This is a genomic window from Schumannella soli (assembly GCF_006517435.1).
Classification (GTDB): domain Bacteria; phylum Actinomycetota; class Actinomycetes; order Actinomycetales; family Microbacteriaceae; genus Schumannella; species Schumannella soli.
This window is the reverse complement of record NZ_VHQG01000005.1, coordinates 672-57,715: the sequence shown is the minus strand read 5'-3', so window position 1 is coordinate 57,715 and position 57,044 is coordinate 672. Positions and strand designations below refer to the sequence as shown.

The 57,044-nt window shown below is 71.8% G+C and carries 49 protein-coding genes and 1 tRNA gene (1 of these 50 only partly in view); 12 read left to right on the top strand and 38 right to left on the bottom strand.

All coding sequences use genetic code 11. The annotated features are described in order from the left end of the window. Window positions 1-511, top strand: partial view of an alpha-amylase family protein gene (locus FJ657_RS15355; protein ID WP_141164607.1) — the 3' portion only. The gene continues 1,526 nt to the left of window position 1, outside the view; the window shows 511 of its 2,037 coding nt (coding positions 1,527-2,037); its start codon lies beyond the left edge, outside the window; the stop codon is at window positions 509-511. Here the strand turns inward: FJ657_RS15355 and FJ657_RS15350 are convergent. Then, complete coding sequence (locus FJ657_RS15350) at window positions 508-1,545, bottom strand: helix-turn-helix transcriptional regulator (RefSeq protein ID WP_141164606.1); 1,038 nt, start codon at window positions 1,543-1,545, stop codon at window positions 508-510. The genes FJ657_RS15355 and FJ657_RS15350 overlap by 4 nt on opposite strands. 143 nt (window positions 1,546-1,688) lie before the next feature. Here FJ657_RS15350 and FJ657_RS15345 point away from each other — a divergent pair, with 143 nt between their 5' ends. After that, complete coding sequence (locus FJ657_RS15345) at window positions 1,689-2,150, top strand: VOC family protein (protein WP_141164605.1); 462 nt, start codon at window positions 1,689-1,691, stop codon at window positions 2,148-2,150. A 92-nt stretch (window positions 2,151-2,242) separates the two neighbouring features. Here the strand turns inward: FJ657_RS15345 and FJ657_RS15340 are convergent, their stop codons facing one another. Further along, a complete protein-coding gene (locus FJ657_RS15340; protein WP_141164604.1) occupies window positions 2,243-2,431 on the bottom strand; it encodes a hypothetical protein in 189 nt (62 codons plus the stop codon). Window positions 2,432-2,563: 132 nt separating this feature from the next. On the opposite strand from FJ657_RS15340, the gene FJ657_RS15335 reads away from it, so the two are divergent. Further along, entirely contained in the window at window positions 2,564-3,355 is a 792-nt protein-coding gene (locus tag FJ657_RS15335; protein WP_141164603.1) for an HAD family hydrolase, read from the top strand. A gap of 70 nt (window positions 3,356-3,425) precedes the next feature. Next, window positions 3,426-5,936 carry a glycoside hydrolase family 65 protein gene (locus FJ657_RS15330; RefSeq protein ID WP_141164602.1) on the top strand — a complete coding sequence of 837 codons (2,511 nt, stop codon included), beginning with the start codon at window positions 3,426-3,428 and terminating at the stop codon, window positions 5,934-5,936. 294 nt (window positions 5,937-6,230) lie between these two features. Here the strand turns inward: FJ657_RS15330 and FJ657_RS15325 are convergent, their stop codons facing one another. Then, a complete protein-coding gene (locus FJ657_RS15325; protein ID WP_141164601.1) occupies window positions 6,231-7,067 on the bottom strand; it encodes an aldo/keto reductase in 837 nt (278 codons plus the stop codon). Window positions 7,068-7,241: 174 nt separating this feature from the next. On the opposite strand from FJ657_RS15325, the gene FJ657_RS15320 reads away from it, so the two are divergent. Both FJ657_RS15320 and FJ657_RS15315 read left to right on the top strand, forming a co-directional pair. Further along, window positions 7,242-7,868, top strand: a complete 627-nt coding sequence (locus tag FJ657_RS15320) for a ClpP family protease (RefSeq protein WP_141164600.1) — start codon at window positions 7,242-7,244, stop codon at window positions 7,866-7,868. After that, complete coding sequence (locus FJ657_RS15315) at window positions 7,865-8,482, top strand: ClpP family protease (RefSeq protein ID WP_141164599.1); 618 nt, start codon at window positions 7,865-7,867, stop codon at window positions 8,480-8,482. The genes FJ657_RS15320 and FJ657_RS15315 overlap by 4 nt, the downstream gene beginning before the upstream one ends. 326 nt (window positions 8,483-8,808) lie before the next feature. Here FJ657_RS15315 and FJ657_RS15310 read toward each other — a convergent pair whose 3' ends face one another. Then, the gene (locus FJ657_RS15310) at window positions 8,809-10,341 is read right to left on the bottom strand and encodes a catalase (protein ID WP_181409005.1); all 1,533 of its coding nucleotides are present in this window, start codon (window positions 10,339-10,341) and stop codon (window positions 8,809-8,811) included. 102 nt (window positions 10,342-10,443) lie between these two features. Further along, on the bottom strand, window positions 10,444-10,884 hold the full coding sequence (locus tag FJ657_RS15305; protein WP_141164597.1) for a Fur family transcriptional regulator: 441 nt from the start codon (window positions 10,882-10,884) through the stop codon (window positions 10,444-10,446). Window positions 10,885-11,106: 222 nt separating this feature from the next. Between FJ657_RS15305 and FJ657_RS15300 the strand changes: the two genes are divergently transcribed. Further along, window positions 11,107-12,666, top strand: a complete 1,560-nt coding sequence (locus FJ657_RS15300; RefSeq protein ID WP_141164596.1) for a glyceraldehyde-3-phosphate dehydrogenase — start codon at window positions 11,107-11,109, stop codon at window positions 12,664-12,666. 142 nt (window positions 12,667-12,808) lie between these two features. Here FJ657_RS15300 and FJ657_RS15295 read toward each other — a convergent pair whose 3' ends face one another. After that, on the bottom strand, window positions 12,809-13,690 hold the full coding sequence (locus tag FJ657_RS15295; protein WP_141164595.1) for a LysR family transcriptional regulator: 882 nt from the start codon (window positions 13,688-13,690) through the stop codon (window positions 12,809-12,811). A 113-nt stretch (window positions 13,691-13,803) separates the two neighbouring features. Here FJ657_RS15295 and FJ657_RS15290 point away from each other — a divergent pair, with 113 nt between their 5' ends. Further along, on the top strand, window positions 13,804-14,613 hold the full coding sequence (locus FJ657_RS15290) for an SDR family oxidoreductase (protein WP_141164594.1): 810 nt from the start codon (window positions 13,804-13,806) through the stop codon (window positions 14,611-14,613). A 10-nt stretch (window positions 14,614-14,623) separates the two neighbouring features. On the opposite strand, the gene FJ657_RS15285 is transcribed toward FJ657_RS15290, so the two are convergent. The 6 genes from FJ657_RS15285 to FJ657_RS15260 all read right to left on the bottom strand — a co-directional run bounded on the left by FJ657_RS15285 (window position 14,624) and on the right by FJ657_RS15260 (window position 21,459). Continuing rightward, window positions 14,624-15,364 (bottom strand): fumarylacetoacetate hydrolase family protein, encoded by a 741-nt coding sequence (locus FJ657_RS15285; protein ID WP_141164593.1) that lies wholly within the window; start codon window positions 15,362-15,364, stop codon window positions 14,624-14,626. 69 nt (window positions 15,365-15,433) lie between these two features. Next, window positions 15,434-16,846 carry an MFS transporter gene (locus FJ657_RS15280; RefSeq protein ID WP_255447421.1) on the bottom strand — a complete coding sequence of 471 codons (1,413 nt, stop codon included), beginning with the start codon at window positions 16,844-16,846 and terminating at the stop codon, window positions 15,434-15,436. Further along, a complete protein-coding gene (locus FJ657_RS15275) occupies window positions 16,843-17,655 on the bottom strand; it encodes an HpcH/HpaI aldolase family protein (protein ID WP_141164591.1) in 813 nt (270 codons plus the stop codon). Before FJ657_RS15275 ends, FJ657_RS15280 begins: the two co-directional genes overlap by 4 nt. After that, window positions 17,652-18,968 (bottom strand): alpha-hydroxy acid oxidase, encoded by a 1,317-nt coding sequence (locus FJ657_RS15270; protein ID WP_141164590.1) that lies wholly within the window; start codon window positions 18,966-18,968, stop codon window positions 17,652-17,654. The genes FJ657_RS15275 and FJ657_RS15270 overlap by 4 nt, the downstream gene beginning before the upstream one ends. Window positions 18,969-18,980: 12 nt before the next feature. Beyond that, window positions 18,981-19,955: a C-terminal binding protein gene (locus FJ657_RS15265; protein WP_141164589.1), complete on the bottom strand. Its 975-nt coding sequence runs from the start codon at window positions 19,953-19,955 to the stop codon at window positions 18,981-18,983. A gap of 94 nt (window positions 19,956-20,049) precedes the next feature. After that, complete coding sequence (locus tag FJ657_RS15260) at window positions 20,050-21,459, bottom strand: MFS transporter (protein ID WP_439653949.1); 1,410 nt, start codon at window positions 21,457-21,459, stop codon at window positions 20,050-20,052. A gap of 149 nt (window positions 21,460-21,608) precedes the next feature. On the opposite strand from FJ657_RS15260, the gene FJ657_RS15255 reads away from it, so the two are divergent. After that, window positions 21,609-22,301: a GntR family transcriptional regulator gene (locus FJ657_RS15255; RefSeq protein ID WP_141164587.1), complete on the top strand. Its 693-nt coding sequence runs from the start codon at window positions 21,609-21,611 to the stop codon at window positions 22,299-22,301. Between the two features lie 19 nt (window positions 22,302-22,320). On the opposite strand, the gene FJ657_RS15250 is transcribed toward FJ657_RS15255, so the two are convergent. The 13 genes from FJ657_RS15250 to FJ657_RS15185 all read right to left on the bottom strand — a co-directional run bounded on the left by FJ657_RS15250 (window position 22,321) and on the right by FJ657_RS15185 (window position 40,605). Beyond that, window positions 22,321-22,662 carry a YciI family protein gene (locus tag FJ657_RS15250; protein WP_141164586.1) on the bottom strand — a complete coding sequence of 114 codons (342 nt, stop codon included), beginning with the start codon at window positions 22,660-22,662 and terminating at the stop codon, window positions 22,321-22,323. Between the two features lie 82 nt (window positions 22,663-22,744). Continuing rightward, on the bottom strand, window positions 22,745-26,914 hold the full coding sequence (locus FJ657_RS15245) for a discoidin domain-containing protein (RefSeq protein WP_141164585.1): 4,170 nt from the start codon (window positions 26,912-26,914) through the stop codon (window positions 22,745-22,747). A 181-nt stretch (window positions 26,915-27,095) separates the two neighbouring features. Continuing rightward, window positions 27,096-27,944, bottom strand: a complete 849-nt coding sequence (locus FJ657_RS15240; protein ID WP_141164584.1) for an HpcH/HpaI aldolase family protein — start codon at window positions 27,942-27,944, stop codon at window positions 27,096-27,098. Then, the gene (gene hpaH / locus FJ657_RS15235; protein WP_141164583.1) at window positions 27,929-28,723 is read right to left on the bottom strand and encodes a 2-oxo-hept-4-ene-1,7-dioate hydratase; all 795 of its coding nucleotides are present in this window, start codon (window positions 28,721-28,723) and stop codon (window positions 27,929-27,931) included. The genes FJ657_RS15240 and hpaH overlap by 16 nt, the downstream gene beginning before the upstream one ends. A gap of 1 nt (window position 28,724) precedes the next feature. Further along, window positions 28,725-29,948: a 3,4-dihydroxyphenylacetate 2,3-dioxygenase gene (gene hpaD, locus FJ657_RS15230; RefSeq protein WP_255447376.1), complete on the bottom strand. Its 1,224-nt coding sequence runs from the start codon at window positions 29,946-29,948 to the stop codon at window positions 28,725-28,727. Between the two features lie 50 nt (window positions 29,949-29,998). Beyond that, window positions 29,999-31,525 carry a 5-carboxymethyl-2-hydroxymuconate semialdehyde dehydrogenase gene (hpaE, locus tag FJ657_RS15225; protein WP_141164582.1) on the bottom strand — a complete coding sequence of 509 codons (1,527 nt, stop codon included), beginning with the start codon at window positions 31,523-31,525 and terminating at the stop codon, window positions 29,999-30,001. 88 nt (window positions 31,526-31,613) lie between these two features. After that, on the bottom strand, window positions 31,614-32,279 hold the full coding sequence (locus tag FJ657_RS15220) for a GntR family transcriptional regulator (protein WP_141164581.1): 666 nt from the start codon (window positions 32,277-32,279) through the stop codon (window positions 31,614-31,616). Beyond that, a complete protein-coding gene (locus FJ657_RS15215) occupies window positions 32,276-33,895 on the bottom strand; it encodes a fumarylacetoacetate hydrolase family protein (RefSeq protein WP_141164580.1) in 1,620 nt (539 codons plus the stop codon). Before FJ657_RS15215 ends, FJ657_RS15220 begins: the two co-directional genes overlap by 4 nt. Before the next feature lie 703 nt (window positions 33,896-34,598). After that, entirely contained in the window at window positions 34,599-36,740 is a 2,142-nt protein-coding gene (locus tag FJ657_RS15210) for a beta strand repeat-containing protein (RefSeq protein ID WP_141164579.1), read from the bottom strand. 113 nt (window positions 36,741-36,853) lie between these two features. Then, window positions 36,854-37,966 (bottom strand): hypothetical protein, encoded by a 1,113-nt coding sequence (locus tag FJ657_RS15205; protein WP_141164578.1) that lies wholly within the window; start codon window positions 37,964-37,966, stop codon window positions 36,854-36,856. Between the two features lie 291 nt (window positions 37,967-38,257). Continuing rightward, window positions 38,258-38,809, bottom strand: coding sequence for a CGNR zinc finger domain-containing protein (locus tag FJ657_RS15200; protein WP_141164577.1), 552 nt, complete (start codon window positions 38,807-38,809; stop codon window positions 38,258-38,260). 311 nt (window positions 38,810-39,120) lie between these two features. After that, window positions 39,121-39,209, bottom strand: a tRNA-Ser gene (locus FJ657_RS15190). A gap of 112 nt (window positions 39,210-39,321) precedes the next feature. Further along, a complete protein-coding gene (locus tag FJ657_RS15185) occupies window positions 39,322-40,605 on the bottom strand; it encodes an LCP family protein (RefSeq protein WP_255447375.1) in 1,284 nt (427 codons plus the stop codon). Between the two features lie 175 nt (window positions 40,606-40,780). Here FJ657_RS15185 and FJ657_RS15180 point away from each other — a divergent pair, with 175 nt between their 5' ends. Continuing rightward, on the top strand, window positions 40,781-41,893 hold the full coding sequence (locus FJ657_RS15180; protein ID WP_141164575.1) for a DNA glycosylase AlkZ-like family protein: 1,113 nt from the start codon (window positions 40,781-40,783) through the stop codon (window positions 41,891-41,893). Between the two features lie 79 nt (window positions 41,894-41,972). On the opposite strand, the gene FJ657_RS15175 is transcribed toward FJ657_RS15180, so the two are convergent. The 9 genes from FJ657_RS15175 to FJ657_RS15140 form a co-directional block, all read right to left on the bottom strand. After that, on the bottom strand, window positions 41,973-42,995 hold the full coding sequence (locus FJ657_RS15175) for a Gfo/Idh/MocA family protein (protein WP_141164574.1): 1,023 nt from the start codon (window positions 42,993-42,995) through the stop codon (window positions 41,973-41,975). A 105-nt stretch (window positions 42,996-43,100) separates the two neighbouring features. Beyond that, on the bottom strand, window positions 43,101-43,256 hold the full coding sequence (locus FJ657_RS17130) for a hypothetical protein (RefSeq protein ID WP_181409004.1): 156 nt from the start codon (window positions 43,254-43,256) through the stop codon (window positions 43,101-43,103). A gap of 27 nt (window positions 43,257-43,283) precedes the next feature. Continuing rightward, window positions 43,284-44,213 carry a sugar phosphate isomerase/epimerase family protein gene (locus FJ657_RS15170; protein WP_141164573.1) on the bottom strand — a complete coding sequence of 310 codons (930 nt, stop codon included), beginning with the start codon at window positions 44,211-44,213 and terminating at the stop codon, window positions 43,284-43,286. Window positions 44,214-44,283: 70 nt separating this feature from the next. After that, window positions 44,284-45,030, bottom strand: coding sequence for a TIM barrel protein (locus FJ657_RS15165; RefSeq protein ID WP_141164861.1), 747 nt, complete (start codon window positions 45,028-45,030; stop codon window positions 44,284-44,286). A gap of 35 nt (window positions 45,031-45,065) precedes the next feature. Further along, window positions 45,066-46,076 (bottom strand): inositol 2-dehydrogenase, encoded by a 1,011-nt coding sequence (gene iolG / locus FJ657_RS15160; RefSeq protein WP_141164572.1) that lies wholly within the window; start codon window positions 46,074-46,076, stop codon window positions 45,066-45,068. Between the two features lie 53 nt (window positions 46,077-46,129). Further along, the gene (locus FJ657_RS15155) at window positions 46,130-47,239 is read right to left on the bottom strand and encodes a transaldolase family protein (RefSeq protein WP_369407412.1); all 1,110 of its coding nucleotides are present in this window, start codon (window positions 47,237-47,239) and stop codon (window positions 46,130-46,132) included. 132 nt (window positions 47,240-47,371) lie between these two features. Then, window positions 47,372-48,325, bottom strand: coding sequence for an ATP-binding cassette domain-containing protein (locus FJ657_RS15150; RefSeq protein WP_141164571.1), 954 nt, complete (start codon window positions 48,323-48,325; stop codon window positions 47,372-47,374). Further along, complete coding sequence (locus tag FJ657_RS15145; protein WP_141164570.1) at window positions 48,322-49,368, bottom strand: ABC transporter permease; 1,047 nt, start codon at window positions 49,366-49,368, stop codon at window positions 48,322-48,324. Before FJ657_RS15145 ends, FJ657_RS15150 begins: the two co-directional genes overlap by 4 nt. A 73-nt stretch (window positions 49,369-49,441) precedes the next feature. Beyond that, entirely contained in the window at window positions 49,442-50,407 is a 966-nt protein-coding gene (locus FJ657_RS15140) for a sugar ABC transporter substrate-binding protein (RefSeq protein ID WP_141164569.1), read from the bottom strand. A 293-nt stretch (window positions 50,408-50,700) separates the two neighbouring features. Here FJ657_RS15140 and FJ657_RS15135 point away from each other — a divergent pair, with 293 nt between their 5' ends. Beyond that, window positions 50,701-51,885, top strand: coding sequence for a Gfo/Idh/MocA family protein (locus tag FJ657_RS15135; protein WP_141164568.1), 1,185 nt, complete (start codon window positions 50,701-50,703; stop codon window positions 51,883-51,885). A gap of 26 nt (window positions 51,886-51,911) precedes the next feature. Here FJ657_RS15135 and FJ657_RS15130 read toward each other — a convergent pair whose 3' ends face one another. After that, entirely contained in the window at window positions 51,912-52,325 is a 414-nt protein-coding gene (locus tag FJ657_RS15130; RefSeq protein WP_141164567.1) for an acyl-CoA thioesterase, read from the bottom strand. A gap of 143 nt (window positions 52,326-52,468) precedes the next feature. Between FJ657_RS15130 and FJ657_RS15125 the strand changes: the two genes are divergently transcribed. Beyond that, window positions 52,469-53,227 carry a GntR family transcriptional regulator gene (locus tag FJ657_RS15125; protein WP_141164566.1) on the top strand — a complete coding sequence of 253 codons (759 nt, stop codon included), beginning with the start codon at window positions 52,469-52,471 and terminating at the stop codon, window positions 53,225-53,227. 81 nt (window positions 53,228-53,308) lie between these two features. Here FJ657_RS15125 and FJ657_RS15120 read toward each other — a convergent pair whose 3' ends face one another. The 3 genes from FJ657_RS15120 to iolB form a co-directional block, all read right to left on the bottom strand. Continuing rightward, a complete protein-coding gene (locus FJ657_RS15120; RefSeq protein ID WP_141164565.1) occupies window positions 53,309-53,938 on the bottom strand; it encodes a hypothetical protein in 630 nt (209 codons plus the stop codon). 128 nt (window positions 53,939-54,066) lie between these two features. Next, window positions 54,067-56,013 carry a 3D-(3,5/4)-trihydroxycyclohexane-1,2-dione acylhydrolase (decyclizing) gene (iolD, locus tag FJ657_RS15115; protein ID WP_141164564.1) on the bottom strand — a complete coding sequence of 649 codons (1,947 nt, stop codon included), beginning with the start codon at window positions 56,011-56,013 and terminating at the stop codon, window positions 54,067-54,069. Beyond that, on the bottom strand, window positions 56,013-57,023 hold the full coding sequence (gene iolB / locus FJ657_RS15110) for a 5-deoxy-glucuronate isomerase (protein ID WP_141164563.1): 1,011 nt from the start codon (window positions 57,021-57,023) through the stop codon (window positions 56,013-56,015). The genes iolD and iolB overlap by 1 nt, the downstream gene beginning before the upstream one ends. Window positions 57,024-57,044: the final 21 nt, after the last annotated feature.

Here is a 57,044-nt window from a genome sequence, read left to right as displayed (position 1 = left end):
CGACTACGGCTACGCCGACGACCCCGAGCGCGCGAGCGACAGCCGCTGGGTCAATCGGCCCGAGTACCCGGCCGAGGCCTACGCGAGCCGCGACGACGAGCGCACCGTCGCCGGCTGGCTGCACCGCTGGATGCGCCGCCTCATCGAGGTGCGCCAGGCGACGCCCGAACTGGCCGGCACGACGCTGCTGCCCTTCGACGCCCGCTCGCCGCACGTGCTGGCGTTCCAGCGCACGGCGGACCCCGCATCCGCGATCGCCGACCGCGACGCCGCCGGCCCGGACGCGACCGGGTCGACCGGGTCCGCTGGCTCGACCGTGCTCGTGCTCGCGAACTTCGGCGACGAAGATGCCGAGATCAGCGCCGAGGTGCTCAGCGGCTTCACGCCGATCGCGACCGAGCTCATCACGAGCCGGGTCGTGAGCCTCGCCGGCGGGATCGTGCTCGAGCCGCGGCACCTCGCCTGGCTGCGCGTGCAGCCCGCGGGCGCCGCCGGTCCCGAGCGCTTCTAACCCTCGGCGGCAGCCGCGAGGCGCGCGGCGAGCTCGCGCGCGGCCGCGCTCAGCTCGGCGGGGCCCTGGATGCGGAACTCGGCATCCAGCCCCGCGAACCGCGCCGCGAGAGCGCGCCACGACCAGGAGCCGAGCGTGAGCCGGGAGGTGCTCTCGTCGATCTCGATGAGAACCGTGTCGGCGTCTCCGCCGGAGGCGCCGGCGCCTCCGGCGCTCCCGTCGGCGCCGACGAAGGGCGCGAGCCGCCGCGCCGGCGCCGCGACCTCGGCGGTGCCGACGCAGGGCCAGCCGGAGGTCGCGCCGGAGTTCGCCCCCGCATCCACGTTCGACCCGCGGAATCGCGCCGCGAGGAAGGCGACCGGATCGCCGCCTGGGATCTCGCGCGGCGCGAACCGCAGACGGGTCGGCGCGCGCGGGTGCATCCGGTCGATGCGGAAGGTCGACCAGTCGCCCGCGTCTCCGACCTCGTCGTTCCAGGCGAGCAGGTACCAGCGTCCGTTCCGCGCGACGACGGCGTGCGGCTCGACCCGGCGTGCCGGTCGCTCGGCCGCCTCTCCCCATGCGGAGCCGTAGTCGAAGCGCAGCACCTCGTGCGCGCGGGTCGCCTCGCTCACGGCGACGAGCACATCCGGGTCGACAGCCGTGCCCGCGGTCGTCGGCGTGACGGCGACGGCATCCACTCGGCCGCGCAGTCGGGCCGGCATGACCTGCCGGACGGTGGCGAGCGCCCGCGTCGCGGCCTCGGCGATGTCGGCGCCGGAGGCGGGAGCGACCGCCAGCGCGAGCGCGACGGCGATCGCCTGCTCGTCGTCGAACAGCAGCGGCGGCAGGTCGGATCCGGCCTCGAGCCGGTAGCCGCCCGCAGGACCGCGCGCCGCCTCGACCCGATAGCCGAGCTCGCGCAGCCGGTCGACGTCGCGGCGCACCGTGCGCGGGCTCACGTTCAGCCGCTCGGCGAGCACCTCGCCCGCCCACTCGCGGCGCACCTGCAGCAGCGAGAGCAGTTCGAGCATCCGCGACGAGGGATCGGTCATGTTCTCGATTCTCGTCGAAGTTGCGGTCAGGATCTGGCCTGATCTGGCGAGAGAGTCTCCTCAGGTCGCCAGCCGGTGGCCGCTCAACCGGATGCGTCGCCAGCCGACGCGCCCGACTTCATCCCCTCAGCTCAGGAGACGACATGTCGATCACGACCACCCCGCACCTCAACTTCAACGGCGACGCCCGCGCGGCCCTCGAGTTCTACGGCACCGCCCTCGGCGTCGCGCCGGTCATGATGACCTACGGCCAGATGGGCGCCTCGCAGGATCCGGCGTGGGCCGACCGCATCGTCTGGGGTCAGGTCGAGACCCCGAGCGGCGTGCGCGTCATGGCCTTCGACGTGTGGCCGCACCAGGCTTACGACCAGGGCGAGAACGCGTTCTACGTCTACCTCAGCGGCGACGACGCCGACGAGATCACCGCGATCTGGGATGGGCTGGTCGACGGAGCGGAGATCCGCCAGCCGCTGGGCGCCTCGGCCTGGTCGCCGCTCGCGGGTCAGCTGCGCGACCGCTTCGGCGTGATCTGGGCGCTCGACGTGCGCGCTGCGCAGGACGGCGACGCCGAGACGGACGCCGGCGTGGACACCACCGCGAGCTGACCTCGCCCCGCAGCGCAAGCGCGCATCCTCGCCTCGGAGCAATGCCGCGGAGCGAGGATGCGCGCTGTCGTATGTGCGGGCGAGGACAGCCCTCAGCTGATCTCGGGGGTGTCGTCCTCGCGCTCGTCTGCTTCGGTGCGCTGGGACTCGGCGACCATCTCCCGGTCGCTCGTGCCCTGGCCGGTGAGGGCGTTCTCGATGTCATCCGACTGGCCGGAATCGACCGAGTCCCAGGTCTGTGCCGAGTCGCCGGACTGGTTGCCGCTTGCGTTGTGTGCCATGACCACATGATGCGCCGCGTGCCCCGTCCGAGTGTTCACCGCACAGGGGACGTGCATCCGACCCCCTGACGGTTCTACGCTCGGAGTGCGGACGCGCGACGAGCGGACGCGAATCCACCACAAAGGGGTCTCATGTTCCGCTCGCGACTCAGTACCGTGCGTGCCTTCCTCTTCGACCTGGACGGCGTGCTCACGCCGACGGCCGAGGTGCACCGCCGCGCCTGGTCGCGGCTCTTCACGGCCGAGCTCGAGGCACGCGGCGTCGCGCCGTACACGGAGGCCGACTACTTCCGGCACATCGACGGCAAGCCGCGCTTCGACGGCGTGCGCGACCTGCTCGCGTCGCGCGGCATCGAGCTGCCCGAGGGCACGGTCGATGACGCTCCCGAACTCGAGACCGTCGGCGGTCTCGGCAACCGCAAGAACGCGCTCTTCACGGCCGAGCTGACCGAGCACGGCGTGGCCGCCTACCCGGGCTCGATCGCCTTCCTGGATGCGGCGCAGAACTCGGGCTACCAGGTCGCGGTCGTCTCCAGTTCGCGCAACGCCCCCGCGGTGCTCGCCGCCGCCGGCATCGCCGACCGCTTCGAGATCGTCGTCGACGGCGCCGTCGCCGCGCGCGACGGCCTGCCCGGCAAGCCGGCCCCCGACACCTACCTCGCCGGCGCCGAGCGCCTCGGACTCACCGCCGCCGACTGCGTCGTCGTCGAAGACGCCGAGTCGGGCGTTCAGGCCGGCCGCGCCGGCGACTTCGGGCTCGTGCTCGGCGTCGACCGCGGCGTCGGAGCCGAGGCCCTGATCGAGCACGGCGCCGACCTCGTCGTGCCCGACCTCGGCGAGCTCGCGGCCGACGTCGCCGCGGTCCCCGCCGGATCGTCCGCCGCCGGATCGTCCGCCGCCGAGTCCGCCGAAGAACTTCGATGAACTACGTTCTGACCTGGCCCAGCCGCAGCACCGCCGGCATCCACCACCACCGCACCGGAGACCACCGCTGATGCAGCTCACCGAGCCCCACGACCCGCTCGACCGCGGGCGCTTCCCCCTCGACGACTGGGCGCTCGTCGAGACCAGCTTCGACCCGCGCATCCAGGGCCGCACCGAGACCCTGTTCGCGGTCGGCAACGGCTACCTCGGCCTGCGCGGCAACCTCGACGAGGGCCGCGACGCCGACACGCACGGCAACTTCATCAACGGCTTCCACGAGACCTGGCCGATCCGTCACGCCGAAGAGGCCTTCGGCTTCGCGCGCGTCGGACAGACGATCGTCAACGTGCCCGACGCGAAGGTCGTGCGGCTCTACGTCGACGACGAGCCGTTCATCCTCACCGAGGCCGACCTCGACCGCTACAGCCGCCGCCTCGACTTCCGCGACGGCCGTCTGACCCGCGAGCTCATCTGGCGCACGCCCACCGGCAAGCGCGTGCGCATCCGCTCGAGCCGCATGGTGTCGTTCACCGAGCGCCACCTCGCGATCGTCGAGTACGAGGTCACGCTGCTGGATGCGGATGCCGCCGTGCTGCTCTCGAGCCAGCTGCTGAACCGACAGGACGGCGTCGACGAGTTCCACAACGGCGCCGCCGCGGCGACTGCCTTCGACCCGCGCAAGGGCGAGGCGTTCACCGAGCGCGTGCTGCAGCCGCGCCTCGCGCGCGAACAGGAGCACCGCTCGCTGCTCGGCTACCGCACCACCAACTCGGGCATGACGATCGCCGCCGCCATGGACCACGTGCTCGTCACCGAGAACGAGTGGGATCACACCTCGAGCGTCAACGACGACATCGCCAAGCAGGTCTTCCGCGTGCGGGCGCAGGCGAACGTGCCGATCAAGCTCGAGAAGCGCATCAGCTACCACTCCTCGCGCGGCGTGCCCGTGCGCGAGCTCGCCGACCGCTGCGACCGCACCCTCGACCGCGCGAACGAGCTCAGCCTCGAGCAGCACTACGCCGCACAGCAGGGCTGGCTGGCCGACTTCTGGCAGAACTCCGACGTCGTCGTCGAGGGCGCCGCCGACATCCAGCAGGCCACGCGCTGGAACCTGTTCCAGCTCATCCAGGCCAGCGCCCGCACCGACGGCGGCGGCATCGCCGCGAAGGGCGTCAGCGGGTCCGGCTACGGCGGGCACTACTTCTGGGACACCGAGGTCTACGTGCTCCCCTTCCTCAGCTACACGCGCCCGATCGCGGCGCGCAACGCGCTGCGCTTCCGCGAGGGGATGCTGCCGGCCGCCCGCGACCGCGCCGCCGAGATGAACCAGAAGGGCGCGCTGTTCCCGTGGCGCACCATCAACGGACTCGAGTCGAGCGCGTACTACGCGGCCGGCACGGCGCAGTACCACATCGATGCCGACATCGCGCATGCGCTGCAGCAGTACGTGTCGGCCACCGGAGATGAGGACTTCCTCGCCGCGGGCGCCGTCGACATCCTCGTCGAGACCGCCCGCCTCTGGGCCGACCTCGGCTTCTGGCGCAGCAACGGCGACACCGCGTTCCACATCCACGGCGTCACCGGGCCCGACGAGTACACGACCGTCGTCAACGACAACCTGTACACGAACGTCATGGCGCGGGCGAACCTGCGCGACGCCGTCGCCGCCGTCGCCCGTCTCAAGGCGACCGACGTCGACGCCTACGCGCGCATGGTCGCGCGGCTCGGGCTGGGCGAGCACGAGGTGCTCGACTGGGATGCCGCCGCCGACGCGATGCACATCCCCTACGACGCCGGCATGCGCATCCACCCGCAAGACCAGGCCTTCCTCGAGAAGGAGGTCTGGGATCTCGACAACACCCCCGACTCGCAGCGGCCGCTGCTGCTGCACTTCCACCCGCTGGTGATCTACCGCCACCAGGTGCTGAAACAGGCGGATGTCGTGCTCGCCCTGCTGCTGCAGGGTCACGAGTTCACGGCCGACGAGAAGCGCCGCGACTTCGAGTACTACGACGCGCTCACGACCGGCGACTCGACGCTGTCGGCGGTCGTGCAGTCGGCCGTCGCCGCCGAGGTCGGCTACAACGCCCTCGCGCTGCGGTACTTCTACTCGGCCGCGTTCGTCGACCTGGCCGACCTGCACCGCAACACGAGCGACGGCATCCACGTCGCCTCGACCGGCGGGGTGTGGACGGCGCTCGTCTACGGCTTCGCGGGGATGCGCGACCACGCGGGGCGGATCTCGTTCGACCCGCGCCTGCCGGCCGAGTGGGATGCGATCGAGTTCCCGCTGACGCTGCGCGGCTCGCGCCTGCGGGTGCGCGTGGCGCGGGAGTCGGTCACGTTCACCGTCGAGACCGGCCGCGGTGCCGACGTGTTCGTGCGCGGCACCGCCGTGTCGGTGCGCGCCGACGCCCCGGTCACGGTGTCGCTCGAGCACCACGGCGCGCTGCTCACGGGCGAGCCGTCGACGAGCGACCTCGAGGGGATGCAGCGCACCGACGGCTCGCTCATCACGACGACGATGCCGAACCTCGTGGTCATGGACCGCGACGAGGAGCCCGAGCCCCCGCTGCTCTAGCCCGGGCGCCCCCGGCGACGCGCGGATACTGGCGAGACGCCACGCGATACTGGCGAGGCGTCGGCACGAGCAGCCCGGGGCGCGCGGCGGTCCCGCTCGCCAGTGTCCGCGTCGCGGCATCCCGAGGACGACCGTCGACGGCCGCGTCCTCACCCGCCGATGCCTGACCGGCCCCGATACTGGCGAGACGCCACGCGATACTGGCGAGCGGCCCACCCGAGCCCGCCCAGGGCTCCGGGTGCGCCGCTCGCCAGTATCCGCGTCAGGCGCCGGGCCGCGTCGGGGCGGCGAGGGTCAGAACTCCTCGTGCTCGTCCGGGTCCTGGCCCCAGATGCGGCCGCGGTCGAGGGCCGAGATCGCGGCGACCTCGTCATCCGTCAGCGCGAAGCCGGCGAGCTCGAGGTTCGCGGCGCGGCGCGCGGGGTTCGATGACATCGGGATCGGCACGATGCCCTGCTGCACGTGCCAGCGCAGCGCGATCTGCCCGGTCGTCACCCCGTACTTCTCGGCGGCGTCGCGGATGACGGGCTCGTCGAGCAGGCCCGTGCCGCGGCCGAGCGGACTCCACGCCTCGGTCACGATGCCGAGCTCGTCGTGCACCTTGCGCAGCTCTGTCTGCGTGAACGCGGGATGCAGCTCGACCTGGTTGACTGCGGGCACGACGCCGGTCGCGTCGATGATCTGCTCGAGGTGCTGCGGCGTGAAGTTCGAGACGCCGATCGAGCGCAGCTTGCCCTCGTCGCGCAGCTCGACGAGCGTCTTCCAGGTGTCGACGAACTTGCCCTGCTTCGGCAGCGGCCAGTGGATGAGGAACAGGTCGATCGTCTCGAGCCCGAGGTTCTTCAGCGAGTCGGCGACGCCCTGACGCGCCCCGTCGCGACCGTGGTGCCGCCCGGCGAGCTTCGAGGTGACGACGATCTCGTCGCGCGGAACGGAGCTGCGGCGCACGGCCGCGCCGACCTCGACCTCGTTCTCGTAGCGCAGCGCGGTGTCGATCAGGCGGTAGCCCAGGTCGAGCGCGTTCGTGACCATCTCGTCGCTGTCCTCGCCGTGGTGCGGGTAGCTGCCGAATCCGATCGCCGGGATGCTGTGGCCGTCGTTCAGGGTGCGGGGTGCGAGCGCGTCGCTCATCGGGGTCCTCCTCGACTGGATGTGATCGCGACGCCGCATCGTGAGCGGGCGCCGCGCATCCACGCTAGCGACTTTGTGCTGACAAATGTCGGCTGCGGAGGGCTCTGCTGTCAGCAGATCTGCGCACGGCAGATTCCGGCGACAGCGGCACCCGCTCGAGCGCACGGTGGAGCCATGACCGAGAACAAGATCCCCGTGTTCGACCAGGCCGTGCGGCGCGAACTCTACGAGCGGCGCGTGCTCGTGCTCGACGGCGTGCTCGACGACGACAACGGCACGCTGCTCGCGACCCAGCTGATCGCCCTCGCGACCGAGAGCGAGACGCGTGACATCGACCTCTGGATCCACTCGCCCGGCGGCTCGGTGCCGTCGATGCTGGCGATCCGCGATGTCATGCGCGCCATCCCGAACGACGTGTCGACGCTCGTGCTCGGCATCGCCTACAGCGCGGGGCAGTTCCTGCTCTCGGCCGGCACGAAGGGCAAGCGACGCGCCCTGCCGCACGCCCGCGTGCTGCTGCACCAGGGCTCGTCGGGCATCGGCGGCGCCGCGGTCGACGTCGAGCTGCAGGCCCACGACCTGCGCCACACCCGCGACACCGTGCTCGGACTCATCAGCGACGACACCGGCCAGCCGCGCGAGCGCGTGTTCGACGACTCGCTGCACGACCACTGGTACACGGCGCAGGAGGCGCTCGACTACGGTTTCATCGACCGGATCGTGACGCGCTTCGACGAGTTCCGTCCGGGCGAGCGCGACCGCGCCGCGGTGACCGGGTTCCGCGCGGAGGTCACCCGATGAGCACCTACACGATCCCCAACGTCATCGCCCGGGATTCCCGCGGCGACCGCATCATGGATGTCTACTCGCACCTGCTCACCGAGCGCATCATCTACCTCGGCACCGGCATCGACGCGGGCGTCGCGAACGCGCTCATCGCGCAGCTGCTGCACCTCGCTTCCGACAGCCCCGACACCGACATCCAGCTCTACATCAACTGCGAAGGCGGCGACCCGAGCGCGATGCTCGCGATCTACGACACGATGCGCTTCATCCAGCCGGATGTCGCGACGACCTGCGTGGGCCAGGCGGTCGGGGTGGGCGCAGCGCTGCTCGCGGCGGGCGCGGCGGGAAAGCGGGCGGTGCTGCCGCACGCGCGGGTCGTGCTGCACCAGCCGGCGGCGCAGGGCCGCGGGGCGATCCCCGACCTGATCCTGGCGGCGGATGAGGTGGTGCGCCAGCGCGGGGAGATGGAGCAGATCCTGGCCGACCACACGGGCCAGACCGTCGAGACGCTGCGCGCCGACACCGACCACGACCGCGTCTTCACGGCGAGCGCCGCCCGCGACTACGGCCTCGCCGACCACGTGCTCGCCGCCGCTCCCCCGCGCACCCCGCGTCCGCTCGGCGCTTGAGCCGAACTCCCCCGAGTGCCCCGAGTTCCGGGTAGATCCGTGAGGGGTCGCAAAGGCCCCGTCGAAGGCTCGAATCGGGGTCCGCGAGGGGCCTTTGCGACCCCTCACGAACATGGATGCGCGGCCCGAGCCTCCGGGGAGGTCGAGCCGCGCATCCGGCTCCCTCACGCCTCGGAGAGCATGAGTTGCCTAGTTCTGCCGGCTTCCGAGACGAGAACCCGGCCGAAGTGGGCAACTCGGCGGAGGACGCGAGTTGCCCACTTCCGCGGAATGTCACGCACGACAAGCCGCGGAAGCGGGCAACTCACGAGAAGGAGCCGGGAGCGTCAGCCCTGGGCGGGACCCGCCGGGGTCGGCACCGGAGCCGGCACGAGGGTCTCGCGCGGGTTCTCGATCGGGGCGACCGACTCGCGCACGCGGCGGCCGAGCTCGGCATCCACGTTGTCCCAGTACTGCAGGGCGCGCTCGCGGATGTCGGGGATCGTCGTCTTGCCGACGTGCCCGGCGATGTTGCCGACGAGGCGCTCGCGGGCCGCGTCATCCAGCACCTCGTTGACGAGGGTGCGGGCCTGGCCGAAGTCATCGTCCTCGGCGTGCAGGGTCGCGGCCGAGCGCACGAGCTCGCCGTCGTTCTGCCAGCCGCGGTCGTCGCCGTGGGCGGCCGGGTCGGCGTGCGGTCCGCCGAAGGAGTTCGGCGCGTACACCGGCACACTCGGGTGCTCGAAGCCGAAGCGCGAGGCGCCGTCCTTCGAGTAGCTGTGCGCCTCGTTCTTCGGGGCGTTGACCGGCAGCTGCGCGTGGTTGGTGCCGACGCGGTAGCGGTGCGCATCCGCGTAGCTGAAGATGCGGGCCTGCAGCATCTTGTCGGGGCTGGCCGCGATGCCGGGAACGAAGTTCGACGGCGCGAAGGCGGCCTGCTCGATCTCGGCGAAGTAGTTCTCGGGGTTGCGGTTCAGCGTGACCGTGCCGACCGGGATGAGCGGGTAGTCGCTCTTGGGCCACACCTTCGTGAGGTCGAAGGGGTTGAAGCGGTAGCCGGCGGCCTCGTCGTAGGGCATGACCTGCACGCTGAGATCCCACTGCGGGAAGTCGCCGTTCTCGATCGCGTCGTAGAGGTCGCGGATGTGCAGGTCGGCGTCCGAGCCGGCGAGACGGTCGGCCTCGTCCTGCGGCAGGAACTCGTTGCCCTGCTTCGTGCGGAAGTGGTACTTGACCCAGAAGCGCTCGCCGGCGGCGTTGATCCACTGGTAGGTGTGCGAGCCGAAGCCGTCCATGTGGCGCCAGCTCTTCGGCAGTCCGCGGTCGCCCATCAGCCAGGTGACCTGGTGCGCGCTCTCGGGCTGCAGCGTCCAGAAGTCCCACTGCATGTCGTTGTCGCGCAGGTGGCTGCCGGGCAGGCGCTTCTGCGAGCGGATGAAGTCGGGGAACTTGATGCCGTCCTTGATGAAGAAGACGGGCGTGTTGTTGCCGACGAGGTCGTAGTTGCCCTCGCTCGTGTAGAACTTCACCGCGAAGCCGCGCGGGTCGCGCCACGTGTCGGGGCTGCCCTGCTCGCCGGCGACGGTGGAGAAGCGGATGAGCAGCTCGGTCTCGACATCCGGCTGGAACAGCGCCGCGTGCGTGTACTGCGAGACGTCGTGCGTCACGACCAGCGAGCCGAAGGCGCCGCCGCCCTTGGCGTGCACGACGCGCTCGGGCACGCGCTCGCGGTTGAACTGGGCGAGCTTCTCGACCAGGTAGTGGTCGGTCAGCGCGATCGCGCCGTCCGGCCCGACGGACTGGGAGTGCTGGTCGCTGGCGACGGGGGCGCCGGAGTTGGTCGTGGTCTTCGCGTCGGTCACGTGTGTCTCTCGTTTCATTCGGAGCGAGCTCCTGCCGGCCGAACCCGGCAGGGGCGGTGGGGATGCGCATCCCGTCGTCGATCGCGGCGCGAACCGGTGCGGAGTCACCGGCACGCCCCGTCACCGGCAGTCGGCGCACAGCCCCCAGAAGACGACCTCGGCGGTGTCGATGGCGAAGCCTCCGGCGTCGCTGGGCGCCAGGCACGGGGCGTGCCCGACGACGCAGTCGACGTCGGCGACCTTGCCGCACGCGCGACAGACCACGTGGTGGTGGTTGTCGCCCACGCGGCGCTCGTACAGAGCGGCGGAGCGCTCCGGTTCGATGCGACGCAGCAGTCCGGCCCTGGTGAGGTCGGTCAGCACGTTGTGCATCGACTGCACCGAGAGGGTGGGCTCGTCGGTCACCGCGTGGCGGTGGATAGTCTCGGCGTCGCTGTGCGGCATCCGCTGAAGCAGGCGCAGAGCGGCCAGCCGGCCGCGGGTGACCTTGAGCCCGGCCGATCGCAGCGCGGCCGCGTCGGCGTCGGCCGCCGGCTCGGTGCGCACTGCGAGGTCGTCCATGCCGTCGACCCTAGTCGGGTGTTTTGAGTGATTACGAATAACGTCGGGTGAACATCCAGGCGAGGGGATGCGCGCTCCCCTGTCCGGCCGCTCGCCCCTCGGCGATCGAGCGCCGTCGGGTTGGCTCGAGCGGATGCGCGCGGCAGAATAGACGTACACGGCCGCGTCGCCACCGCGGGGCCGGGACACGATCCCACCGACCCCGAAGGCGTACCCACCGTCATGCAGCGATCCACTCCCTCCGCCCGTCACGAGGCCCTCCTCTCCTGGGCCGACACCCAGTCGCAGGCCGAGCGCCTCATCCCCCTGCTCGGCCGACTGCACCGCGAGCGCGGCGTCGTCACCTCGCTCTACGGGCGCCGGCTGATCAATCTCTCGGCGATCGACGTCGTCAAGGCGCACCGCTTCGGGCGGCACGCCGACGCGTTCCAGATCCCGCTCGACAAGACCGTCGAGCTGGCCGAGGCGCTGCTCGACGCCGGAACCCGCGGGCTCTCGGTCGACCTCGCCGCCCTGCTCGCCGACCACCGCGAGGCGCGCACGGCCGAGCCCGAGCTGACGCTCGCCGAGTTCCTCGCGCGCGAGCTGCCCGCCCCGAGCGCCGACGAGATCGTCGCGCAGACCGCCGGGCGGGATGTCGTGCTCTACGGCTTCGGACGCATCGGGCGTCTCGTGGCCCGCATCCTCATCAACCACGCCGGCAGCGGCGGCGGGCCCCGCCTGCGCGCGATCGTCGTGCGCCGCGGCTCGGACGACGACCTCGTCAAGCGCGCCAGCCTGCTGCGCCGCGACAGCATCCACGGCCCCTTCGAGGGCACGATCTCGGTCGACCACGACGCGGAGACGATCCTCGCGAACGGCACGCTCATCCAGGTCATCTACGCCGACGACCCGCGCGAGGTCGACTACAGCGCCCACGGAATCTCGGATGCGATCCTCATCGACAACACGGGCCGCTGGCGCGACGAGGCGGGCCTGCGCCAGCACCTCGAGCGCCCCGGCATCGCCCGCGTTCTGCTGACCGCACCGGGCAAGGGCGACCTGCCGAACATCGTGCACGGCGTCAACAGCGACAGCATCGGGGATGCGCAGATCGTGTCGGCCGCCTCGTGCACCACCAACGCGGTCACGCCGGTGCTCAAGGTGCTGGATGACGCCCTCGGCGTCGAGCGCGGACACATCGAGACGATCCACTCCTTCACCAACGACCAGAACCTCATCGACAACTTCCACAAGGCCGACCGCCGCGGCCGCGCCGCCGGGCTCAACATGGTCATCACCGAGACCGGCGCCGCTCGTGCGGTGGCGAAGGCGCTGCCGAAGTTCGAGGGCAAGCTGACCGGCAACGCCATCCGCGTGCCCACCCCCGACGTGTCGATCGCGATCCTCAACCTCGAGCTGTCGCGCGCGGTGACGGCGGCCGAGGTCAACGACCTCATCCGCGTCACCTCGGTGCGCTCGCCGCTGCGCCGCCAGGTCGGCTACGTCGAGAGCCCGGATGCGGTGTCGACCGACTTCCTCGGCGCCCGCCAGACCGGCATCGTCGACGGCCTCGCCACGGTCGCCGACGGACGCCACGTCGTCGTCTACGTCTGGTACGACAACGAGTTCGGCTACAGCCACCAGGTCGTCCGCATCGCCGAGCACCTCGCCGGGGCACGCCCCGCGTCGGGGTCATGGCGGGCGTACCCGATCGCGGCGCCCGTGGTCGCGGGCTCGACCGAGCCGGGTGCGTCGAGCGCGCAGCGCGTCGGCGACGACCTCGTCACGAGCGACGTGTAGGGGGACTGCCGCGCGGACGGTCGCGGCGGCACAGCGTCGGCTCCTCGAAGCGGCCGCCGCGTGATGCGACGTTGCCGGCACGCACGGCCGACACCGTGTCGCGCGGCGCGTTCGCCGGCGGGCGGGCGGGCCCGGCCTCCGCTCACCCGAGCGCGACCGCGAGCCCGGCGACCCGCTCGGCCGTCGCGACCAGCCGGTCGACGTCGGCCGAGCCGTGGCCGTGGGGCCACGCCAGCAGGGTCGTCGAGTGCGGCGCATCCACCACCGGAACGGCCGTGTGCTCGGGCCACTGCCACGCTCGACTCGAGCGCGGGATCACGAGCAGCGTGCGTCCGAGCGCGACGAGCTGGGCGAGCTGCGTCTGCGAGCGCACCTCGGGCCCGTCCCCCTCGGGGTAGCTGCCGTCGAGCCGCGGCCAGCGGGCGATCGGCAGTCCGGGAACGTTCGCGACCTCCTCGCGCGTGACCTCGCTGCGGGCGGCGAGCGGATGCGAGCTCGGCACGATCGCGACCTGCGGCTCGGTCAGCAGGTCGGCCGTCTCGAAGCCGGCCAGGTCGTCGAAGGGGCGGTGCATGATCGCGACATCCGCCGCGCCCTCGCGCAGCAGTGTCGCCTGCTCGCCGATCTCGCAGAGCAGCACCTCGATGCGGGTCTGCCCGGCGGCCTCGTTCGCGTCGAGGATCGCCTGCAGCAGCTCGTGCGATGACCCCGCCTTGGTCGCGAGGGTCAGCACGCGATCGCCGGTCTCGGCCTCGACGCCGGCGCGACGGGTGCGCAGCGCCGCGGCGCCGACGGCCTGCAGCGCCGCGCGAGCCTCGCGCAGCAGCACCTCGCCCGCGGACGTGAGGCGGATGCCGCTCGGAACCCGGTCGATCAGCTGCACCTCGAGCCGCTGCTCGAGCTGGCGGATCGCCCGCGACAGGGGCGGCTGCGCGATGCCGAGACGCTCGGCGGCGCGCGTGACATTCAGCTCCTCGGCCACGGCGACGAAGTAGCGCAGCTCGCGGGTCTCCAGATCGTGCACGGGGCGAGGCTAGCCCCGGGAGCGGGCCCTGCGCCGGGTCGATACCCGTGGAGTATCGGCGTGCACTCGATCGGTCTTGGACGCGCGGCGTCGGTCGGGCGGAGCATGAGCGCATGACCGACAGCACGAACCCGTCCCCCGCAGCACCCGCATCCAGCTCGCCCGCCGCCGACTCGCCCGAGGCCTCGCCCGCCGCGCCCGCCGCCGACGCCCGTGTCGCTCTCGTCACCGGCGCCAACAAGGGCATCGGCTTCGCGATCGCCGAGGGCCTCGGCCGGCAGGGTCTGCGCGTGATCGTCGGCGCCCGCGACGCCGCGGCCCGGTCCGCGGCGGTCGTCCGCCTGCGCGAGAGCGGCCTGGATGCGGAGGGCGTGCGCCTCGACGTGACCGACGACGCGAGCGTCGCCGCCGCGGCCGCCGAGATCGAGCATCGCTTCGGCCGCCTCGACGTGCTCGTCAACAACGCGGGCGTCTCGGGTCCGTTCGATCCGACGACCTGGCAGCAGGACCCGACCGCGATCGACCTCGATCAGCTGCGCGGGGTCGTCGACGTCAACGTCTACGGCGTGATCCGCGTGACCAACGCGCTGCTGCCGCTGCTGCGGCGAGCGCCGCATCCGCGCATCGTCAACGCCTCGAGCAGCATGGGCTCGCTCGAGCGCCGCCCGGGCCCGATCATGGCGCTCTACTCGCCGACGAAGACATTCCTCAACTCGCTCACCGTGCAGTACGCACGGGCCTTCGAGCAGACCGCGATCATCGTCAACGCCGCCTGCCCCGGACTCGTCGCGACCGACTTCAACGGCTTCGCCGGCGACCGCACGCCCGAGCAGGGCGCCGCGACCGCCGTCCGCCTGGCGACGCTGCCCGACGACGGCCCCCGCGGCGGCTTCTTCGAGGATGCGGGCGTCGTCCCCTGGTGAGTGAGGCGGCTCAGACCACGCGGAACTCGACCGCGCCGACGCTGGCGACCTCGGCCCGCACGCGCTGACCGCGCTCCAGCGGGCCGACGCCGGCCGGCGTGCCCGTGAAGATCAGATCGCCGGGGCGCAGCACGACCTCGTGCGAGAGGCGGGAGATCAGCTCGGGCACGCTCCAGATGAGCTGGTCGAGGTCGCCGTCCTGGCGGGTCGCGCCGTCGACGTCGAGGTGGATGCGTCCACTGACCGGGTGCTGCCCGATGCGCTCGAGCGACACGATCTCGCCGACCGGACCGGAGGCGTCGAAGCCCTTCGCGAGATCCCAGGGCCGCCCGCTCTTCTTGGCCTGAGCCTGCACGTCGCGGCGGGTCAGATCCACGCCGACCGTGTAGCCCCACACGGCGTCGAGCGCCGACTCGGGCGTGACGGCATCCGCGGCCGCGCCGATCGCGACGACTAGCTCGACCTCGTAGTGGAAGTCGTCGGTGCGCGGCGGGTACGGCGTCGTGCCCGCCTCGACGCCGTCGAACCCCTCGGCGGCGGGGATGCCCTCGGCCGCGGCGTAGACGGCATCCGCGGGCTTGCTGAAGAAGAAGGGGGCCTGACGCTCGGGGTCGGAGCCCATCTCGCGCGCGTGGTCGGCGTAGTTCTGCCCCACGCAGTAGACCCGGCGCACCGGGAAGCGCTCGGCGGTGGCAGAGGGGCCGTCGCCGGCGATCGGGAGGGTGCGGGGTTCCACGTCGAAGAGCGTCATGCCCCGATCCTCCCGCCGCGGCGTGGGTGGTCGCTGAGCGGTATGGATGTTCGCTGAGCACGGCGCCGGTCACGCCGGCCCGAACTCCCCGCCGTCGAGCGCGGTGCGCCCCGCCGGCCGCGCCGACGGGATCGCGAGCGACACGCCGAGGCACGCCACCGCGGCGATGAGCCCGAGCACGAGCGAGGTCAGGAACCCCTGCTCGCTGGGTCCGGCCGCCGTCGCCGAACCGGCGAGCACGGCGCCGGTCACCGCCGACGCGGTGCTCGTGCCGAGCGAGCGCATGAGCGCGTTGAGCCCGTTGGCCGCGCCGGTCTCGCTCGGCGGCACGGCCCGCATGATGAGAGCCGGCATGGCCGCGTAGCCCAGCCCGATGCCCACGCCGATGAGCACGTTGATCGCCACGATCTGCCACAGCTCGTCGTGCAGCCAGAGCGCGGCGAGGTACGAGAGCGCGATCACCGCGGCGCCCCACGCGAGCAGCGGCTTCGGCCCGTGCGCGCGTTCGAGCCGGTCGGCGAGCGGCGACATGGCCATCATCGTCAGGCCCGCGGGGGCGAGCGCCAGCGAGGCGGTCAGCAGCGGCAGCCCGAGCCCGAATCCGGTCGATGGCGGCAGCTCGAGCAGCTGGGGGAACGCGACGTTCGACGCGAACAGCGCGAAGCCCATGGCCACCGAGGCCAGGTTCGTGAGCAGCACGGCGGGGCGCGCGCTCACTCTCAGATCGACGAGCGGATCGCGCACCCGCAGCTCGAACACACCCCAGAGCAGCAGCACCAGCAGGCCGCCGAGACCGAGGGCGAGGATGCGCGGGTCGCCCCAGCCCCACTCCCCGCTGCGCGATACCGCGATGAGCACCGCCACCAGCCCGATCGCCAGACCGATGATGCCGACGGCATCCACGCGCCCCTCGGCCCGCAGCGTGCTGACCGGCACGACGAGGGCGAACAGGACGAAGCACAGCAGCGCGAGTCCGGCGGCGACGCCGAACACCGCGTGCCAGTCGGCGTTCTCGGCGATCACCGCGCTGAGCGGCAGCCCGAGCGCGCCGCCGACGCCGAGCGTCGCGCTCACGAGGGCGATGCCGCCGCCGAGGCGCTGCGGCGGCAGCACGTCGCGCAGGATCGAGATGCCGAGCGGGATGACTCCGACGGCCGCGCCCTGCAGCGCCCGGGCGACGATCATCGGCGCGAGCGATACCGAGAACAGCGCCAGCAGCGCGCCCGCGGCCTGGATGAGCAGCAGCGCCATCGCGATGCGGCGCTTGTCGTAGAGGTCGCCGAGCCGCCCGGCGATCGGCGTGCACACGGCCGCCGCGACGAGGGTCGCCGTGATCACCCAGGCGGCGTCGTCGCGGCTGGTGCCGAGCAGCTCGGGCAGGCGCGGCTGGATGGGCAGCACGATCGTCTGCATGAACGAGGCGCCCATGCCGGCGAAGGCCAGGACCGCGACGATCGGTCCCGGCCTCCGTTCGGCGTTCAGCGCACGTAGGGTCCGGATGCTGGCGCACCTCCCCCGGCGTCGCCGCTGCGGAACGCGGCGGACCCGGCCGCCGTGGCTGCGCCGATCGTGCCGAGGTCTCCGCCCTGCAGCACGAAGTCGAAGCCGAGCGCGACCATCTCGCGCGAGTAGGCCGGGTCGGCGGTGAAGATGCCCGCGCGCAGACCGTGCCGGCGGGCGGCATCGAGCACGCGGCGGTAGTTCTCGAGCACCCGCTCGTCGTGACTGTCGAACTGGAAGCCGTAGCCGTGCGTTCCGGCGAGATCGCTCGGCCCGATCACGACGCCGGCGAGACGCGGCACCGAGAAGATGTCGTCGAGGTTCGCCATGCCCTGCTCGGTCTCGATCATCACGAAGGGCAGCACGGTGTCGTTGGCCGTCGTGTGGAAGTCGTCGGTCGGGCCGTACGCCCACGGTCTCGTCGGGCCGTTGCTGCGACCGCCGAGCGGCGGGTAGAAGCAGGCGCCGACGAGCGACTCCGCCTCCTCGCGGGTGTTCACGAGCGGGCACACGATCCCGAAGGCGCCGGCGTCGAGAGCCTTCATGATCATCCACGGATCCGCCGACGGCACCCGCACGAAGGGCGTGCCGCCGAGGTTCCCCACCGTCTGGCAGAGGCCGACGAGCGACTGCACGTCGATGTGCCCGTGCTGCATGTCGAAGAGCACCCCGTCGACCCCGCCGCGCTGGATCGACTCGGCGACGAGGGTGCTCGGCACCATCGCCGTCGCGAGCAGGGCCGGCTCGCCGGCATCCCAGCGGGTGGTCATCGGATGGGCGGCTGCGGTCATCGTGTTCCTGCCTTCCGGGCGCGCGGGGGCGCCGCGATCGCGGTCTCCGGTTCGGGGGCCGAGGTGATGCGCGAGTAGCGCGAGATCAAGGTGACGTGCTCGGGCGAGAGCTCGTCGATCGAGGTGACGCCGAGCAGCGCCATGGTGGTGCGCACCTCGGCACGAAGGATCTGCACCGCCCGGTCGACACCCGCCTCGCCGCCGGCCATGAGCGCGTAGAGGTAGGCGCGGCCGAGCAGCACGAAGCGCGCGCCGAGGGCGATCGCGGCGACGACATCCGCTCCGGTGCGCACGCCGGTGTCGAGCATGACCTCGGTGGAGTCGCCGACGCGCGCCGCGACCGCGGGCAGCAGGTGCAGCGGCGGGATCGCGCGGTCGAGCTGGCGTCCGCCGTGATTCGAGAGCACGATGCCCTCCACCCCGGCGTCGGCGGCGCGCACGGCGTCGTCGAGGGTCTGGATGCCCTTCAGCACGACCGGACCGGTCCACGCCTCGCGGATCCAGGCCAGGTCGTTGAAGGTGACCGAGCTGTCGGTGAAGCCCTTCACCGCGGTGAGCTGCGATCGCGGCAGATCCGGTTCCTCGTAGGTGAAGCGGTAGGGCTCGGTCGTCAGCAGGTTCGTCCACCACTCGACCCGGTACGAGGCGTCGAGGAAGGTCTTCGGCGTCAGTTGCGGCGGGTACGACATGCCGTAGCGCGCGTCCCGCAGTCGGTTGCCGACGACGGCCGAGTCGACGGTGACGACGAGCGTGTCGAAGCCGTGCGCGGCCGCGTCAGCGAGCATCCGCAGCGAGCGGTCGCGGTCGCTGAGCAGGTACATCTGGAACCAGTGCCGCGCGCCGGGCGCCGCCGCCGCGAAGTCGGCGATCGACGTCGTGCCGACGGTCGAGAGGCCGTAGGGGATGCCCGCGCGCGCCGCCGCCCGGGCGACCGCCGGCTCGCCGGCCGCGTACATCATCCGCGTGCCGCCGGTCGGGCCGAAGCCGAACGGCAGCGCGCTCGGCTTGCCGAGCACGGTCGTCGTGGTGTCGACCTCGCTGACGTCGCGCAGGATCGTCGGGTTGAACTCGAGGTCGTCGAACGCCTCCCGCGCCCGGCGCATGCTGATCTCGCCCTCGGCGCCGCCGTCGACGTAGTGGAAGGGACCGGCTGGGGTGCGCCGCTTCGCGATGCGCCGCAGGTCGTCGATCGTGTGCGCATCGGCGACGCGGCGTTCGGCGCGGGTGAGGCCGCGACGCGACTTCATGCGCAGGAAGGGCTTGATGTCGGAGGGCTGCGGGATGCGCCGCCGCAGCGGCGGGTACTTCGGCATGACCGCTCCCGTCTACGCCGCGGTCTCGCGCCGGATGTCGTTGACCGGGTTGCGCGGCTGCTCGCCGCGCAGCACCCGGGCGGCCTCTTCGAGCACCTTGCGGCGGGTCTCGTTCCACGACTCCTCGCTCCAGTGCGCGGCGTGCGGCGACAGGATGATGTTGTCGAGGTCGCGCAGCGGGCTGTCGGCTTCGAGCGGCTCGTTGCCGAAGGCGTCGATGCCGGCGCCGAAGAGGTGGCCGCTGCGCAGCGCGTCGGCGAGGGCGGACTCGTCGATGAGGCCGCCGCGCGAGACGTTGACGAGCACGCTGCCCTTCTTCATGTGCGCGAGCGCGTCGGCGTCGATGATGTTCCGCGTCGACTCCATCAGCGGCACATGGATCGAGAGGATGTCGGCGCGCGCGATCACCTCATCCTTCGTCAGCAGCTCGACGCCGAGTTCGGCGGCGTCGGCGGCCGCGACGACCGGGTCGAAGGCGACGACGGTGTAGCCGATCGCCTGCGCCATGGTCGCGACGCGGCGCCCGATGCGGCCGAGGCCGAGCAGCCCGAACACCTGGTCGTCGGGGCGGCGCACGCCGGGGAAGAACGACGACGCCCAGCCCTCGGAGCGGATGCCCGCATCCAGCGCTGGCAGCCGCCGGGTCACCGACAGTGCCAGCGCGATCGCGTGCACCGCGACCTCGCGGTAGTTCGCGTCGGGCACGTTCGTGACCCAGATTCCGCGCGCGGTCGCCGCGGGCACGTCGATCGTGTCGTAGCCGATGCCGAAGCGGGTGAGCGAGCGGCAGCTCTGCAGGTTGTCGATCACCGTCTCGGTGAACTGCTCGGCGAGGATGATCACCGCATCCGCATCGCGCGTGCCCTCGAGCAGCGCCTGCTCGGTCGTGCCCTCGATGATCTGGAAGTCGACGTCGAGCCCGTCGAAGGCCTTCAGGTCCTCGGCGGTGATCGGCACCATCGTGTTCGTCATGACGACCTTGTTCACAGGTCTGCCCTCCTCAGGCGTGGGTGTTCGAGATGGATCGGCGCCGGCCGGATCGGCCGACCGGCGCCGGGTCGGGTCGGGATCGAGGCGGCGTTCAGTCCTCGCGCGGGGTGATTCCCGCGAGCGCGGGCGTCTCGGCCTTCTCGGCCGCACTGACCCAGGGCTTGGCGATGAGCACGCCGACGAGGGTGAGCAGCTGGGCCACGATGATGAGCCCCGCCGCGCCCCACGGCGCCCCGCCGGTCGCGACGACGATCGCGGTGGCGATGAGCGGCGCGGGCCCGGCGATGAGGGCGCCCTGCAGCTCTCGCGAGGAGAAGAGACCGGCGGATCGGAACTCGGCCTTGAAGAACGCGGGCATGAGCACGGTGTGCGCCGCCGATCCCGCCGCCCATCCGAGAGCGAGCATCACGCCGCTCGCCACGATGATGAAGGCGAGATTGCCGGTGTTGAGGATCAGGTAGTACGGCACGACCCAGACGACCGCTCCGATCACGCTGATGTAGATGACCCTCTTCGACCCGATCCGGTCGCTCACCGCGCCGAAGACGGCGACGAAGATCAGCATCACGAGCGAGCACGACAAGCTCACGAATAGCGCCTGGTTCTGGGGCAGGCCCACGGTTCCGACGAGGTAGCTGATGCCGAAGGCGGTGACGATGTAGCCGGTCACGTTGAGCCCCGAGGGGATGAGGAAGCCGGCGATCCAGTTGCGCGGGCTGGCCTTGAACGCGCGGGCGAAGGCGACGAAGGGGTTGCGTCGTGCCTCGCGCACGAGGCCGGCCTTGCGCTCGCGCTCGACGGCCTCGAACTCGGGCGACTCGTGCAGCTTGCGCCGCATCACGACGCCGATGATCGTCAGCACGGCGCTGAACAGGAACGGGATGCGCCAGCCCCAGCTACTGAACTCCTCCGGCCCGAGCACCGTGCTCGAGGTCGTGAAGATGATCAGCGCGAGCAGACCGCCGGCGCCGGCGCCGGCCATCGCGAGCGAGGAGAAGAAGCCCTTGCGCTTGAGCTGGGCGCTCTCGTTGACCATGGTGATCGCGCCGGCGAGCTCGGCTCCGGCGCCGAAGCCCTGAATGAGCCGCAGGATCACCAGCATGATCGGCGCCGCGACGCCGATCGAGGCGTAGGGCGGCAGGCAGCCGATGAGGGTGGTCGCGATGCCGATCATGAGGATCGACAGCATGAGCACCGGGCGACGGCCCCAGCGGTCGGAGAGCGCGCCGAGCACGAGCCCGCCGATGGGGCGGGCGACGAAGCCGACCGCGAAGGTGCCGAACGAGGCGAGCAGTCCGACGGCGCCGGTCGCGCCGGAGAAGAACAGCGGGGCGATGATGAGGCCCGCCACGAAGGCGTAGAGGCCGTAGTCGTACCACTCGATCGCCGAGCCGAAGCCGACCGCGATCGCGGAGCGGACCGACTGACGTCGGGTGGGCTTGACGACCACGGAAGCGGGATCGCCGCCGGGACCGCCGGGGTTCGCGGTGCCGGGAGGCATCGTTTCAGTCACGGGAGCTCCTTTGCTCTCGGAAGATTCTTCCGCCGGGGGCGGCGGGCCGTCATCGTCGGCGGCAGTCGGACAGTAGCAGTGTCGATCGCATTCTGTCGACAATCTACGATCAACGAGTTTCGGCGTATGCTGACGCCATGAACGACGCGGTCACCGACGACGCCACCGGCATCTTCGAGTCGATCACCACGACATCCCTCGTCGATCGGGCTCACGGCCAGATCCGCGCCCTGATCGTGGCCGGCAAGCTGCGACCCGGTGAGCCGCTCAAGGACTCGGTGCTCGCCGAGCAGATGGGCATCAGCCGCTCCCCCGTGCGCGAGGCCCTGCGCCGACTCGAGCAGTCGGGACTCGTCGAGAAGTCGGCCAACCGCTCGTACCGCATCTCACTGCTCGCCGCGGAGGACATCCCCGAGCTCGCGAGCCTGCGACTCGCCGACGAGACCCTCGCCGTGCGCACGATCGTGCAGCACCGCTACTCGATCGACTCGCTCGCCGAGCACGTCGCGCAGCTCACTGCGGCGACCGGCGATCCCGCCGCGGCCGCCGCCGCCGACGCCGCCTTCCACCGCGCCGTCGTCGGACTCGCACGCCTCCCTCGGCTGGCCGCCCGCTACGACGACCTGACCGACCAGATCCGGCTCGCCCTGCTCGCCAGCGATATCGAGACCTGGGGGCGCGGCGAGATGCTCGTCGAGAACCACACGATGCTGGTGGATGCGCTGACCGAAGCGCTCGAGACCGGCGACGCCCGTCGAGTCGTGCGGATGTGGGAGGTGCACGTGCTCGGCGGCATGACCGCCTTCGACATCCTCGACCCGCTCAGCTGAGTTCGACCGCGAACGCGGGTCAGGTCGCGGAGCCGTCGGCGAAGACGCGCAGTTCCTGGTCGCAGCGACAGGCCGCGGCGATGCGCGCGGCCCAGGCGACCGCATCCTCGCGAGTCGGCACGTCGATCACGGTGAATCCGCCGGCGAGGGAGCCCGTCTGCGGGTAGGCACCCGACTGCTCGCTGCCGTCGGCGGCGACGCGCACGAGCAGCGACGCCTCATCCAGCCCACCCGCGAAGACGAGCACACCCGCCTCCTGCGCCGCGGCGACCGCGGCATGCGACTCCTCGACCACGATCGGGAAATCCTCCTCGCCGATCTGCATCGCCGAGCCGGGGAACGAGATCAGGTAGTGCGGCATCGCGACTCCTTCGTCGGGGGATGCGACGAGCGTCGCACGCGCCGGGCCCGGGCGGGAAGGGCACCCCCTCCCGCCCGGCCGATCACCCGCGCCGCACCCGGGCTCGTCGCCACGACGCCAGCCCGATGCCGACGATCACGAGAGCGAGACCGATCAGACCCGGCAGCGCCGCATTCACACCCGAGTTCGCGAGGGAGCCGCCGCCCGAGTCGTCGCCGACGCCGCCAGATCCTCCCGAATCGCCGGTGCCGCCCGATCCGGCACCCTGACCCGGCTGGCCGCCGCCCGGCTGGCCGGGATCGACGTCCGCGGCGGCCACCGTGATCGCGACGTCGCGCTGCGTCTCGTCGCCCACCCCGTTCTGCGCGCCGATCGTCACAACGAAGTCGCCCGCGGCGGTCGGCGTCCCGCTGATCCGACCGGTGCTCTCGTCGAGTCGCAGGCCGTCTGGCAGCGCGCCCGCCACGAGTCGGAAGGTGGGCGACGGCGTGCCGACCGCGCCCAGCTGGCCGACGAAGGCGTCGCCGACCTTCGCCGAGGGCAGCGCCGTCGACGTCCATGCCGGCGCCTGCGGGATGAGCACCCGCAGTGCGGTCAGGTCGGCGTCACCCTCGCTCCACGACGTCGACAGCGCGACGTAGCGCGCGGTCGCGAGACCGTCGACCGTGCCCGATCGTCGACCGGCCGGCACCGTGCCGATATCGCGGAAGGTGAGTCCGTCGTCGCTGACCGAGATCGTCGCCGCCGGAGCCTCATCGCCGCCCCAGTCCGTGACGACCGCGCCGAACTGACGCATCGCGCCCAGATCGGTCACCATGCGACCGTCGGGGCCGGGGCGCCACGCCGTCGAGGCATCACCGTCGACCGCCAGCGCCGGCGAGGTCATCCCCACCGGAAGCACCGAAGCCGGGAAGGTGAGGGTGCTGAGGGCGAGGTCGGGAACCGGGAACGCCGTCGCGTTCTCGAAGGCGAGGTCCTGCGGTTCGCTGGTCAGCGACACCGCACGGCTCGAGCCGGTCTCGAGGTTCGTCACGACGACCTCGACGGGCGCGGCGGACTGCACTCGCACGCTGCGCGCGTCCGAGACCGATGCGGTCACCGCATTCGCACCGGCGGCGAGCGCCCGAGCCCGCGCGGCGGTCGTCTCGATCGTCGCCCGCGGCGAGAGCACGACGGCAGATCCGGCCGGAACCGAGACCTCGACGGCGCTGCTGGCCGCCCCGACCGTCTGGGTGCCGGCGAACAACGGGATCGCGCCGGCGCCGTGCGGAACCGTGATGACCGCCCGCGCGTCCGACCCCGTGAGGTTGAACACCGAGAGGTAGCCGTCGAGCGCGCTCGCGATCACACCGGCCGTATCGCTCGTCGGCGCCGCGGCGGCCGCTCTGGCGCGGGTCGCGGCCGCGTCGCCCGGGATCATCTCGACCAGCAAGGGGGCGGTCGGGCCGCCGGCGCGGTCAGCGAGGCGCAGCACGTTCTGCTCCGGATTCTCAGTCGAGACGGTGATCGGAGCGTCCGATCCTCGCACGACGAAGCCGGCCTTGCCGTCGACGTCGATCCAGCCGCCGGCGCTGCTCAGCACCTGGTCGCCGGTGTAGCGGAAGTCGGCGGCATCCTGCCACGTCACCCCGTCGAGCGAGGTCTGGATGCGGTACTCCCGTCCCGCCGCCGACTCCCAGCCGAGCTGCACCTGAGCGATGTCCAGCTGCGCGCCGAGATCGACCTGCACCCACGAGTCGGAACGCGAACGCTCCGAGCTCGCGACCGCCCAGCGCGTGCTCGGGCTGCCGTCGGTCACTGCCGATGCGGGCTTGGTGGGGTCGGCGCTCGACGCGGTCGCCGTGCGCTTGGCCGCGACATCCACGCCCTGTGGGGTGAAGGCGCGAAGGTGGTAGAGCGAATAGCCGTAGCTGCTGTCACCGGTGACGCCCTGCATCCGCACATATCGGGTCGTCACCGGCGCCGGGGCGGCGAAACCGGGCGGGGTCAGGTCGACCGTGTCGAGCCGCGCCACGTTGGCGTCGGCGGCCGACTTGCCGTAGGCGGTGCGGGTCGTCCAGGACTGTGCGTCGTCAGACGTCTGGATGAGATAGCGCGATCCGGCACTCGCCTCCCAGGCGAGGCGCACCGCACCGATCCGCTGCGATGAACCGAGGTCGACCTGGATCCATGAGTCGGAGCGGGTCCGGTCCGCGGTCGAGACCGCCCAGCGGCTGTTGGCGTCCTTGTCCGTCACGGTCGAGGCGGTGCGACGGTTGGCGGCGTCTTCGCTCGAGGCACGGGCAGCCGCGCCGGCGGCGAGGTCGACGTTCGACGCCGGATCGTCGCCATAGACGTGGAACGAGTACATCGAGTAGCCGTAGGTGGGGTTGCCCTGCTGTCCGAGCATCCGGACGTAACGAGCCGAGACCGGCGCGATGTCGAGGTCGTCGACCCGAGCCGCCTTCGCGTCGAGCGCATCGGCGGGTCGCTTGACCGGCAGCGACGCGGTCGAGGCGCCCTCCGCCGTCGTGTAGTCGCGCGTTCCATCGAGGCCGGAGTAGCCGCCCATCTTCAGGTTGCGCACGGTCAGGCTGGCATCGTCGGTTCCCCCGCCGCTGGTGGCGTAGATGGCGGAGCCGGTCGGCAGCGTCACCTGGCCGGCCCGATGGTCGGCGAATCCGTACACCGATGCGGTGCCCTCGAATCCGTCGCGGGGCGCTGTGTAGACCTGCGTCGACCGGGCTGCGACCGCGGCCGAGGTCGACGGGGAGAGGAACGGAGTCGCTCCCGAGACGTCGAACAGCCAGGAGTCATGACCGGGAACCCAGGGGAACTTGACGAAGCCGGCATGGCTGGATGCCGCGGCCCAGGCACCCGCGGTCTGCTGGACGGTGAGCCCGGGGACGGAGCCGAAATCGCGCACCCCGGTCAGCCGGGCGAAGAAGTCGGCCTGGGGCGTCGGCACGACGACACCCTCCTTCGACTGCGCCGCGTGCACGTGCAGCAGATAGGAGATGGCGATCTCGGCGCGCGCCTCGGGCTCGTACTTGGGCTCGCCCGAGAACTTCGCCAGCCGGTCGACCGGCGCGTAGGCCTGGTAGTCCTCGAGCGCGGCGGCGAGGTTGGCTTCGGCGCGCACGGCGTCGGGGTCGCGCTGCACCTGACCAAGGAACGCCAGCGGCAGCACGTCGCGCCCGTAGAGGTACTCGCGGTCGGGAACCATCGGCATGAAGGGCTCGCCCTGGTTCGACATCATCATCTTGATCGACTCCCACAGCTCGGCCGAGTTCGGCTGGCGGGTGAGGATCTCGGGCAGCGGCTGGTCGTTGAGCAGGAACTGGATCGCGTTGCGACCGCCGGAGCGCCAGATGTCGGACTGGTAGTGCGGGCCGAACGACCCGTGGTTCTCGACCAGGTAGGTGTCGTGGATGGTGTGCATCGTGTTGCTCGAGATGGGCGCCCCGGCCACGATCGCGGGGTTGTTGCGGTCGGCGGTGGGCTGGCCGGCGGCGTTGCGGCCGTAGGTCGCGAGCTGCTCGGCCCATCGGCCGGCATCCGCGTCGTCGGGCGCCCAGGCGAGTCCGGGCGCCAGCGCCTGCGTGTAGACGCCGGTCTCCTCCTGTGCCGTGTCGCCGAGGTACTTGCCCGTCGGCCAGTCGGTCGTCCAGCTGCCGGAGCGCGGGTCGTCGCCGTACTCGAGGTCAGCGGTGTACCGCGACTGACCGACCGCGATGGTGCGGAGGTTCTGCTGTGTGGTCGCGTCGAGCTGGTCCCAGAGCAGGCGCCCGGCATCGAGGAAATACGACTGGAAGGTCGAGTCCCAGAAGAGCTGCTTGCCCCAGGTGCCCTTGGCGTCGACGAAGCGGTTCACGGCGGCGTAGTGCTTGATCGTCGCCAGCGTCTTGCTGCGCAGTGTCTCCTTCGGTACGCCGGTCACGGTCGCGTCGTAGTCGCCGTGCGTGAGCAGCACCGCGTTGCCGAGCACGACGGCGAAGTTGAAGTCCTTGAGCTGATAGACGCCCGCCGTCGAATCCCAGACGGTCTCGGTCCAGCGCGTGTGGCGCAGAAGCGCGCCGTAGTAGTCGGCGGCGATGTCGTCCGGGGCGCCGTAGCGGGCACCTGTCGGCGCAGCCTCGGCGCTCGGGGCGGCGCTGAGCCCGAGGAGCGAGCCGGCGAGGCCGATGGCGAGGACGCCCGCCAGAAGGCGGCTGAGGCGTCGTGAGCGAGCCGGAGACGAGATCGTCGCGGTCATCGAGTCGTGAGGGCGCACGGCAGGTCCTCTTCCAGAGCGGGCGGGCTGAGCGCTGCGGGACGGGCCACTATGACAGCGCTGTCATCTGGGCGAGACTAGCTCATCGCGCGCGCGATGCCAACCCCGGACCGCCGCCGAGCAGCCGATGTGTCCGCAGAGCGCGTGAGAACGTGACCGAGGCGGCGACCCGTCCGGGCGGTCAGTACGAGGCGCGGGAGGCGTCGCCGCCGGCGGGCGCCCAGCGCGCGGCGAGCGCCTCGGAGGCGCGGGCGAGCAGCGCCGTGTCGGCGCCGACGAGCACGAAGCTGGCGCCCGCATCCATGTAGTCCTGCGCCTGCTCGGGCACGAAGGCGTTCACGCCGACCGGCTTGCCGGCCGCGCGCACGGCGTCGAAGGTGCGCGTCACGGCGGCGACGACATCCGGATGCGTCTGCTGGCCGAGCACGCCGAGCGACGCGGCGAGATCGCTGGGTCCGACGAAGACGCCGTCCACGCCGTCGACCGCGGCGATCTCGGCCGCCGCCTCCACACCCGCCGCGGTCTCGATCTGCACGAACAGCGACACGTGCTCGTCGCCGTTCTGCAGGTAGTCGTCGACGCGGTTCCAGCGGGCCGAGCGGGCGAGCGCGCTGCCGACGCCGCGGATGCCGCGCGGCGGGTAGCGCACGGCCGCGACGGCCTGCGCGGCCTCGGCCGCCGACGACACCATCGGCACGAGCACGTTCTGCGCGCCGAGGTCGAGCACCTGCTTGATCACGACAGCATCCAGCGACGGCACACGCACGACCGGGGTGATCGGGTAGGCGCTGACCGCGTGCAGCTGCGCCACGACCGACTCGAGCCCGTTGGGCGAATGCTCCATGTCGATGAGCGTCCAGTCGAGACCGGATCCGGCGCAGATCTCCGCCACGAGCGGGCTGCCCGAGCACACCCAGATGCCGGCGAGCGCGCGACCGGTCGAGTTGCCAGCAGAGTCCGAGCCCGAGCCCGCGGCCGACGCCAGCCGCTCGCGGAAGGTCGCGGGAAGCGAGGTCACAGGAAGCGGCATGAGATCGTCCCCAGGGGTCCGTAGTCGGCGAGCACGCTGTCGCCGCGCGAGATCCACACGGGCCGGGTGAACGATCCGGCCAGGATGATCTCGCCCGCCTCGAGGCGCGCTCCGTGCTGGTGCAGCTTGTTCGCGAGCCACGCTACGCCCGAGGCCGGATGCCCGAGCACGCCCGCGGCGACGCCGGTCTCCTCGATCGTCTCGTTGCGGAACAGCAGCGCCGAGACCCAGCGCAGGTCGACCGCATCCGGAGCGACCGGAGCTCCGCCGAGCACGAGCCCGCCGTAGGCCGCGTTGTCGCTGATCGTGTCGACGATCGTGCGCCCCTCGAGCTCGATGTGCGAGTTGAGCACCTCGAGCGCCGGGGTCACGTACTCGGTCGCGCGCAGCACGTCGAACAGCGTCACATCGGGACCTTCGAGCGGCGCCTTCAGCACGAAGGCCAGCTCGACCTCGATGCGCACGTTCGAGAAGTCGTCGAAGGGGATGACGGACCCGCTCTGCCAGACCGTGTCGTCGAACATGACGCCGTAGTCGGGCTCGGTGATGCCGGTCGCGGCCTGCATCGCCTTCGAGGTGAGGCCGATCTTGCGTCCGACGAGGCGGCGTCCGGCGGCGAGGCGTCCGTCGCGCCAGGCGCCCTGGATCGCGTAGGCGTCGTCGATCGTCGCCTCGGGCCAGCGGGCCGTGATGCGCGGGATGAGCGTGTGGTCGCGCTCGGCGGCGGCCAGCTCGTCGGCGATCTGCGCGAGCGTCTCGGGGTTCAGCGCGCCGGCCATGTCAGAGCTGGTTCCCGAGCTTGAACTCCTGGGGCGCAGGCGGAGCTTCGGGAGCGGAGCCCGAGCCCGACACAGCCGCCCCCTCCCCCTGCTTCCACGCCGGCAGCGCATCCTTCTCGTCGCCGGCCCGCGTGTACGAGAAGCCGTCGGCGCCGATCGTGACCGCCATCTCCGAGCTGTCCGAGCGGGCGATGACCGGCTGCGGGTTCCCGTCGAGGTCGAGCACGAGCGAGCCGTCGGTGTACCAGCTCGGCACGACCGGGTTGCCCCACCAGTCGCGGCGCTGGTTGTCGTGCACATCCCAGGTGACGACCGGGTTGTCGGGGTCGCCCGTGTAGTAGTCCTGCGTGTAGACCTCGACGCGGTGCCCGTCGGGGTCGCGCAGGTAGAGGTAGAACGCGTTCGAGACGCCATGTCGGCCGGGGCCGCGCTCGATCGCGTCCGAGCGGCGCAGGGCGCCGAGCTTGTCGCAGATGGCGAGGATGTTGTGCTTCTCGTGCGTCGCGAAGCAGACGTGGTGCATGCGCGGGCCGTCGCCGCCGGTCATGGCGGTGTCGTGCACGGTGGGCTTGCGCCGCATCCACGCCGCGTAGACGACGCCCTCGCCGTCTTGGATGTCCTCCGTCACGCGGAAGCCGAGGCTCTGCATGAAGCCGACCGCGCGCGGCACATCCGGCGTGATCTGGTTGAAGTGGTCGAGGCGCACGAGCTCGCCGGGGATCTGCAGGTCGTAGCGCCACGACAGGCGCTCGACGTGCTCGGTGCCGTAGAAGAACTCGTAGGGGAAGCCGAGCGGGTCGGTCACGCGCACCGAGTCGCCGATGCCCTTCGTGAAGCCGCCCTCGCGGCGCTCGACCCGGCATCCCAGCTCGGTGTAGAAGGCGACGGCGCGGTCGAGATCCTCGGCGCTGCGCACCCGGTACGAGAACGCGGCGACCGCGGCGACGGGGCCGAGGCGCAGCACCAGGTTGTGGTGGATGAACTCCTCGGTCGAGCGCAGGTAGATCGCCTGGTCGTCTTCTTCGGTGACGTGCAGGCCGAGGATGTCGACGTAGAACTCGCGCGAGGCGGCCAGGTCGGTGACGACGAGCTCCATGTACGCGCAGCGCAGGATGTCGGGCGCCGGCGCGGTGGGGATCGCGATCGGGTTGTCGGAGTGGATGGGCGCCTCCTGGCTGACGTAGAAGCCGGAGGAGGTGAGGGTCTTGCCCGCGTGGTTGCTCATCGGTGAGTCCTTGGGTCGGGGTGGTTCGAGGTGGGAGGCGGAATGCGCGCTCAGTGCGCCGCGGCGCCCTGCTTGCCGAAGGTGGGGTTGTGCACCGCGCCGAGCGTGATGTGCACGGCCTGCTGGTCGGTGTAGAAGTCGATCGAGCGGTAGCCGCCCTCGTGCCCGAGGCCGGAGGCCTTGACGCCGCCGAAGGGGGTGCGCAGGTCGCGCACGTTGTTCGAGTTCAGCCAGACCATGCCGGCCTCGACGGCCTGCGAGAAGTTGTGCGCCCGCTTGAGGTCATTGGTCCAGATGTAGGCGGCGAGGCCGTACTTGACGCCGTTCGCGAGCTCGAGCGCCTCCTCCTCGGTGTCGAAGGGGGTGATCGCGACGACCGGGCCGAAGATCTCCTCCTGGAAGATGCGCGCGTCGGGCGCGACGTCGGCGAAGACGGTCGGCTCGACGTAGTTGCCGGTCTCGAAGCCGGCCGGGCGTCCGCCGCCGGCGACGAGGCGGCCCTCGGTCTTGCCGATCTCGATGTAGCTGACGACCTTGTCGTAGTGCTCGGGGTGCACGAGCGCGCCGACCTCGGTCGTCGGGTCCTGCGGGTGGCCGACCTTCACGCGCTTCGCCTGCGCGGCGTAGCGCTCGACGAACTCGTCGTAGACGGGACGCTCGACGAGGATGCGCGATCCGGCCGTGCAGCGTTCGCCGTTGAGCGAGAAGACGCCGAAGATGGTCGCGTCAATCGCCGCGTCGAGGTCGGCATCGGCGAAGACGACGGCGGGGCTCTTGCCGCCGAGCTCCATCGAGAGGCCCTTGAGGAACGGGGCGGCGTTGCCGAAGATCAGCTGCCCGGTGCTCGACTCGCCCGTGAACGAGATGAGCGGCACGTCGGGGTGCTTGACGAGGGCGTCGCCCGCATCCTCGCCGAGGCCGTTGACGAGGTTGAAGACGCCCTGCGGCAGGCCCGCCTCCTCGAAGATGCCGGCCCAGAGGGATGCCGAGAGCGGCGTGAACTCGGCCGGCTTCAGCACGACGGTGTTGCCGGTGGCGAGCGCCGGGGCGAGCTTCCACGACTCGAGCATGAAGGGCGTGTTCCACGGCGTGATGAGCCCGGCGACGCCGATCGGCTTGCGGTTGACGTAGTTGATCTGGCGGCCGGGAACCTTGTAGGTGTCGTCGGCCTGGGCGACGATCAGGTCGGCGAAGAAGCGGAAGTTCTCGGCCGCGCGACGGGCCTGGCCGAGCGCCTGGGTGATCGGCAGTCCTGAGTCGTAGCTCTCCAGCTCGGCGAGGCGAGCATCCCGCGACTCGACGAGGTCGGCGATGCGGTGCAGCACCTTCGCGCGCTCGCGGGGCAGCATCTTCGGCCACGGCCCCTCGGCGAAGGCGCGGCGCGCGGCGGCGACCGCGAGATCGATATCGGCCTTCTTGCCGGCAGCGGCCTGCAGGTAGGTCTCGTTCGAGACCGGGTCGAGCACGTCGAAGGTGTCGCCGTCGACGCTGTCGACGAACGCTCCGTCGATGTAGTGCTGGATGCGCGTCGGCAGGTCGGCGGGAACGTGCACGAAGGTCGTGGCGGTGTCGGTCATGGTCATCTCCAGAGTGAGCGTGACGGGTCGGTGCGACAGGTCAGTGCGTCGGGGTCGGCAGGCGGCGAGCGGGGCGTCCGCCGCGGGATCAGTGCGCGGCCTGGCGGGCCGCGAGGTAGGCGTCGAGGGTCTTCCAGCGGTGGTTGCGCGCGGCGAGCTCGATCTCGAGCGCATCCGCCCCCTGCCGGATGAGGTCGAGGATCACCTCGTGCTCCTCGACGGAGTGCTGCGCGCGACCGGGCACGAAGGCGAAGGTCGAGTCGCGGATGCCCGACAGCCGCGACCAGCCGCGATGCACGAGGTCGAGGATGTGCGGGTTCGGGCAGGGCTCGAACAGCACCGAGTGGAACTGCTGGTTGAGCACGGTGAAGCTGTGCGCGTCGAAGTGGTCGAGCAGGTGCCGCATGCGGTCGTTGACCTCGGCCGCGCGATCGAGATCGGCGCTTGTCAGGCTCGGCGCGGAGAGCGAGGTCGCGGCGCCCTCGACGAGCCCGAGCGTCTGCATCGTGTGCACGTACTCGCTCTCGTCGACGACCGCGACGCGCGCGCCGACGTTGCGCTCGAAGGTCACGAGGCCCTCGGCCTCGAGCCGGCGGATCGCCTCGCGCACGGGCACGACGCTCATGCCGAGCTCATCGGCGATCGGCGCGAGCACGAGCCGGTAACCCGGGCCGTACTCGTGGCGGGAGATGCGTTCGTGCAGCCAGCGGTAGGCGGTCTCCGACTTGCCGACCTCGGCGGGGGCTGCGCTCATCGGGAGGCTCCGTTCTTGTGACCGGCGGGGGTCTGCTGTTCGGCGTCGTACTTCGCGCGCCAGGCGGCGTTCATCGGGAAGAGGCCCTCGATGGGATGCCCCTCCGCGACGCGCGCCGCGATCCAGGCGTCCTCGTCCTCCTGGGCGAGGGCCGCATCCACGACCTCCTCGACGAGGGAGGGAGGAATGACGATCACGCCGTCCGCGTCGCCGACGATCACGTCGCCGGGCTGCACGGTGGTGCCGCCGACGCCGATCGTGACATCGACATCCCATGGCACGTGCTTGCGGCCGAGCACGGCGGGATGCGCGCCGCGCGTGTAGACGGGGATGCCGACGGCCGTGACGGCGTCGACGTCGCGCACGCCGCCGTCGGTCACGATGCCGGCGGCGCCGCGGGCGTGGGCGCGGATCGCGAGGATGTCGCCGAGCGTGCCCGAACCGGCCTCGCCGCGAGCCTCGATCACGATGACCTCGCCCGCGCCGACGGCGTCGAAGGCGCGCTTCTGCGCGTTCTGGCCGCCGCCGTGGCTGGCGAAGAGGTCTTCGCGATTCGGCACGAAGCGCAGCGTCGTCGCGACGCCGACGAGCTTCGCGCCGGGGTGCAGCGGGCGCACGCCGTCGATTGTGACGTTGTTCAGGCCGCGCTTGCGCAGCTGGCCCGACAGGGCCGCGACCGGGGTGCGCTCGAGGCGCTCGCGCAGGCTCGGGTCGAGGGACGGGCGGGCGGCGGATGCGGCGCTCGCCCCGGCGCCCGCCGTCGCGGCGGCCGGCTGCTCGGCCGGCAGCCCCGCCGCCTCCCGCGAGCCCCAGGCTTCGGCGCGCTGCGTGTCGTCGACCGCGGGAAGCGAGCCGAGGCTCGCGTCGAACTCGTGCGCTCCGGCGACGACCCGGGTGACCAGCCGGCCGCTTCTCGGGGCGCCGGGCGCGGTCGGCGCATCCACCTCGACCTCGACCGTCTGGCCGGGCGCGACGACCGACGAGCCAGCGGGGGTGCCGGTGAGGATGACGTCGCCGACCTCGAGGGTGAGGTGCTGCGACAGGTCGGCCACGATCTGCGCGAGCGGGAACAGCAGGTCGCGCGTCGTGTCGTCTTGGGCGAGCTCGCCGTCGACCCAGGTGCGCACGCGCAGCGCGTCGGGGTCGACCACGCGGGCATCGAGGAGATCGGGGCCGATCGGGGTGAAGCCGTCGCGCCCCTTCGAGCGCACGTTCGAGCCCTTGTCGTTCGCACGCAGGTCGTAGACGCCGAAGTCGTTCGAGGCCGTGACCCAGCCGACGTGGTCCCAGGCTTCGGCGGCGGTGACATCGCGCGCTGTGGTTCCGATGACAAGGGCGACCTCGCCCTCGAAGGCGAGCAGCTCGGTGCCGGCGGGCCGCTCGATGTCGCTGCCGGAGGCGGCGACCGAGCTCGACGGCTTGAGGAAGTAGGAGGGATCCGCGGGACGTCGACCGCGCTGGTCGGCCCGCGAGGGGTAGCTGAGGTGGACGGCGATGATCTTTCCGGGCCGCTGCGGCAGACTGGCGAAGCGGGGATCGATCGCGTCGGCGGAGGTCGCACGGGCAGCGGCCGCGCCGCCGCTGTCGCCGGCTGTCTGATCTGGCGTCGCCGTCATCCCGGAGCCCCTTCGCTCGATTTCGTATTACAGATCGTATACGAAGTGCTCGAGTGGCGCACCCGTTCTCCCGTGCGGAGCGGAAGGATCGCGCGCGACGACGAGCGCCGCGCGCGCAGCGACAAGCGCCCGCTGCCCCGGTGCCCAGCGCCGCAGTGCAGTGACGCCGGTGCCGGCACGCCGATCGGCCGAGCCGACCGACGCGCCCCCGCGCATCCGGTCGACCCGGCCGATCCCGATCTGCGGGAGGGGTTCCGGCCGACGCGCCGCGAATGCCCTCTTCGCGTGCGGCGCGCCGGGTGGTAACCCCTCCCGCAGATCCTCTTCGTGCGCTCCCCCGAGCGCGGGCGGCGCTGCATCCGCTCCCCCGAGCGGATCTGCGGAGCCGACGGATGCACTCCCCCGAGTGCGTGGGATCCGGTTGACTCGCACTCCCCCGAGCGCTCGTCGTGGTTCCGAGTGCGCCGCCGGACTCACGGGCCGATCGTCGACCCGCTCCGTGATGCCCGGCGGCGCTCCCCCGAAGCCGCGGCTGGAGTCCCCTCAGATCCGTCGCCGCGGCCGACCCGACCGCTCCCAGGCGGTCGGGCGAGCAACCACGTCACGGGCGAGTGCGGCCCGCGACGTGGTGTGTCTGCGGTGAGGGATGCCGGCCGGCCGCGGGGTGCGACCCCGTGCGCGGCCGGCGCGGCATCCGCTCGGATCAGGCGCTGCGGCGGCGGGCGACGCCCACCATCAGCAGGATCACTCCGAGACCGAGCAGCAGGGCAACCGCGGTCAGGGCGATCTCGGCGCCGCCGACGCCGGTCGAGGCGAGCTGACGCACGCCGTCGGCCTGGGCGACGATGCCGGTGCCGGCACCGGATCCGTCGTTGCCGCTCCCGTCGCCACTGGCGCCATCACCGGGGACGGTCGGGGTACCCGGGTCGACCGGGTCCGTCGGATCGGTGGGGTCCGTCGGGTCCCCTCCCTCGATCACCGAGGTGCCGGTGTCCTCCGTGGTGGAGTCGCCGACGACCGAGACGGCGTTGCCGCCGATCAGGATGGGGAAGCGCAGGATCGGGGCGATCTGCGTGCCCCCGGCGATCCCGCCGCTGCCGTCGGTGGTCGCACCGCCGGTGCTGCCGTCACCGGCGGGGATGCCGCCGGTCACGTCCGAGCCGGTCGAGGTGCTGTCGCCGACGACGCTGATCGCGTTGCCGCTCGCGGTGATCGGCAGGCCGACCTCCGGCACGACCTGCGTGCCCGAGGCGGTTCCGTCCGAGCCCGAGGTGGTCGGGCCGCCGGCGGTGCCGGTGCCCTCGCCCGCGGTGCCGGTGGTGCCGGATCCGGTCGTGTTCGTCACCGACGAGTCGCTCGTGGCGCTGTCGCCGAGAACGCTGATCGCGTTGCCGCCGACCGTCACGGGAACCGCGACGTCGCCGAGGACCTGGGTGCCCGAGAGCACTCCGTCGCCGCCTGAGGTGGATGCGCCGGCGCCGGCCGTCGTGCCGGTTCCGTCGGTCGCGCCCGAGCCGGAGCCCGTGCTGACCGCGGTGGCCGAGTCGGTCGCCGTGCTGTCACCCAGCACGCTGATGGCGTTGCCGCCGAGCGTCACCGGAGCGCCCACGTTGGGCGCGACCTGGGTTCCGCCGGCGATGCCGTCCGAGCCCGAGGTGGTCGGGGCGGCCGTGGAGCCGCCCGTTCCCGACCCGGTCGCGCCGGTCGTGGAGCCGACCGTCGAACCGCTCGTGGCGCTGTCACCGAGCACGCTGATCGCGTTGCCGCCGAGCGTCACGGGAGCCGCGACGTCACCGGCGACCTGCGTGCCGGAGAGGATGCCGTCGTCACCCGAGGTGATGACCGGACCGGCGGTGCCCGTCGTGTCACCCGCATCCGAGCCCGACCCGGCGCCGACCGCAGTCGACGAGTCGATCGCGGTGCTGTCGCCGAGCAGGCTGATCGCGTTGCCGCCGAGTGTCACCGGAGCGGCGACGTCCGGAACGACCCGCGTGCCGCCCGCGATGCCGTCCACACCCGAAGTGGACGGAGCCGCGGCGCTGGAGCCCGATCCGCCGGTCGTGGAGCCGACCGTCGAACCGCTCGTGGCGCTGTCGCCCAGCAGGCTGATCGCGTTGCCCGCGACCGTGACCGGGGCGCCCACGTTCGGCACGATCTGCGTGCCGCCGAGGATGCCGTCGGAGCCCGAGGTCGTCGCGCCGGAGCCCGTCGTCGCGGCGTCACCCGCGGTGCCGTCGGCGCTGTCGGAGTCGGCCGGGTCGGTCGCGGCGCCGGTCGTCGCTCCCGACGATCCGGTGTCACCGAGCACGCTGATCGCGTTGCCCGAGACGGTGATCGGCACGTTCAGCCCGATCAGCGCCTGCGTACCCGAGGCGGTGCCGTCGCTGCCGTCCGTGCTGGCGGCGGCGGGTGCCGGGGCGGGCGCGGCCGACGTGGTCGACCCGCTCGACGCGGAGTCGCCGACGACGCTGATGCTGTTGCCCGACACGGTGATCGGCACGCCCGCGTTCACGAGGGCCTGCGATCCGCCGAGCAGCGAGTCGCTGCCGGAGGTGACCGGAGCGGCGGGCGCTGCAGGCGTCGCGGGTGCGGCGGGCGCAGCCGGAGTCGGGGCGGCGGGTGCGGTTGTGGATCCGGTCGACGACGAGTCGCCGAGCACGGAGAGCGAGACACCCGACAGGTCGATCGGCAGATCGATGTCGATCAGGGCCTGCGTTCCGCCGGCGACACTGCCCGTGCCGTCGGTGGAGGGCTGTTCCGCGGCGTTCGCGACGCCGCAGCCGAGGGCCATCAGGCCGCCGGTGAAGAGGACTCCCATGAGTCCTCTGGAGACGATTCTGTTCATCAGAGGGAACTCCTTGCCTAGCCGGAACCGCATCCCAGATGAGCGGTTCCGTGCGTGACTGATTGAGGGGACGCGTGCCGCGAGGTGGGACGTGGCGCGGCTGCCGTCCGGCGTCAGTCGGGCGAGGAGTCGGTGTCGAAGTTCGGCGTCGACGGGAGGTCGTCGTCGTCGAGGTAGCGGGCGCCGAGGTCGAGGAGGACCAGGTGCGCCGAGGCGGCGACGTCGGCGAGCGTGGCGGCGGAGGCGCCGCCGACTGCCGAAGTGGTCGCGCCGCCCGAGCCGCCGGGGAGGGCGGCGGGCGAGCCGTGGATGACGAGGCCGGCCGGGTCGAGCAGCGGAGCTTCGGCCGAGCCGGATCCGGCTGCCGTCGTGCCGGCCGGGGCGAGCTTCAGGTGGAGCGCGGCGTCGGCGGAGGCGGCGGTCGTGTCCGCCGCCGGGGTCGGGGTGACCGGCTCGGCCGGGACGCTCGTGCCGCCGGCGCCCGGGATTCCGGGCGCGGTCGGCAGGGTGACGCCACCGCCGCCCACGTCGCGGACGACGTCGGCGACCGGCGAGAGCACGGGCGCGACGAGGGTTCCGACGTCGGCGGTGACCCCGTCGACGAGGCCCGTGACGGGCGTCGTCAGCGAGCTGACCGGGGCGCATCCGAGCAGGCCCTGCACGGTGCCGCCGAGCAGCGGCAGCCTCGTCAGCGTGGAGTCGAGAGCCCCGGCGAGCGGGCCGACGAGGAGGCTCGTGAGGTGGCTCGAGAGCAGGGCCGGAACGCCGTCGACGAGGTCGGCGACGGGGGTCGTGATCGGCGCGAGCGCCGGGATGCCGGAGGCCGCGGCGAGGGCCTGATCGGCGGCCGCGGCGCCCTGCCCGGAGAGAGCGGATGCCGCGCCGAGCGCGGTCGTCGCGGGGCCGTTCTGGGCCGGGATCACGGGCGTCGAAGCCGGTGCGCCGGGCGATGCGGGCGCGGCCGGAGCGGCGGGCGCAGCCGGTGCCGCGGGAACCGCGGGGGTGACCGGCGCCGGGGCCGCGGGGGCCGGTGCGGGCGAGGTCGGGGTGAGTGCGCCGACGACCGTGTGCAGCGTCTGCCCGACGGGCTCGACGACCGCGTTCAGAAGACCGCCGACGGCACCGAGCAGCCCCGGCGACGAGGATGTCGCGGGAGCGGCCGGCGCGGCGGGCGGAGGGGCCGGAACGGCCTCATCCGCGTGGGCTGTCGTGGAGCTCAGCATCACGCCAAGCACGGCTCCGGCGATGGCCAGGAGGGCAAGAAGAAGCGTGCGGAGGACCCCCTGCGGGGCCCCCGTGCTACGCAGCGCTGGTGAGGCGCATCCCTGATCCACGGTCATCCACCCCCCTGGCGATCAAACCGTTTGAGCGGAAATGTACGCCCGCCCTCACCCCCTGTCCAGGGGTGGCGGAAACTTCTTCAGGAACGACGGAGGATCGCTCGGCAAGCGGAACGGAGCGGGCGCGATCGATCACATCCGGCGGATGACTCGCTCCCAAGCGGGCAGGAACGGGCGTCAGCCAGCGGCTCCGCGGAGTGCGGTGCGCGCCCGATGACGGCGCACCGCGGCGCGGTTCGCGCACCGCACGGAGCAGTAGCGCTGGCGGCCGTTGCGGGTGACGTCGACGACCACGTTGCGGCAGTCATCGCCGGGGTCGTTGCCGGCCGCGCACCGCCCGAGCCGGTGCATGCCGCGGGTCGTGAGGTGCAGGGCGGTGCCGACCGCGATGACGGCGCCGAGCACGTGCGAGAGCGACTGGTCGAGGTCGCGGTAGTGCAGGTGCCAGCCCTCGCCGTCGTGATCGGTGAGGCGGGGGTAGGCGGCGAGCGCGGCCATCTGCGCGTTCAGCTCGGCGGCGCGATCGGATTCGCCCGGCGCATCCACGACCCGCAGCCAGTCGTCGATCATCCGGCGGGTGCGCGCATGCTCGGTCGCGGCGATGCGGAACGACATCGTCATGCCGAAGTCGCGCGTGCGCCGCTCGATGCCGGCGACGTCGTCGGGCCAGTCGTCGGCGAGGGATGCGGCGAGCAGCACCGCGTACTCGCCGTAAGGGTTGAGATGCATAAGACCATGACAGCACGATTGCAGCATGAGCACCACCGCGACCTCAGCCGACGCCCGACCGACGGAGACCTCGTCCGCGCCCGGCGATCCGCGCTCGGCCCGCCCTCACGAGCACGGCTGGATCACGGACTCGATCCACCGGACGAGCGAGGGGACAGTGGCCTACGTGCGCTGCGCCTCCTGCGGCGCCCACCGGGTCGACCTGCTGCAGACGGAGAGCGTCCATCCGGCGGCGCTGTCGCTCCCGACTCGAGCAACTCGCCGGTGAACGACGAAACCCCCTGCTCAGCAGGGGGTTTCGATGATCTGTGCGGAGACGGCGGGATTTGAACCCGCGGTCCCCTTGCGGGGACTCCACCTTAGCAGGGTGGTGCACTCGACCGGACTATGCGACGTCTCCTGGCGAATCGCCTCGGCCATCATAACCGTACGACGGGGCCGGAACTGAACGCCCGCATCCGGGCGTCGCCGCCGACGCCGCCGCCGGGGCGCCGGGGACGCGCCGCAGACGGTCAGTTGTTGGCGTGGCTGCAGGTCTGCTGCGCCGCCGACTGGCCCTTGATGCCGGTGAGGATCGCGGGTCCGTCGGAGGCGCCGTCGCTCGGCGCACCCGAGGCGGGCGCCGAGGGGTCGGTCGACGGCGGCGTCGTGGCACCCGGGGTGTCGGGGTCGGCGACCGAGCCGTCGAAGCCGGTGTCGAGCGAGTCGGCGTCGAGCTGCACCGGACGATCGGCCTTGAGGGCGTCGAACAGCAGCTTCGCCTGGTACTTGTTCGGCCGCACCTTGTTCTTGTAGATGCCGTCGCCGCCCGTGTCGCCGGGGTACTGGATGAAGTTGATGCGGTCGAGCGGGATGTTGCGCATGGCCTTCGCGATCGACACCATCGTGTCGAGCTGCGCGAGCGAGGTCGAGAGCTTCATGTGCTCGGACGCGCCCTCAGCGATCTGATACAGCTTGCCGAGGTCGCTCAGAGTTCCTTCGCTGGTGAGCTTGCGAGCGAGACCGGACATGAACACCTGCTGCGAGCTGATGCGGCCCAGGTCGCTGCCGTCGCCGACGCCGTGCCGGCTGCGCACGAACTGCTGCGCCTGCACACCCTGGATCGTGTACTTGCCGGCCGCCGGGAAGGTGAGCCCGGTGAACTTGTCGTGCACCGGCCCGTCGACGCAGACCTCGACGCCGCCGACGATATTCGACATGTCGATGACGCCCTGGAAGGTGATGACCGCCGCGAATGGGATCTCGAGCCCGGTCAGGTCGGAGACGGTGTCGGTGACGCACTTGAGGCCGCCGTAGTAATAGGCCTCGTTGAGCGGCCGGCCCGACATGGCCGAGCTCTTGGACTTGCCGTCCTCCGACGTGCACGAGGGGATCGGCACGACCAGGTCGCGCGGAAGGCTGACCGCGGTCGCCGAGGTGTGGTCGGCCGACACGTGCAGCAGGATGTTGACGTCGTTGAGGGTGCCGTCGCGCTTGCCGTAGACGTTGCCCTGCGAGGGGTCGTTGTCGACGCCGACGAGCATGATGTTGAACCCGCCCTTGAAGTCGCCGATCTGCGGCAGTTTCTCGCCCTTCTCGCCGATGTCGACGGCGTTGGCGGTGACGTTGCTCTGGATGCGCCAGAACGCGATCGCGGCGAGCGAGACGCCCGCGACCATGACGACCGCGAGCGAGATCGCGGTGAAGGCGGCGATGCTCCTGCCGAGGCGGGAGCGGCGGAGCCGGCCGTGGTTCATGGCCGTCGCGGGCGCGTCGGAGGCGGAGCCGGTGCTCCGGTCGCGGCGGGACTCGCTCATGGCGATGGTCCTCTCAGTCGGTCGGCTGGGGCGGTGAGCTGGTGGGTGCGTGCGGCGGATGCGGTGATCGAGCATCCGGATTCCGCGGCGGGCACGATGCCGCGCTCGACGGAAGGCAAGTGCTCGATGATACCCGGGCACCCTCGGATGGCCTGAGAACGCGTAGCGTCGCCGCATGGCGCTGCGACTGAGCAAGCAGGAAGCACGACGGCTGGCCGTGCGGGGCGCGCGCCTCGACGCGGACCTCGACTCGGCTCCCGCCGACGTGGTCGAGCTCGCGACGGCGGTCGCGGGGCTGCGGGTCGAGCTGACGGGCATCGTCGCTCCGGCGGCGGAGCATGTCGCCTACACCCGCCTCGGACCAGGCGCGGACGCCGACGAGCTCGCCCGCGCGCTGGCGAGCGGTCGGCTGTTCGAGCGCAACTGGGTGCTCCGGCCGATGCGCGATCTGGGGCTCTACCTCGCCGGGATGCGCAGCTGGCTCGAGCGGGCCGGCGCCCGAGACTGGGTGGAGGCGAACGACGGGTTCCGGCGCACCATCCTCGACCGCATCGGCGACGAGGGTCCGCTGACCTCCCGCGAGGTGCCCGACGAGTCGGTCGTGCCGTGGCCGTCGTCGGGGTGGACGAACGATCGCAACGTCACCAAGATGCTCGAGTGCCTGCACGGCGCGGGCGAGCTCGCCGTCGTCGGCCGCGTCGGACGGCTGCGGGTCTGGGATCTGGCGCAGAACGTGTTCCCTTCGGTCGCCGCGACGCCGCTCGACGAGGCCCGGCGCATCCGCAGCGCGCAGCTCATGCGCGCCTTCGGCGTGGCCCGCGACAGCATCGCGATCGTGCCGACCGAGCTGCACGGCTTCCACCGCGAGGTCGGCGAGCTGGCGACGATCGACGACGTGCCGGGGCGCTGGCGGGTCGATGTCGAGCTGCTCGACGAGCTGCGCAGCGCCGGCGCCGACGCCGAGCTCGCGGAGCGCACCGTGCTGCTCTCGCCCTTCGACCGGCTGCTGAGCGACCGCGAGCGCGTGGCCCGGCTGTTCGAGTTCGACTACACGCTCGAGATGTACAAGCCGAAGCGCACGCGGCGCTGGGGCGCGTTCGCGCTGCCGATCCTGCGCGGCGACCGGCTCATCGGCAAGGTGGATGCGCGCTCCGATCGCGACGCCGGACTGCTGCGGGTGCACGCGATCCACGAGGACGAGCCCTTCGCGGCCGACGTGCGACGTGACGTCGATGCCGAGATCGATCGCTTCGCGCGGTGGATGGGGCTCGCGGTCGCGCGCGACTGAGCTGCCGGCGACGGCGTCGACGACGCAGCCCGGCGCGGCAGGTTCAGGCTCAGCAGGGCCGGGCTCAGCAGGGCCAGGCTCAGGGTGCGACGGCTCCGGCGCCCCAGGAGGCGCGGATCGCATCCATGAGGCGCAGGGTCCGCTCGGTGGCGAGCTGGTCGGGTTCGGCCGCCGCCGCATCCCCGCCCCGCACGAGCTCGACGAAGCGCTCGATCTCGCCGGTCAGGGCGTGCTGCGGGCCGTCGATCGGCAGCTCGTGCACGACGTCGTCGGCGCCGGCGAGCTGCAGCGTGAGCACGCGCGGGCTGGCGATGTGGTCGATCTGCAGCGTGCCGAGCTCGCCGCGGATCTCGCTGGGCCGCGATGACGTCGTGATCTTGGAGTAGCTGAGGTCGGCGTCGAAGCCGTCGTAGCTCGCGATCGCGACGCCGGCGCCGTCGACGCCGGGGCTGTCGTCGCGCACGGCGACCTGCACCTTCGAGCCGCGCACCTCGCGCGGCAGGCCGAACAGGGCGATCAGCGGATGCGCCGCGTAGACGCCGAGGTCGTAGAGCACGCCGCCGGCGAGCTCGGGGTCGAACATGTTGATCCGCTCGCCGGCCAGCACCTTGCCGTAGCGGCTGGATACCGACTCGTAGCCGAAGGAGACGCGGCGCACGGCGCCGAGCTGCGGCAGCAGGTCACGCACAGCCTGCAGGCCGGGGTCGTAGGCGGTGCGGATGCCCTCGATCAGCACGACGCCGGCGGTGCGCGCCGCGGCGGTGAGCTCGCGCCACTCGGCGGCCGTGGTGACGGCCGGCTTCTCGACCAGCACGTGGATGCCGGCGCGGATCGCCGCCCGCACCTGGCCGGCGTGCACGCTGTTGGGGCTCGCGATGTAGACCGCGTCGATGTCGCCCGAGCGCAGCAGCGCATCCAGGTCGCCCGTCGCCTGCGGCGCCGCCTCGGCGGGCGCCAGCTCGGCGAGCCCGCCCGCGAACTCGTGCGCCCGCGCCACGTCGCGTGAGACGACGTGCGACACGCGGATGCCGTCGACGCCGGCCGCGTCGCGGGCGAGCGTGCGGGTGATCTGGCTTGTGCCGATCGTGGCGAGACGGATCATGCGGGCCTCCTCGGCGTGCGGGACGCGTCGGCTGTGCGCCGGCGCCGTGGCGACACTACTCCGCGGCCGGCCGGGCGCTCCCCCGGGACGTCGCGGAGGCGGGACTCAGGTCAGCAGCCCCACGACGTCGATGATCAGCACCACCACGGCCGCGACCGCGAGGATCCACGGCCACGCGATCGTGCGGATGAAGAAGAACGTCGAGATGGCGTCGAGAGCCTGACCGGCTCCGTAGCTCGAGCCGATGCCGACGGAGACCATCCACAGGCCCGGCCGACCTGCGCCGGATCAGACCCAGGCGCGCAGCGCCTGCCGGTTGACGACCTGGTCGCGGCTGCGCTGGGCCAGGAAGTCGGTGATCGACACGCCCGGGCCGTTCAGCACATCCTGCTCGACGACGATCCAGCCGTCGAAGCCGCGCTCGCGCACCGCATCCAGGATCGCCGCCAGGTCGATGTCGCCCTCGCCGAACGCGACGAACGATGTCGACGACCACACCTCGCGCATGCCGCCGCCCGCCGCGAGCACGCGCGCGAGCTCGGCGCGGTCGACGTCTTTGAGGTGCAGGTGGTTGATGCGGTCGCCCCAGCGCTCGACCGCCGCGACCGGGTTGCCGCCGCCGATGAGCAGGTGGCCGGAGTCGAGGGTCAGGTCGATGTCGACAGCGGCGAGGAAGCGGTCGATCTCGGCCGGGTCTTCGACGAAGGTGCCAGCGTGGTGGTGGAAGGTCGGCTCGAATCCCGCCGCCCGCACCCGGTCGGCGGCGATCTGCGCGTTGCCCGTCAGTCGCGCCCAGGCCTCGTCGGCGAGCGGGTCGACTTCGGCGCCGCGACCCGGCGCCTGCCGGCGCGGAGCGGAGCCGTCGTCGGCGAGCGTCGGCAGCGGCAGCCGCTCGGGTCCCGTCTCCGCCGCCTCGGCGAACACGCGCAGCGCGTCGTCGAGCTGGGGCAGCGACGCCGCGAAGGCCTCGTCGTCGCTGAACGGCAGCTGCACCCATCCGCCCGCGAGCTCGAGCCCACCGCGCTCGAGGCGCGAACGCAGTTCGGCGCCGCGTCCGAGGTAGCCGATCGGGCCGAGGTCGACACCGGTGTACCCGGTCTCGGCGAGCGTGTCGACGAGCTGGTCGGCGGTCACCGTGTCGGCGCCCTCCGGGGTCATCTCGAAGACGCCGAAGCTCACGGGGGCTCCGGCGACACGGGCGGTGAGGGCATCCGTCATCGGGTGGTCCTGACTTTCGAAAGAGGTGCTGAAGGGGTGGTGGATGCGGCGGGACGTCAGCCGGCGGGCGTCAGCCGGCGAACGCGGCCCGGAACGAGTCGAGCGCGACATCGCTGTCGCCGCTCGCCCATCCCTCGAGCCCGACGACGCCGTCGTAGCCGAGCCGGGTGAGCTCGGCGGCGATGGCCTCGTAGCGGATCTCGCCGGTACCGGGTTCCTGGCGGCCGGGCACATCCGCCACCTGGATCTCGCCGATCGACCCGAAGGCGCGGCGCACGAGCTCGATGAGGTTCCCCTCGCCGATCTGCGCGTGGTACAGGTCGAGGTTGAGTCGCAGCGCGGGGCTGTCGACGGCCTCGACCAGGGCGATCGTGTCGGCGGCGAGCGCGAACGGCACGCCCGGGTGGTCGACCGGCAGGTTGAGGTTCTCGAGCGTGAACACGCGCCCGGCCGTCTCGCCCAGCTCGGCGACCCGACTGAGGGTGTCGGCGGCGCGCAGCCAGTCCGCACCGCTCACGGCCTCCTTCGGGATGATCGCCTGGCCGTCGCCGTCGAGCCCGGTGCCGTGCAGGTTCAGGCGCGGCGCGTCGATGATCTCGGCCTGCTGCAGCGACTCGGCGGCCGTGGCCAGCAGGTCGGCGATGCCGTCGTCGGTGAGCAGGTCGCCGCGCAGATATCCGGTCATCGACGAGAACGTCGCCCCGGTCTTCGCGAGCGCGGGCAGGTCTTTCGTGCTCCAGTCCCAGATCTCGACCTCGAAGCCGCGATCGTGGATGCGCCGAACGCGCTCCTCGAACGGCAGCTCGAGGAACAGCATCTCGGCCGACGCGGCCAGACGGTAGCTCACGGCGCTCAGCCCAGGTCGACCGCGACGGCGACGCCCTCGGTCGCCGAGCGCTGGGCGGCATCCGCCAGCAGCAGGGCGGCACGGCCGTCGTCGAAGGTGGGGCTGGTGGAGGCCTCGCCACGCACGAGCTTGACGAACTCCTCGAGCTCGGCGGCGTAGGCGGCCGAGTAGCGCTCGAGGAAGAAGTTCTCGTACGGCGGCTTCGCCTCGACGATCTCGGCGCCCGAGAAGCTGACCAGGCTGCTGGGGGCGTTGGCGACCTGCAGGAAGCCGCGCGCGCCGAAAGCCTCGAGGCGCTGGTCGTAGCCGACGGCCGAGTGACGCGAGTTGCTGATCGACACGACGGCGCCGCTGGCGGCGCGCAGCGTGACGACGGCGGTGTCGAAGTCGCCGTGCTCGCGGGCCCCGTCATCGAAGAGGGTCGCGCCCACGGCGCTGACCTCGACGATGTCGGGCAGGAAGAAGCGGGCCATGTCGAAGTCGTGGATCGTCATGTCGCGGAAGATGCCGCCCGACACGGCGACGTAGGCGGCCGGCGGGGCCGAGGGGTCGCGGCTGATGATCGACAGCTGCTCGAGCTCGCCGATCTCGCCCGCGGCGACGCGGGCGCGCACCGAGGCGAAGGCGGGGTCGAAGCGGCGGTTGAAGCCGAGCGCGACCGGCACGCCCGCCGCTGCGACGGTGGGGCGCAGCGCCTCGACGCGGGCGATGTCGAGGTCGATCGGCTTCTCGCACAGGGCGGGGATTCCGGCGGCGACGGCCGCGGCGATGAGGTCGACGTGGGTGGGCGTCGGCGAGGCGATGAGCAGCGCATCCACCTCGCCCGAGGCGATGACCTCGCCGGCGTCGGTCGTCACGCGACCGCCGAAGCGAGCGGAGACGGCCTCGGCGCCGGCGACGATCGGGTCGGCGATCCAGGTGAGCTCGGCGTTCGCCGACGCGGCGATGCTGGCGGCGTGCACCTGGCCGATGCGGCCGGTTCCGATGAGTCCGAAGCGGACGGGGGCGGTGGTCATGGTGTTCCTTCTGCTGAGTGCGGGGTCAGGAGATGTCGGCGGGGCGCCGCGGATCAGCGCGGCTCGGGCACGAGCACGTCGCGCACCAGCGCGTCGAGCTTGGCATCGGCGTCGAGGAACTGGCGCAGTGTGCGCGCCGAGGCCCCGAAGCTGGCGAACTCGGCGGGTGCGAGGCCGTCGGGCTCGTAGGCGCGGCGGAAGTCGGGCACGCGTTCGATCAGCTCCTCGATGATCGCGGGGTCGACGGGCACGTCGATGCGCGACTCGGCGCTGAGCGGGTTCTCGTTGATGCGCACCTGCCAGTCGAAGGGCGGCGAGACGACGAGGTCGCCGCCGACGAGCTCCGACCACTGCAGGTGGTTGCGGAACGCGGCCGAGAGGATGCGCGAGCGGAAGCCGCGCTCGCGGAAGATGCGGTACGCGTTCTTCAGCGCGGCGACGCCAGCCCACTCGAGGTGGCCGGGGTCGATGAGGATGCGGTCGCGCTGCACCGTGTACTTGAGCCAGTCGTCGAGGCGGCCGCCCATGATCGTGACGACGTGGCCGAACTCCTTCTCCTCCAGGCCGTCCGCGGCGCGGCGGTCGAGGGCGCGCTCGAGCGCCTCGCCGACGGCGACGGCCTGCGGCACGGTGAACGAGACGGTGGCGTTGATGCTGACACCGCGGTAGGCGGCGTCTTCGATGGCCTGGATGCCGATCTCGGTCGCCGGGATCTTGACGATGATGTTCGGCGCGAGCTGCGAGAAGTGCACGGCCTGGTCGGCGAGGGCCTTCGCGTCGCGGTGGAGGCGCGGGTCGGTCTGCACCGAGAGCCGGCCGTTGCGGCCGCCGCTGGCCTCGAAGGCGGGCAACAGCAGCTCGGCCGCATCCTTCGACAGCCATTCGACGGCGAGCCAGCCGAGCTCGCTCTCGCCGGCGGCGGGGTTCTCGGCCGCGAGCTGCGTGAGGCGCGGACCCCAGACGTCGGGGTGCGCGCTGATCGCGGTGTAGGCGATGACCGGGTTGCAGGTGGCGCCGACGGCGCCGAAGCCGATCGAGCGGCGCAGTTCGTCGGGGTCGGCGGAGTCGTTCCACAGCGCCGTGGGGGTGGTCGCCGCGGCACGGGCGAGGGGCAGGAGTTCGGCCGCGGCGGCGGTCTCGCTGAGGGTCATGGTGATCTCCACAGGATCAATTTATGTGCGTATGTTCTAACAAATTGAGCTGAACGCGGGGATGCCGGAGACCGGCGGAGAGCCGAACGGACGCGCCGTCCGCCTCCCCGCCGATGCTCACCGGCTCAGGCCACCCGGCTCGGATCAGCGCGCGTCGGGCTCCGCCGACGCTGCCGCTGCCGCCGGCGACTCGGCCGGCGACTGGGCCGACGCCGTGTCGGTCGGCAGCGCATCCACCTCGGCCCGCAGCTCGCGCGCGACCTCCGCCGCGCTGCCGCCCGACCGGGCCAGCTCGTGCGCCAGCGTCTCCAGCTCGGCACCGCCGGCCATCATGCCCGTCAGCTCCTCGAGCGAGATCTCCGACTTCGGGAACGTGCCCAGGCTCTCACCGCGCTGCAGCAGCATGAACCGGTCGCCGATCGGGTAAGCGTGGTGCGGGTTGTGCGTGATGAACACCACACCCAGACCGCGGTCGCGCGCCCGGGCGATGTAGCGCAGAACCACACCCGACTGCTTCACGCCGAGCGCGGCAGTCGGCTCGTCGAGGATGAGCACGCGAGCGCCGAAGTACACGGCGCGGGCGATTGCCACACACTGACGCTCACCGCCCGACAGGGTGCCGATCGGCTGGTCGACGTCGCGCAGGCGGATGCCCATGTTGTCGAGCTCGGTGAAGGTCGTCGCCTTCATCTGCTTGACATCGAGCTTGCGGAACGGCCCTGCTCCCGTCGTCGGCTCCGAGCCGAGGAAGAAGTTGCGCCACACCGGCATCAGCGGTACGACCGCCAGATCCTGGTAGACGGTCGCGATGCCCGCATCCAGCGCCGCACGCGGCGACGAGAAATGCGTCGGGGTGCCGTCGATCAGCAGCTCGCCATCGCTCTGCTGGTGCGAGCCGGCGAGGATCTTGATGAACGTCGACTTGCCGGCGCCGTTGTCGCCGAGCACACAGGTGACCTCCCCCGCCTTGACGACCGTCGAGACGCCGCCGAGCGCGCGCACGGATCCGTAGCGCTTGCCGATGTCCCTCGCCTCGATCAGCGGAACGGCCGACGCCGTCGGCGTCTGCGGCGCAGCCGCGGGAGCTTCGGTGCTCATCGGGAACCTCCCCCGGCTCGGATGCGGACCCAGTGGTTGAGGAACACGGCCCCCAGCAGCATCGCGCCGAGGAAGGTGCGCAGCCAGTTCGTGTCCCACTGGGCGAAGGTGATGCCCTGGAAGGTCATGCCGTAGATCAACGCGCCCAGGGCCGCACCGATCGCCGAGCCGAACCCGCCGGTCAGCAGGCAGCCGCCGACGACGGCGCAGATGATGTAGATGAACTCCTGGCCGACACCCGTGTTCGCCTGCACCGTCGAGGTGCGGAACAGCGAGATCATGCCGACCAGCCAACCCGCGCCGGCCGTCGTCATGAACAGGCCGATCTTGGTCTTCAGCACCGGCACGCCGATCTGGCGCGCCGCGGTCTGAGCGCCGCCGACCGCGAAGATCCAGTTGCCGGCGCGCGTGCGCAGCAGCACCCAGGTCGCCACGACCGTGACCGCGACCCACCACAGCACCGAGACGTAGAAGTTGCCGCCGCCGATCTCGACCGACGAGCCGAAGACCGGCTGGATGCTGTCGTAGAGCGGAACCTGCGTCATCCCCTGGATCGAGACCTGCCCGGTGATGACCTTCGTCAGTGCCAGGTCGATGCCGGCGAGCACGAAGAAGGTGCCGAGGGTGACGATGAAGCTGGGCAGCCCCGTCTTCATCACCAGGTAGCCGTTGAGGGCTCCGACGCCGAGGGCGACGATCAGCGCGATGACGACGGCGACCCAGATGTTGAGGCCGTAGTGCGTGGTCAGCACGCCGACGATGAGGGCCGTGAAGCCGGTCATGACACCGGAGGAGAGGTCGAACTCGCCGCCGATCATGAGCAGCGCGACGGCGACCGCCATGATGCCGAAGGTCGACGCCGACTCGAGCCAGACGCCCGCGCCCGGCAGCGAGAAGAACTGTCCGGTGTAGACGGAGAAGAAGACGAGAACGGCGATCGCGGCGACGAGCGCGCCGATCTCCGGTCGGGTGAACAGTCGCTTGAGACGGCTGCGATCCAAGGATCTGCGATTCGCCACAGTGACGAGGTCGGTCGTGGTCACGAGAGGTGTTTCCTTTCCGGTGATCCGGCCGGCCGCCGGTGAGCGGCCGGCCGGATCAGATGGAGGGGACGCGTCAGCGCGTTCCCTGCTTGGCGAACTTCGCGACCTGCGCGGCGTTCTCCTTGGTGACGAAGGCCGGGCCGGAGTAGACCGGCTGTCCGCCGCCGATGTCGTTGCCGTTGATCGACTTCAGGTAGAGGGCGGTGACGCCGAGGAAGCCCTGCACGTAGGGCTGCTGGTCGACGGCGAAGACGATCTTGCCGCTCTCGATGTTCGAGACGACATCCTCCGAGAGGTCGAAGGTCGCGACCTTCGCCTTGCTGCCCGACTCGTCGACCGCGCCGACGGCGTCGATCGCGTACTGGCCGCCGAGGGTGAGCACGCCGTCGATGGTCGGGTCGGCCTGCAGCTTCGACTTGATGGTCGCCTTCACATCGGCGTCGTTCGTGCCGTCGACCTGGAGGTTCGCGAGGGTGCCGCCGAAGGTCGAGGCGGTCGCCTTGCAGCGCTCCTCGAGTCCGACGTTGCCGGCCTCCTGGATCACGCAGAGGGCGTTCTTCCAGCCCTCCTCCTTGAGCTTCTTGCCGACCTCCTCGCCGGCGACGGTCTCGCTCTGGCCGACGTGCGTGATGGCGCCGAACTCCTTCGAGCGCTCGATGCCGGAGTTGATGGTGACGACGGGGATGCCCGCGGCGACGGCCTTCTTGACGCTCGCCTCCACGCCATCCGGGTTCGCCATCGAGACGACGATGCCGTCGACCTTCTGCGCGACCGCGTTGTCGATCAGCTGCGACTGCTTGGCCGGGTCGGGGTCGGAGTTGTAGTTGATCTTCGCGCCGTAGTCCTTGCCGGCCTGCTCGGCGCCCGACTTCACGCGGTCCCAGAAGGCGTCGCCGGGACCCGAGTGGGTGACGACGGCGTAGGTGAGGTCGGTCTTCTTGTCGACCGTCCCGGCGTTCTCCTGCCCGGTGCCGGTGCACGCGGTGAGGAGGATGCCGGCAGCGGCGACGATGCCGATGCTGGCCAGGAGCTTCTTCATGGTGTGTGATTCCTTCTCTCGGGAATCCCGCCCAAGGGGAACGGCGGGGCTCGATGAGTCGCTGCCGGTGCTCCGGGGGCGACGTCGCTGTCGATACGGGGAGAGTGTGGATTGCGCGAGAGGGGCTTGTCAAGCATTTGTCCTCACATACTGTCAACCGCGTGTAGTCTGCTGACGCGGAGCCGCCGCGAGACCTCTCGGCCCGCCCCGCCACGCGCTCCCGAATGCGCTTCGCCTGTCGTGCATCTCGCACCCGGCATCCCGAATATCACCGTTGCTATCGGAGGAACAACGTGAACTCACGCACCCGCATCGGCATCGGCCTCGTCTCGGTCGGATGGATGGGCCGCCTGCATTCGCGCGCCTACACCGAGGTCGCCCGGCACTACCCCGAGCTCGGCATCGACGTCGACCTGGTCAGCGCCGCCGACCCGGTCGAGAGCGGGCGCGAGCACGCGACCACCGCGCTGGGCTACGCGGAGGCGGTCGCCGACTACCGCGAGGTTCTCGCCGATCCGCGCATCGATGCGGTGTCGATCTGCTCGCCGAACTTCCTGCACCGCGAGGTCGCGCTCGCCGCAGCCGCGGCCGGCAAGCACTTCTGGATCGAGAAGCCGATGGGCCGCACCGTGGATGAGGCCGCCGACATCGCCCGCGGCGCCGTCGAGGCCGGTGTGTTCACCTCGGTCGGGTTCAACTACCGGCAGGCGCCCGCTGTCGCCCACGCCCGCGAGCTCGTGCGCTCGGGCCGCCTCGGCCGCATCACGAACGTGCGCGTCGCCCTGCTCGCCGACTACTCCTCCGACCCCGACGGCGCCCGCACCTGGCGTTTCGAGCGCGCGCAGGCGGGCAGCGGCGTGCTCGGCGACCTGCTCGCCCACGGCGCTGATCTCGCGCAGTACGTCGTCGGCCGCATCGCCGAGGTCAGCGGCGTGACCGAGACCTTCATCGCCGAGCGGCCCGTGCCGGCGGCCGGCGCCGCGAGCCACTTCAGCCGCGGTGACGCCTCGGCCGAGCGCGCCCCCGTCGAGAACGAGGACTACGCCGCCGCGCTCGCGCGCTTCGACAACGGGGCGATCGGCGTGCTCGAGACCAGCCGCATCGCGGTCGGGCCGCACGCCGAGTACCGCCTCGAGGTCTACGGTACGGCCGGGTCGCTGCGCTGGGACTTCCAGCGCCTCAATGAGCTGCAGCTCGCCGAGGGCCCCGGTGGCTACCGCACCGTGTACGCCGCTCCGGGCATGGGCGAGTTCAGCCGATTCCAGCCCGGCGCCGGCACGAGCATGGGTTTCGACGACCTCAAGACGATCGAGGCGCAGCTGTTCCTGCGGTCGATCGCCGAGCAGCGTCAGCTGGCCCCGTCGGTCGCCGACGGCTGGTCGGCGGCGGCGATCCTGGATGCGGCCGAGGCGACCGCGGTGAGCCGCACCTGGCAGGCCGTGCCGGTGGTCGACGGGCCGACGACGTTCGACGCGTGAGCGCCGGGGCGCATCCCCCGCCGCCGCTAGGCCGTCTGCGGCGGGATGCGGTCGCGGTCGAAGGTGATCTCGGTGTAGCCGTGCGGCGTCGGCCGGCCGTCGTCGCCGAGGCCGACGAAGACGACACGGTCGACGGTGAGGATGCTGCGATGGGTGATCATGTTGCGCACCTCGGCGCGCATCGTCAGCGAGGTGCGGCCGAAGGCCGTCGCCCGCAGGCCCATCTCGATGATGTCGCCTTGGCGGGCGGAGGAGACGAACTCGATCTCGGACATGTACTTGGTGACCACCTGGTGGTTGCCGAGCTGCAGGATGGCGTAGATCGTCGCCTCCTCGTCGATCCAGCGCAGCAGGCTGCCGCCGAAGAGAGTGCCGTTGGCGTTGAGATCTTCGGGTCGCACCCACTTGCGGGTGCGGAAGGTGATGGCGTCGACGCTCATGGTCTCTCCGACTTCGGGTCTCATGTCAGGACATGCTGACAATAGCGGAGCCGTTGACCGCACCGCGACGCGTCACCGGGGACCGCGCGCGGCCAGGTGATAATGTCCCCACAAAGTCACGACGAAGGTGAGGTGGCCGCTGCATGGACGCAGACCCGACCCTCCCGGCATCCCTGTTCCTCGACATGGACCGCTCGGGCCCCGTGCCCCTCTACTACCAGGTGGCGAGCCGCATCGAGCGCGCGATCTCCGACGGCACCGTGTCGGCCGGATCCCGCATCGACAACGAGATCGCTCTCGCCAGCCGTCTGGGGCTGTCGCGTCCGACGATTCGGCGTGCCATCCAGGAGCTCGTCGACAAGGGGCTGCTGGTGCGACGCCGCGGCATCGGCACGCAGGTCGTGCACGGCGGGGTGACCCGCAAGGTCGAGCTGACGAGCCTGTTCGAGGATCTCGCCGCCTCGTCACGCACTCCGCGCACCCAGCTGCTGCTGCACGAGGTCGTGCCCGCAGACGCCGCGATCGCCGAGCGTCTCGCGATCGCCGAGGGCGCCGATGTGCTGCACGTGCGCCGCGTGCGGCTCGCCGATGACGTGCCGCTCGCGTTGCTCGAGAACTACCTGCCCGAGGACTTCGCCGACATCACCGCCGAGCAGCTCACCGAGCACGGCATGTACCAGCTGCTGCGCGGGCGCGGGGTGTCGATCCGCGTCGCCCGGCAGCGCATCGGCGCCCGCTCGGCGACCAACGAGGAGTCGAAGCTGCTCGAGCTCGAGAAGCACTCGGCTGTGCTCACGATGGACCGCACCGCCTACGACGACAACGCCCGCGTGATCGAGTTCGGCCACCACTCGTACCGTCCCGACCTCTACTCCTTCGAGGTGACGCTGGTCGACCGGTAGGTCGACGGATGAGCACCGTGACCGGTAGGTCGACGGACGGGCACCGTGACCGATAGCTCGACATCGACGGCGCTGTGGCCGCTAGGCCGGTTCCTCTTCGTCCTGCTCCTCGGCCGCGCGCAGAGCGGGGCCGAGGTCGAGCTCGAGGAACTCGGCGAGGCGCGCGTCGCGGCCGGCCGCGCCGGCACCGTCGTCGACGGCGCGCTGCTCAGCGTCCGTGAGAGCCAGCGCGCGGCGCTCGAAGGAGACCGCGATCTCCGACCAGGCCTCGGTGCGCGCCCGCTCGACCAGTGCATCCAGGTGCGCTTCGTCAGCGGCGAGTTCGCGCAGCCGCTCCGCGAGAGCGGGACGCACCCGCTCAGCAGCGACGTCGATGGGCTCGCCCACGCCCTTCACGTCGCCGACGTAGCGCGGCTTCGGCTTGCCGGCGGCGGCCGCGGCCGCGGCGCGCACCCGCTCGAGCGACTCGAGCTCGTGGGCGGCCGCAGCACGCAGCTCATCGGCCGCGTGGCGTCGCAGCGACGTGCGGTCGAGGTCGAGGCGGTCGCGCAGCGAACTGAGGATGACGGCGTTCTTCACCGACATGCGCACCGCGGTCTCGATGATGAGCACGCCCTCCTCGACGACGCGCTCGACCGGGGCGGGCACGGTCGGATCCGGCGCCACGTACCGCCCGACGTTCACGCGCCGACGACGACCGAAGAGAGCCACGGGAACATCCTCCCGCAGCGGCCAAGCGCGATGCACCCGGGTTCGGCCGCGGCGCCCGCGGCAGCGCCCGTGCCGGCGCCGGTGCCGGTGCCGGTGCCGCGGCGATCAGACCGCGGCGGCCCCGAGACTCAGCCGAGCAGCGGCCGCTGCGCCTTCACCTGCTCGACGTACTCGGCGCGCGCCTGCTGGGTGCTCTCGATCGTCGAGACCTCGGCGACCGGCACATCCCACCAGCCCTCGCCGTCGGGCGCGTAGATGAGCGGGTTCGAGTTGATGTGGATGAAGGTCGAGCGCTCGCTCGCCTTGGCGACGGCGAGGGCCTCGCCGAGCTTCTCGATCGCATCCGCGCCCGGCTCGATCTCGATCGTGTCGACGCCGTAGCTGCGCGCGTTCATCGCCAGGTCGACGGGCAGGATCTGCTCGCCCTGGAAGTTGCGCGTCGCCGGGTCGTACTCGCGGTACCAGGTGCCGAAGCGCTCGGACCCGACGGTCTCCGAGAGGTGGCCGATCGAGGCGTAGCCGTGGTTCTGGATGAGCACGACGATGATCTTGATGCCCTCGGCGACCGCGGTCACGAGCTCGGTGTGCAGCATCAGGTACGAGCCGTCGCCGACCATGACGATCACGTCGCGATCCTCGCCCGCGGCGAGGGCGCCGCGCTTGACGCCGAGCCCGCCCGCGATCTCGTAGCCCATGCACGAGAAGGCGTACTCGACGTGGTAGCCGAGCGGATCGCGCACGCGCCACAGCTTGTGCAGGTCGCCCGGCAGCGAGCCGGCGGCCTGCACGATGACGTCCTGCGGGTCGGAGGCCTTCTGCACGGCGCCGATGATCTCGGGCTGGCCGGGCAGGTCGAGTCCGCTCGGCTGGAAGGCCGCGTCGACGGCCGCATCCCACTGGGCGTTCTCGGTCTGGATGCGCTCGGCGAGCTCGGCGGGCACGGTGTAGTCGGCGAGCTCGGTCTGCAGGGCGCGGATCGCCTCGCGGGCGTCGGCGATGATGGGCAGCTGCGAGCCGTGCTTGTAGGCGTCGAAGCTCGCGACGTTGACGTTCACGAACACGACGTCGGGGTTCTGGAACACGGTGCGGCTCGCGGTGGTGAAGTCGCTGTAGCGCGTTCCGATGCCGATCACGACGTCGGCGGTCGCCGCGATGCGGTTCGCGACGGCGGTGCCGGTCGCGCCGATTCCGCCCAGGTACTGCGGGTGATCCCAGTTCAGCACGCCGCCGCCGGCCTGCGAGGTGCCGACGGGGATGCCGGTGGCCTCGACGAGCGCCTGCAGCGCCTGCTCGGCTCCGGAGTAGATGACGCCGCCGCCGGCGACGACGATCGGGTTCTTCGCGGCCTTGATCGCGGCCACGGCGCGGGCGAGCGGACCCGCCTCGGGCAGCGGGCGGCGGATGTGCCACTCGCGCGGCTGCAGGAACTCGACGGGCACGTCGAGCTCTTCGGCCTGCACGTCCTCCGGCAGGGCGATCGTGACGGCGCCCGTCTCGACCGGGTCGGTCAGCACGCGGATCGCCTGCAGCGCGATCGAGAACAGCTTCTCGGGGCGGTCGACGCGGTCGAAGAAGCGCGACAGCGGACGGAAGGCGTCGTTGACCGTGATGCTCGTGTCGTGCGGCGCCTCGATCTGCTGCAGCACCGGGTCGGCGACGCGGGTCGCGAAGGTGTCGCTGGGCAGCAGCAGGGCGGGCATCCGGTTCGTCGTGGCGAGGGCCGCGCCGGTGAGCAGGTTCGCGGCCCCCGGGCCGACGCTCGCGGCGCTCGCGTAGGTGCCGCGACGGCGGTGGATGCGGGCGTAGCCGACGCTCTGGTGCACCATGGCCTGCTCGTTGCGCGCCTGCAGGTAGGGCAGCAGGTCGGGCTGCTCGACGTTGAGCTGCTTGAGCGCCTGGCCGATTCCGGCGACGTTGCCGTGACCGAAGATGCCGAAGACGGCGGGGATGGTGCGCTCGCGGATCTCGGTGCCGTCGGCGTCGACGTCGACGGTCCACTGGTTGGCCAGGAACTCGAGGAGCGCCTGGCTGACGGTCATGCGGCGGGTCTCGCCGCGGGCGGGGGTCGTGCTCATCAGAGTCCGTTCTCCGTGGTGCTGGTGGTGGTCGTGCTGGCGTCGGCGGCGGAGCCGGCCGCGTCGGCCGCGCCGGGCTCGTCGCCGACGGGGGCGCTCGTGTAGGGCAGGCGGCTGTCGCGCTCCTGGCCATTCCAGGTGCCGCGGATCCAGCCGTGCGCCGGGTCGTCGGTGATGTTCCAGACGCGCTCCGGGTCGGGGCCGGCCATGACGTTGAAGTAGTAGAGGTCGTAGCCCGGGGCTGCGGCGGCGGGGCCGTGGTAGCCGTAGGGGACGAGGGCGACATCGCCGGTGCGCACGAGTCCGGCGATGTCGATCTCACCAGCGGGTGAGCTGTAGGTCGCGAACAGGCCGAAGGGATCGGACTGCTCGGGACGGGCGAGGCCGCGCGCGACGTCGGACTCGAAGTAGTAGATCTCCTCGAGCCGCGACTCCACGCCGGGGATCGCCTGGTCGTGCTTGTGCGCGGGGAACGACGACCAGTTCTCGCTGGGCGTGATCACCTCGCACACGATGAGCTTCTGTGCGCGCAGGCCTCCGGGAACCCCGAAGTTGTGCACCTGGCGGCTGGCGGCGCCGGCGCCGCGCTGCTCGACGGGCACGTCGGCGGCGCGGATGACCTGCACCGGGATCTGCTCGGTCGCGGGCGCCTCGGCGACGGCCACGCGACCGGTGCCGCTGATCGTCGCGGTCACGCCGACGCCGAGGTAGACGACGTCGCCGGGGCCGTGGAAGACGCCGATGCGGTGGGCGAGCTCGATGGTGCTCTGCGCACCGGTCGGGCCCTCGGCATCCTCACCGCCGTCGTGCGTGACGGTGAGGGCGCCCTCGAGCGGAACCACCATCCGCTCGAGGGCGCCAGCGGGCAGCTCCAGCGCTGTGGAGCCGTCGAGCACGCCGATCCGCAGGCCGGTGTGCTGCCAGCCGGGGAGGGTGTCGTCGACGACCGACTCCCAGCCGTCGCGGGCGAGGTCGCCGCGTCGGTGGAGCCAGCGGGTGCTGCCGGTCATGTGGTGCTCCTGTGGTCTCTT

Coding starts and splice junctions, on each gene's coding strand:
- FJ657_RS15220 (WP_141164581.1), bottom strand. CDS start 32,279: ATGAGCGCAGCCCCCGCCGAGGTCGGCAAGTCGGAGACCGCCTACCGC.
- FJ657_RS15330 (WP_141164602.1), top strand. CDS start 3,426: ATGCAGCTCACCGAGCCCCACGACCCGCTCGACCGCGGGCGCTTCCCC.
- FJ657_RS15175 (WP_141164574.1), bottom strand. CDS start 42,995: ATGATCCGTCTCGCCACGATCGGCACAAGCCAGATCACCCGCACGCTC.
- FJ657_RS15300 (WP_141164596.1), top strand. CDS start 11,107: ATGCAGCGATCCACTCCCTCCGCCCGTCACGAGGCCCTCCTCTCCTGG.
- FJ657_RS15215 (WP_141164580.1), bottom strand. CDS start 33,895: ATGACGGCGACGCCAGATCAGACAGCCGGCGACAGCGGCGGCGCGGCC.
- FJ657_RS15315 (WP_141164599.1), top strand. CDS start 7,865: ATGAGCACCTACACGATCCCCAACGTCATCGCCCGGGATTCCCGCGGC.
- hpaD (WP_255447376.1), bottom strand. CDS start 29,948: ATGAGCAACCACGCGGGCAAGACCCTCACCTCCTCCGGCTTCTACGTC.
- FJ657_RS15260 (WP_439653949.1), bottom strand. CDS start 21,459: ATGCCTCCCGGCACCGCGAACCCCGGCGGTCCCGGCGGCGATCCCGCT.
- FJ657_RS17130 (WP_181409004.1), bottom strand. CDS start 43,256: ATGGTCTCCGTCGGCATCGGCTCGAGCTACGGAGCCGGTCAGGCTCTC.
- FJ657_RS15255 (WP_141164587.1), top strand. CDS start 21,609: ATGAACGACGCGGTCACCGACGACGCCACCGGCATCTTCGAGTCGATC.
- FJ657_RS15290 (WP_141164594.1), top strand. CDS start 13,804: ATGACCGACAGCACGAACCCGTCCCCCGCAGCACCCGCATCCAGCTCG.
- FJ657_RS15305 (WP_141164597.1), bottom strand. CDS start 10,884: ATGGACGACCTCGCAGTGCGCACCGAGCCGGCGGCCGACGCCGACGCG.
- iolB (WP_141164563.1), bottom strand. CDS start 57,023: ATGACCGGCAGCACCCGCTGGCTCCACCGACGCGGCGACCTCGCCCGC.
- FJ657_RS15320 (WP_141164600.1), top strand. CDS start 7,242: ATGACCGAGAACAAGATCCCCGTGTTCGACCAGGCCGTGCGGCGCGAA.
- FJ657_RS15335 (WP_141164603.1), top strand. CDS start 2,564: ATGTTCCGCTCGCGACTCAGTACCGTGCGTGCCTTCCTCTTCGACCTG.
- FJ657_RS15200 (WP_141164577.1), bottom strand. CDS start 38,809: ATGCATCTCAACCCTTACGGCGAGTACGCGGTGCTGCTCGCCGCATCC.
- FJ657_RS15170 (WP_141164573.1), bottom strand. CDS start 44,213: ATGACGGATGCCCTCACCGCCCGTGTCGCCGGAGCCCCCGTGAGCTTC.
- FJ657_RS15325 (WP_141164601.1), bottom strand. CDS start 7,067: ATGAGCGACGCGCTCGCACCCCGCACCCTGAACGACGGCCACAGCATC.
- FJ657_RS15150 (WP_141164571.1), bottom strand. CDS start 48,325: ATGAGCACCGAAGCTCCCGCGGCTGCGCCGCAGACGCCGACGGCGTCG.
- iolD (WP_141164564.1), bottom strand. CDS start 56,013: ATGAGCACGACCCCCGCCCGCGGCGAGACCCGCCGCATGACCGTCAGC.
- FJ657_RS15340 (WP_141164604.1), bottom strand. CDS start 2,431: ATGGCACACAACGCAAGCGGCAACCAGTCCGGCGACTCGGCACAGACC.
- FJ657_RS15310 (WP_181409005.1), bottom strand. CDS start 10,341: ATGAAACGAGAGACACACGTGACCGACGCGAAGACCACGACCAACTCC.
- FJ657_RS15345 (WP_141164605.1), top strand. CDS start 1,689: ATGTCGATCACGACCACCCCGCACCTCAACTTCAACGGCGACGCCCGC.
- hpaE (WP_141164582.1), bottom strand. CDS start 31,525: ATGACCGACACCGCCACGACCTTCGTGCACGTTCCCGCCGACCTGCCG.
- FJ657_RS15140 (WP_141164569.1), bottom strand. CDS start 50,407: ATGAAGAAGCTCCTGGCCAGCATCGGCATCGTCGCCGCTGCCGGCATC.
- FJ657_RS15275 (WP_141164591.1), bottom strand. CDS start 17,655: ATGACCGCAGCCGCCCATCCGATGACCACCCGCTGGGATGCCGGCGAG.
- FJ657_RS15350 (WP_141164606.1), bottom strand. CDS start 1,545: ATGACCGATCCCTCGTCGCGGATGCTCGAACTGCTCTCGCTGCTGCAG.
- FJ657_RS15185 (WP_255447375.1), bottom strand. CDS start 40,605: ATGAGCGAGTCCCGCCGCGACCGGAGCACCGGCTCCGCCTCCGACGCG.
- FJ657_RS15270 (WP_141164590.1), bottom strand. CDS start 18,968: ATGCCGAAGTACCCGCCGCTGCGGCGGCGCATCCCGCAGCCCTCCGAC.
- FJ657_RS15125 (WP_141164566.1), top strand. CDS start 52,469: ATGGACGCAGACCCGACCCTCCCGGCATCCCTGTTCCTCGACATGGAC.
- FJ657_RS15250 (WP_141164586.1), bottom strand. CDS start 22,662: ATGCCGCACTACCTGATCTCGTTCCCCGGCTCGGCGATGCAGATCGGC.
- FJ657_RS15165 (WP_141164861.1), bottom strand. CDS start 45,030: ATGCTGTTCCTCGAGCTGCCGTTCGAGGAGCGCGTTCGGCGCATCCAC.
- iolG (WP_141164572.1), bottom strand. CDS start 46,076: ATGACCACCGCCCCCGTCCGCTTCGGACTCATCGGAACCGGCCGCATC.
- hpaH (WP_141164583.1), bottom strand. CDS start 28,723: ATGGCCGGCGCGCTGAACCCCGAGACGCTCGCGCAGATCGCCGACGAG.
- FJ657_RS15130 (WP_141164567.1), bottom strand. CDS start 52,325: ATGAGCGTCGACGCCATCACCTTCCGCACCCGCAAGTGGGTGCGACCC.
- FJ657_RS15180 (WP_141164575.1), top strand. CDS start 40,781: ATGGCGCTGCGACTGAGCAAGCAGGAAGCACGACGGCTGGCCGTGCGG.
- FJ657_RS15285 (WP_141164593.1), bottom strand. CDS start 15,364: ATGACGCTCTTCGACGTGGAACCCCGCACCCTCCCGATCGCCGGCGAC.
- FJ657_RS15210 (WP_141164579.1), bottom strand. CDS start 36,740: ATGAACAGAATCGTCTCCAGAGGACTCATGGGAGTCCTCTTCACCGGC.
- FJ657_RS15240 (WP_141164584.1), bottom strand. CDS start 27,944: ATGCCGCTTCCTGTGACCTCGCTTCCCGCGACCTTCCGCGAGCGGCTG.